38 protein-coding genes, 1 pseudogene, 1 riboswitch and 1 other annotated feature are annotated in these 42,373 nt (G+C 43.5%); of the genes and pseudogenes, 36 read left to right on the plus strand and 3 right to left on the minus strand.

From position 1 onward, the window contains the following. Positions 1-33: 33 nt before the first annotated feature. Together MOB98_RS11930 and MOB98_RS11935 are read right to left on the minus strand one after the other, a co-directional pair. Positions 34-1,281: a nucleotidyltransferase gene (locus MOB98_RS11930; RefSeq protein WP_268367369.1), complete on the minus strand. Its 1,248-nt coding sequence runs from the start codon at positions 1,279-1,281 to the stop codon at positions 34-36. After that, positions 1,278-1,462 (minus strand): annotated as a pseudogene (locus MOB98_RS11935) (hypothetical protein). Before MOB98_RS11935 ends, MOB98_RS11930 begins: the two are co-directional and overlap by 4 nt. 27 nt (positions 1,463-1,489) lie before the next feature. On the opposite strand from MOB98_RS11935, the gene MOB98_RS11940 reads away from it, so the two are divergent. From MOB98_RS11940 to gerR, 3 genes are all read left to right on the plus strand, one after another. Continuing rightward, positions 1,490-2,008: a YceD family protein gene (locus tag MOB98_RS11940; RefSeq protein ID WP_268367371.1), complete on the plus strand. Its 519-nt coding sequence runs from the start codon at positions 1,490-1,492 to the stop codon at positions 2,006-2,008. A gap of 21 nt (positions 2,009-2,029) precedes the next feature. Then, positions 2,030-2,209: a 50S ribosomal protein L32 gene (rpmF, locus tag MOB98_RS11945; protein ID WP_003154457.1), complete on the plus strand. Its 180-nt coding sequence runs from the start codon at positions 2,030-2,032 to the stop codon at positions 2,207-2,209. Positions 2,210-2,354: 145 nt separating this feature from the next. After that, positions 2,355-2,936, plus strand: a complete 582-nt coding sequence (gerR, locus tag MOB98_RS11950; protein WP_268367373.1) for a sporulation specific transcriptional regulator GerR — start codon at positions 2,355-2,357, stop codon at positions 2,934-2,936. Positions 2,937-2,991: 55 nt separating this feature from the next. Here gerR and MOB98_RS11955 read toward each other — a convergent pair whose 3' ends face one another. After that, a complete protein-coding gene (locus MOB98_RS11955) occupies positions 2,992-3,474 on the minus strand; it encodes an N-acetyltransferase (protein ID WP_268367375.1) in 483 nt (160 codons plus the stop codon). Positions 3,475-3,633: 159 nt separating this feature from the next. Here MOB98_RS11955 and MOB98_RS11960 point away from each other — a divergent pair, with 159 nt between their 5' ends. The 33 genes from MOB98_RS11960 (at position 3,634) to ileS (ending at position 42,333) form a co-directional block, all read left to right on the plus strand. Further along, positions 3,634-4,530 (plus strand): 2-dehydropantoate 2-reductase, encoded by an 897-nt coding sequence (locus MOB98_RS11960; RefSeq protein WP_268367377.1) that lies wholly within the window; start codon positions 3,634-3,636, stop codon positions 4,528-4,530. 70 nt (positions 4,531-4,600) lie between these two features. After that, on the plus strand, positions 4,601-6,220 hold the full coding sequence (gene bshC / locus MOB98_RS11965; RefSeq protein WP_268367379.1) for a bacillithiol biosynthesis cysteine-adding enzyme BshC: 1,620 nt from the start codon (positions 4,601-4,603) through the stop codon (positions 6,218-6,220). A gap of 125 nt (positions 6,221-6,345) precedes the next feature. Next, positions 6,346-6,777 (plus strand): division/cell wall cluster transcriptional repressor MraZ, encoded by a 432-nt coding sequence (gene mraZ / locus MOB98_RS11970; protein ID WP_003221402.1) that lies wholly within the window; start codon positions 6,346-6,348, stop codon positions 6,775-6,777. A gap of 69 nt (positions 6,778-6,846) precedes the next feature. After that, positions 6,847-7,782: a 16S rRNA (cytosine(1402)-N(4))-methyltransferase RsmH gene (rsmH, locus tag MOB98_RS11975; protein ID WP_268360082.1), complete on the plus strand. Its 936-nt coding sequence runs from the start codon at positions 6,847-6,849 to the stop codon at positions 7,780-7,782. A gap of 39 nt (positions 7,783-7,821) precedes the next feature. Further along, positions 7,822-8,175 carry a cell division protein FtsL gene (gene ftsL, locus MOB98_RS11980; RefSeq protein ID WP_268360081.1) on the plus strand — a complete coding sequence of 118 codons (354 nt, stop codon included), beginning with the start codon at positions 7,822-7,824 and terminating at the stop codon, positions 8,173-8,175. Then, positions 8,172-10,322, plus strand: a complete 2,151-nt coding sequence (pbpB, locus tag MOB98_RS11985; protein WP_268367382.1) for a penicillin-binding protein 2B — start codon at positions 8,172-8,174, stop codon at positions 10,320-10,322. Before ftsL ends, pbpB begins: the two co-directional genes overlap by 4 nt. Positions 10,323-10,439: 117 nt before the next feature. Beyond that, on the plus strand, positions 10,440-12,380 hold the full coding sequence (locus MOB98_RS11990) for a stage V sporulation protein D (protein WP_268360078.1): 1,941 nt from the start codon (positions 10,440-10,442) through the stop codon (positions 12,378-12,380). A gap of 175 nt (positions 12,381-12,555) precedes the next feature. Further along, the gene (locus MOB98_RS11995) at positions 12,556-14,040 is read left to right on the plus strand and encodes a UDP-N-acetylmuramoyl-L-alanyl-D-glutamate--2,6-diaminopimelate ligase (RefSeq protein ID WP_268360077.1); all 1,485 of its coding nucleotides are present in this window, start codon (positions 12,556-12,558) and stop codon (positions 14,038-14,040) included. A gap of 111 nt (positions 14,041-14,151) precedes the next feature. Continuing rightward, the gene (mraY, locus tag MOB98_RS12000; protein WP_075745984.1) at positions 14,152-15,126 is read left to right on the plus strand and encodes a phospho-N-acetylmuramoyl-pentapeptide-transferase; all 975 of its coding nucleotides are present in this window, start codon (positions 14,152-14,154) and stop codon (positions 15,124-15,126) included. Next, positions 15,127-16,482: a UDP-N-acetylmuramoyl-L-alanine--D-glutamate ligase gene (gene murD / locus MOB98_RS12005; RefSeq protein ID WP_268360076.1), complete on the plus strand. Its 1,356-nt coding sequence runs from the start codon at positions 15,127-15,129 to the stop codon at positions 16,480-16,482. A 60-nt stretch (positions 16,483-16,542) separates the two neighbouring features. Continuing rightward, positions 16,543-17,643, plus strand: a complete 1,101-nt coding sequence (spoVE, locus tag MOB98_RS12010) for a stage V sporulation protein E (RefSeq protein WP_014663887.1) — start codon at positions 16,543-16,545, stop codon at positions 17,641-17,643. A gap of 118 nt (positions 17,644-17,761) precedes the next feature. Continuing rightward, the gene (murG, locus tag MOB98_RS12015) at positions 17,762-18,853 is read left to right on the plus strand and encodes an undecaprenyldiphospho-muramoylpentapeptide beta-N-acetylglucosaminyltransferase (protein ID WP_268360075.1); all 1,092 of its coding nucleotides are present in this window, start codon (positions 17,762-17,764) and stop codon (positions 18,851-18,853) included. 31 nt (positions 18,854-18,884) lie between these two features. Next, positions 18,885-19,796, plus strand: a complete 912-nt coding sequence (murB, locus tag MOB98_RS12020; protein WP_268360074.1) for a UDP-N-acetylmuramate dehydrogenase — start codon at positions 18,885-18,887, stop codon at positions 19,794-19,796. Between the two features lie 128 nt (positions 19,797-19,924). After that, the gene (gene divIB / locus MOB98_RS12025) at positions 19,925-20,716 is read left to right on the plus strand and encodes a cell division protein DivIB (protein ID WP_268360073.1); all 792 of its coding nucleotides are present in this window, start codon (positions 19,925-19,927) and stop codon (positions 20,714-20,716) included. Beyond that, positions 20,713-21,408 carry a DUF881 domain-containing protein gene (locus MOB98_RS12030; RefSeq protein ID WP_268360072.1) on the plus strand — a complete coding sequence of 232 codons (696 nt, stop codon included), beginning with the start codon at positions 20,713-20,715 and terminating at the stop codon, positions 21,406-21,408. Before divIB ends, MOB98_RS12030 begins: the two co-directional genes overlap by 4 nt. Before the next feature lie 22 nt (positions 21,409-21,430). Beyond that, positions 21,431-22,138, plus strand: coding sequence for a DUF881 domain-containing protein (locus tag MOB98_RS12035; RefSeq protein ID WP_268360071.1), 708 nt, complete (start codon positions 21,431-21,433; stop codon positions 22,136-22,138). A gap of 17 nt (positions 22,139-22,155) precedes the next feature. Continuing rightward, positions 22,156-22,521: a small basic family protein gene (locus MOB98_RS12040; RefSeq protein WP_003238683.1), complete on the plus strand. Its 366-nt coding sequence runs from the start codon at positions 22,156-22,158 to the stop codon at positions 22,519-22,521. Between the two features lie 174 nt (positions 22,522-22,695). Beyond that, positions 22,696-24,018 carry a cell division protein FtsA gene (ftsA, locus tag MOB98_RS12045; RefSeq protein ID WP_268360070.1) on the plus strand — a complete coding sequence of 441 codons (1,323 nt, stop codon included), beginning with the start codon at positions 22,696-22,698 and terminating at the stop codon, positions 24,016-24,018. Between the two features lie 35 nt (positions 24,019-24,053). Then, complete coding sequence (gene ftsZ, locus MOB98_RS12050) at positions 24,054-25,202, plus strand: cell division protein FtsZ (RefSeq protein WP_268360069.1); 1,149 nt, start codon at positions 24,054-24,056, stop codon at positions 25,200-25,202. A gap of 297 nt (positions 25,203-25,499) precedes the next feature. After that, positions 25,500-29,801: a S8 family peptidase gene (locus tag MOB98_RS12055; protein ID WP_268360068.1), complete on the plus strand. Its 4,302-nt coding sequence runs from the start codon at positions 25,500-25,502 to the stop codon at positions 29,799-29,801. A 191-nt stretch (positions 29,802-29,992) separates the two neighbouring features. Further along, positions 29,993-30,922, plus strand: coding sequence for a sigma-E processing peptidase SpoIIGA (spoIIGA, locus tag MOB98_RS12060; RefSeq protein WP_268360079.1), 930 nt, complete (start codon positions 29,993-29,995; stop codon positions 30,920-30,922). Between the two features lie 62 nt (positions 30,923-30,984). Continuing rightward, positions 30,985-31,704: an RNA polymerase sporulation sigma factor SigE gene (gene sigE, locus MOB98_RS12065; protein ID WP_003221446.1), complete on the plus strand. Its 720-nt coding sequence runs from the start codon at positions 30,985-30,987 to the stop codon at positions 31,702-31,704. A gap of 139 nt (positions 31,705-31,843) precedes the next feature. Next, positions 31,844-32,626, plus strand: coding sequence for an RNA polymerase sporulation sigma factor SigG (gene sigG / locus MOB98_RS12070; RefSeq protein WP_009967190.1), 783 nt, complete (start codon positions 31,844-31,846; stop codon positions 32,624-32,626). Positions 32,627-32,775: 149 nt separating this feature from the next. Beyond that, complete coding sequence (locus MOB98_RS12075; protein WP_268360067.1) at positions 32,776-33,570, plus strand: ABC transporter ATP-binding protein; 795 nt, start codon at positions 32,776-32,778, stop codon at positions 33,568-33,570. Positions 33,571-33,582: 12 nt separating this feature from the next. Continuing rightward, positions 33,583-33,684, plus strand: a riboswitch (TPP riboswitch). Positions 33,685-33,770: 86 nt separating this feature from the next. Further along, positions 33,771-35,051 (plus strand): acetylornithine deacetylase, encoded by a 1,281-nt coding sequence (locus MOB98_RS12080; RefSeq protein WP_268360066.1) that lies wholly within the window; start codon positions 33,771-33,773, stop codon positions 35,049-35,051. An 81-nt stretch (positions 35,052-35,132) separates the two neighbouring features. Then, positions 35,133-35,378 carry a YlmC/YmxH family sporulation protein gene (locus tag MOB98_RS12085; protein WP_003221455.1) on the plus strand — a complete coding sequence of 82 codons (246 nt, stop codon included), beginning with the start codon at positions 35,133-35,135 and terminating at the stop codon, positions 35,376-35,378. A 161-nt stretch (positions 35,379-35,539) separates the two neighbouring features. Next, complete coding sequence (gene pgeF, locus MOB98_RS12090; protein WP_268360065.1) at positions 35,540-36,376, plus strand: peptidoglycan editing factor PgeF; 837 nt, start codon at positions 35,540-35,542, stop codon at positions 36,374-36,376. Between the two features lie 6 nt (positions 36,377-36,382). Further along, positions 36,383-37,075, plus strand: coding sequence for a YggS family pyridoxal phosphate-dependent enzyme (locus MOB98_RS12095; RefSeq protein WP_268360064.1), 693 nt, complete (start codon positions 36,383-36,385; stop codon positions 37,073-37,075). Further along, the gene (gene sepF / locus MOB98_RS12100) at positions 37,072-37,527 is read left to right on the plus strand and encodes a cell division protein SepF (protein WP_268360063.1); all 456 of its coding nucleotides are present in this window, start codon (positions 37,072-37,074) and stop codon (positions 37,525-37,527) included. Before MOB98_RS12095 ends, sepF begins: the two co-directional genes overlap by 4 nt. A gap of 6 nt (positions 37,528-37,533) precedes the next feature. After that, positions 37,534-37,806, plus strand: coding sequence for a YggT family protein (locus MOB98_RS12105; protein ID WP_003221463.1), 273 nt, complete (start codon positions 37,534-37,536; stop codon positions 37,804-37,806). A 59-nt stretch (positions 37,807-37,865) separates the two neighbouring features. Then, a complete protein-coding gene (locus tag MOB98_RS12110; protein ID WP_268360062.1) occupies positions 37,866-38,639 on the plus strand; it encodes an RNA-binding protein in 774 nt (257 codons plus the stop codon). Between the two features lie 93 nt (positions 38,640-38,732). Next, positions 38,733-39,227: a septum site-determining protein DivIVA gene (gene divIVA / locus MOB98_RS12115; protein ID WP_003221468.1), complete on the plus strand. Its 495-nt coding sequence runs from the start codon at positions 38,733-38,735 to the stop codon at positions 39,225-39,227. A gap of 62 nt (positions 39,228-39,289) precedes the next feature. Next, positions 39,290-39,515, plus strand: a binding site (T-box leader). Between the two features lie 52 nt (positions 39,516-39,567). Then, positions 39,568-42,333: an isoleucine--tRNA ligase gene (gene ileS / locus MOB98_RS12120; RefSeq protein WP_268363035.1), complete on the plus strand. Its 2,766-nt coding sequence runs from the start codon at positions 39,568-39,570 to the stop codon at positions 42,331-42,333. The last annotated feature ends 40 nt before the right edge of the window (positions 42,334-42,373 follow it).

Genomic DNA, 42,373 nt, shown 5'->3' on the forward strand with positions numbered 1-42,373 from the left:
TCTTATGGGGTCAGTCCCGTATCAGGTGCTTTTTTATATGTTTAAAAAACGTCGTTCATTTTCGTCATATCGAATCGGCGCATGTCCGTACTCTTGCAGGTCAAACTCAGTTCTCAGCGGTTCTTCTATCGGCAGGCTGTAGATTCTGCTTGCTTTTATGTCCAGATCAAGAGCTGGATGGGAGAAAGAGGACAGCTTACTGACAAGCTGAACGGACAGATTTTTTTTCTTTTCCGATAAATAAGCCTGTCCTTTTTTTGTCATGCCGAGTAGCCTGATATAAGGCACCTCTGCCTCATTCAGCAGCTTATGCATATCCTGTTTGTTCGTTCTGGTTAAAATGTGCGTGTTCATCCGCTGAAGCCTTGTCCACGTATACCGTTTTGTTTTCAGGAGCTCCATGAATTCCTGATAGGAGCTGGCTTTTCTGATCGAACGAAGAATTCTATGCTCTAAGCCTTCCTCCACCTCGTATAGTTGCTGTAATTCCTGTGCAGTTACAGTTGAAAGGCTGTATTTCAAGTAAGAAAAATAGCGTTCAGATGTATGCCACAGTCCGAAAGATTTGCGGTAATCTGCCAATTCACGTGCAGATGCAGCAGGAAGGAAACGAAGGCAGGCATCGAGATTCTGTTCAATCATCGCTTTTCTGATGCTTGTGGCGCTTGCGATATGGTTTTTGCCTTCAGGAAGTTCTGCATCGTGATAGTCGGAGGAAATGCGCTGAGTGGTATAAGGTTTTATTGGATATCCCCCGGAAAGAATGGACGTTACATAGTGATACCCCAGAATGTTGTTTGGTTTTGACAAATCAAGTGCATTTTCTGTATGTAAAATGGAGCGAAAGGCGATAGCCGCCGCGGCTGGGTAGCTGGCACCCTTTTTAAGTTCTTCTTTTATAGACTGGTCAAATGTATGTTTATGCTCATCAATAAGATTTGCTGTTTCTAAAAACGGCTTAATATTACCATTTTCACTCCCGAAAAACAGTGCCTCGCATTCGAGTTTATCGAGGATGGAAACACTGCCGCGTGCAAAAATCTCGGCTTTTTGCACCGCATAAAGATAAGGCAGCTCAATCACAAGATCGACTCCGTTTTGCAGCGCCATTTTTGTTCGGGCCCATTTTGAGACAACAGCTGGTTCCCCGCGCTGTAAAAAATGCCCGCTCATTACGGCTACAGCCGTGTCGCATCCGGTTTGCCGCTTTGCTGTTTGGGCATGATAAAGGTGACCGTTATGAAAGGGATTATATTCAACCACCAATCCGACAGCTTTCATATTTTTTCCGCCTTTCTTGCTATGTTTAAAAACGTATGGTACATTTGCAAATGGAAACTCTTACGTCTTTTTTTGTTTTAAGTGTATGCATAGCATATTCAACTGTCAATGATACTTGAATGGCAGCATTATGCTGTAAAGAAAAAATATTGACAAAAACAATCTTAAAAGCTATAATCATGTTTGTTGCTTTCATGAGGTGATACAAATGAAATGGACGATTTATCAGCTGCACCAAATGCCAAAACAAAGTTTTGAATTTGATGAAACAGTTGAGTTACATGAGCTGACAAAGCTGAATTCTGACATTCGCCGCATTTCTCCCGTTCGGGTGAAGGGCAGAGCGGATATCAAATCCAAACAGGTTTCGTTTGATTTTACAATATCAGGCGAAATGATTTTGCCATGCTCAAGAACACTCGTTGATGTCCCGTATCCATTTGAAATTTCAACAAAAGAACTGTTTATATTTCATCAGACGGATGATATAGAAGATGACGACGTTCACATTGTTGAGGACGATACTATCGACTTGACTCCGATCGTAAAAGAAGAAATTCTTTTGGAAATCCCTATGCAAATCTTTTGTGAATCTGAACAAGAAAAAGGAGCTGCTCCTCAAGAAGGAAAGGACTGGCAGGTCATTTCGGAGGAAGACAAGAAGAAACAAGTTGATCCGAGACTTGCAGCCCTCGAAAAGCTCTTAAAACAAGATGATGAATCTTAACTCTTTAAGGAGGTGGGAATAATGGCTGTACCTTTTAGAAGAACTTCTAAAATGAAAAAAAGATTGCGCCGTACACATTTCAAACTTAATGTACCTGGTATGACAGAATGTCCGTCATGCGGAGAGATGAAGTTGTCTCACCGTGTATGCAAAGCATGCGGATCATACAACGGCAAAGACATAAATGTAAAAAGTAACTAATAAGAAAAGCGCAGGGTGAAAGCCCTGCGCTTTTTCTTTTTCTCTCCCTGTCAGCTTGAGGAAAATTTGTGAGTGCAAATAGTCTATCTAATCTATTACCGGCATATGTATGAGATAAATAAGCTGACATGGAGGGAGATTGAATTTGACCATTACAAGACAAGATGCTTGGACTCAGGATGAGGATTTGCTGCTGGCAGAAGTGGTGCTTCGTCATATTCGAGAGGGAGGAACACAGCTTTCCGCTTTTGAGGAGGTTGGAAGGGCGCTGTCCAGAACCGCGGCTGCCTGTGGTTTCAGGTGGAACTCGTATGTGAGAAAACAATACCAGTCAGGCATAGAGCTTGCGAAAAAGCAGAGGAAAGAGTTGAGAAAACAAATCGGGGTCCATTCGGTCAATATGCCAAATTCCGTGAAGCAGGCTGCTGCGGCAGCGCCAGAAGGAAAACGAGATTTGTCCATTCAGGATGTGATTCAATTTCTCGAGCAATTTAAAGAAGCGCCGTCTGCGCAAGAATTTCAGCTTGAAAGGGAAAAATTGAAGGAACAAATCCAATCGCTGCAAAAGGAGCTTGAGGATTTACGAAGTGAAAATCAAACATTGAGGAATCAGCTAGAGATGACGGAAGAGGATTACAAGGCGCTGATTGATATTATGGATCGTGCCAGAAAAATGGTTGTTTCAAAGGAAGACGGAAGAATGAAAAAGGCGGCTCAAGAAACGTAATGAACGCCTGAAATGAACCGGCCCTAAAGTGAGAATAGGCCGGTTGTTTTTATTTCTATGCAGACTCTCCCGGTGTCATTTCACGATCCATATCCGGATGCCAGATGAGCGGGTTTTCCCCTTTGTCCCGCGCCATATCATATTTAACAGTTTCAAAGTTCATTTTATTCCAAAAATCCGCTGATTTCATTCGCGGATTTGTCCGGATCGGCATTTTGAATGATTTTGCGAATTCTACCAAGGCTGTCCCGTATCCCCTGTTCTGGTAGCCTGGAAGAACTTCAAGCTTCCACAGCTCCAAATAATCCTGGCCTTTGTCGAAATAAGGATTTGATTTGCCGTTAACTTGATATAAACTCATTCGCGCGACAAGTTTATCTCCAAAATAAATCCCGTAAAAAGGCGAAGTGCTGTCATTTTCAATAATATTATCCTGAAGATCTTCAAGCATTGAAAGCTCCTGAATCCCGTATTCTTTGAATTTCTTGAATTCTTCAAGCGTTTTATAGTTGACAAGCAGACGTTCTACCTTAACCAAACCAATCTCCCCCTTTGTTGTGTCTACATATATTGTAAACGCTTTATTTAAAAAATCCAAATATTTAAACTATAATTTTAAGCACTCGGGATCTTTGAGAAGTAATTTCTTCGCACTTCTGCTATGATAATACGTAAATGCTAAATTGGGTGTGACATCATGAAAATTGGAATTATCGGCGGCGGCTCTGTCGGTCTTTTATGCGCTTATTATTTGTCACTTCATCATGAGGTGACTGTTATAACGAGACGGGAAGATCAGGCTGCTGCCATTCAGGCTGAAGGGATCCGGCTTTATAAAGGCGGAGAAGAATTCAGCGCTGATTGCAATGCGGACACGAGTATCCATTCAGATTTTGATCTTCTTGTCGTGACAGTGAAGCAGCATCAGCTTCAGTCTGTTTTTCCGCTGCTTGAACGGATCGGGAAAACGAATATATTATTTTTGCAAAACGGCATGGGCCATATCCACGAGCTGAAAGACTGGCGTGTTGGGCATTCTATTTATGTTGGGATCGTTGAGCACGGAGCTGTAAGAAAATCAGATACAGCTGTTGATCATACAGGCTTTGGTGCGATAAAATGGAGCGCGTTCGACGATGCTGAACCAGATCGGCTGAATGTCTTGTTTCAGCGTAGCCATTCGGATTTTCCGATCCATTTTGAGACGGATTGGTACCGCCTGCTGACGGGCAAGCTGATTGTAAATGCCTGTATCAATCCGTTAACCGCGTTATTGCGGGTGAAAAATGGAGATCTTTTGACAACGCCAGCTTATCTAGCTTTTATGAAGCTGGTTTTCCAGGAGGCTTGCCGCATTTTAAGGCTTGAAAACGAAGAAGAGGCTTGGGAGCACGTTCAAACCGTTTGCAGGCAAACGAAAGAAAATCGCTCTTCTATGCTGGTTGACGTCATTGAAGGCCGGCAGACAGAAGCTGATGCCATTATCGGATATTTAGTGAAGGAAGCGAGACTTAACGGCCTTGATGCCGTCCATCTGGAGTTTTTATACGGCAGCATTAAAGCTTTGGAGCGAAATACAAACAAAGTCTTTTGAGCTTTTTCGGTAACATGCTATACTCATTTCGGATAACTAACTATTTATTGGAGAAAGGAAGTTCTAGAAGATGCAGCTAACTGAACTTTCCATCAAAAATCAAAATGTGTTTGTACAGCACTATATAGATGGCAAAGAAGAAATGTCTTCTTTTTTTGATTACAGCATTCATCGTAAGGACATGTGGCGCGAAAGACTGAAAGACTTATCTTCCCGGTTTTTCGCAAGAGAGGAATTGGCAGCGTACTTATCCTCTTACCATAATAAATTCGGTTCAAGTGCCATGCAGTCTGCTATTGAGAAGCTGAAGGACCCGTCAAGTGCCGCTGTAGTCGGCGGACAGCAGGCCGGACTTTTAACAGGACCGCTTTACACCATACATAAAATCATTTCGATCATTGTGTTAGCAAAGCAACAAGAAAAGGAACTGCAAGTGCCTGTCATACCGATCTTCTGGGTGGCGGGAGAAGACCACGATTTGGATGAGATTAATTTTGTCCATACATCTGAAGAGAATGGTCCGGTGAAAAAAAAGCTGCCTCAGTCTTATTGGAAGAAATCTTCGGCAGCGAGCACATCACTTGATCAGGAAAAATGTGCCGCCTGGATAGATGATGTGTTTGCCGCTTTTGAAGAAACAGACCATACGAATACACTTCTCGACAATGTAAAACGATGTTTAAGGGAATCTGTTACATTTACTGACTTCTTTGAACTGCTTATCGCGGATCTGTTCCAGGAGGAGGGCTTAGTCTTATTAAATTCTGGAGATCCGGGGATTAAAAAGCTGGAGACGGCTATGTTCCAAAAGATTCTTCGGGAAAATGATAAACTCGCCCGCGCTTTGTCAGATCAGCAATCTCTCATGCGTGATGCAGGCTATCAACCGATTATCGAGTCTGGAAAAGAGCAGGCGAATCTGTTTTATGAATATGAAGAAGAGCGTTTTTTAATTGAAAAAGATAACGGCCGATTTGTCATCAAAGAGCTTGATTTGGGATGGACGATGGATGAACTTTATACACATATGGAAGAACATCCTGAGCGTTTCAGCAACAATGTTGTGACGAGACCGTTAATGCAGGAATATCTCATTCCGACTTTAGCATTTATTGCAGGGCCTGGAGAAATCAACTATTGGGGTGAGCTCAAACAGGCCTTTGCGGTGATGGGCTTTAAAATGCCACCTGTAATGCCGAGGCTGAACATTACGATACTTGAGCGGCATATTGAGAAAAAACTGCTTGAACGGAATATCTCATTACAAGACGCGATTGAACGCGGAACAGAGAATCAAAGAGAAACATACTTTGAGCGCCAGATTCCGGAAGAGTTTACCGCGGTGATGGATCAGGCGAAAAGCCAAATTGAAGCGATTCACAAAACGGTCCGGCAGGAGGCGTTAAAGGTTGATCAAAGCATGGAACCTTTACTCCTTAAGAATGCCGCTTTTATTCAGGATCAGCTCCAGTTTTTAGAGCGTACGGTGATGAAACGTATTGAAGAAAAAGAAGGCTACGTCTTGAAGGATTATGAGAGAATCCAAAACAGCATTAAGCCGTTGCTTGCGCCGCAAGAGCGTATCTGGAATATTATGTATTATTTGAACAGATACGGTCCAAAATTCTTCACATCATTCAAGAATCTGCCATTTTCTTTTCAAAATCAACATCAAGTTGTCAAACTTTGAAATAAAGTTTTAAAGAACCCTGAATAGTTCAGGGTTTTTTTTTATGGGTAAACAGTGTAAAATGAAGTTGTGGAGAGAAGTGGTGGATAGTGGTGAGTTAAGGAGAGAAAGTGGGGCAAGAGATCATGTTTATGGGTGAATATCAACATACCATCGATGCGAAAGGCCGCATGATCGTACCCGCCAAATTCAGAGAAGGACTCGGTGAGCAGTTTGTGCTGACCAGAGGGCTTGACCAATGTCTCTTCGGCTACCCTATGCACGAATGGAAACAAATTGAAGAAAAGCTGAAAGCACTTCCTCTCACTAAAAAAGATGCCCGCGCGTTTACCCGTTTCTTCTTTTCAGGGGCAACCGAATGCGAACTGGACAAGCAAGGCAGGGTAAATATTGCATCATCTCTATTGAATTACGCCAAACTGGAAAAAGAATGTGTTGTTATCGGGGTTTCTAATCGAATTGAATTGTGGAGTAAAGTAATTTGGGAACAATACACAGAAGAGCAAGAAGATTCATTTGCTGAAATTGCTGAAAACATGATTGGGTTTGATATATAATGATTCTTCGTGTATAACACTCTAAAAACAATTTCAATTCATCCTGATAAAAGGTGGGACCAACACAATATGTTTCAACACAAGACAGTACTTCTTCGTGAAACCGTAGACGGGCTCAATATTAAACCGGACGGTACATATGTAGACTGCACACTCGGCGGAGCTGGGCACAGTACATACTTATTGCAGCAGTTATCCGAGAAGGGGCGTTTAGTCGCTTTTGACCAAGATGATACGGCATTACAGCATGCTAAAGAAACGTTGTCCGATTTTAAAGGGCAGCTCATTCTGATTAAAAGCAATTTCAGGTATTTAAAAGAATGTTTGAATGAACAAGGCATTACAGAAGTAGACGGTATTTTATTTGATTTAGGGGTGTCCTCTCCGCAGCTGGATACACCGGAACGCGGATTCAGTTACCATCATGACGCTCCGTTGGACATGAGGATGGACCAGTCGGCCACGCTTACGGCGAAAGAAGTCGTTAATGAATGGCGGTATGAGGATCTCGTCCGTATTTTCTTTAAATACGGCGAAGAGAAGTTCAGCAAACAGATCGCCAGAAAAATTGAGGAAGCAAGAATCAAATCTCCTATTGAAACTACGGGCCAACTGGTCGATCTAATAAAAGACGCGATTCCCGCTCCAGCGAGAAGGAGTGGGGGACATCCCGCAAAACGCGTGTTTCAGGCGATCAGAATTGCCGTGAACGATGAACTTAAAGTGTTTGAAGAGGCTTTGGAGCAGGCAATTGAGGTACTGAAGCCAGGGGGAAGGGTATCGGTCATTACCTTCCACTCGCTTGAAGACAGAATTTGCAAAACCACTTTTAAAGAAAAGTCGTCGCTTCCGGAACTTCCTCCGGGTCTTCCTGTCATACCGGAAGAATTTGAACCGGAGCTGAAGCTCATCACACGAAAACCGATTACGGCATCTCAAGAAGAGCTTGAAGAAAACAATAGGGCTCGCTCTGCGAAGCTTCGGATTGCCGAAAAAAGAAAATAACGAAACGCGAACGCAAATTGAAAAGGAGGTCATCAGCCTATGAGCAATTTAGCTTACCAACCAGAGAAACAGCAGCGGCATGCGATCAGACCTGAGAAAAAAGTGATTGTCAAGAAAAGGGCTTCCATTACTCTCGGAGAAAAAGTGCTTCTTGTCCTCTTTGCTGCGGCGGTGCTCAGTGTATCGCTTTTGATTGTATCGAAGGCGTATGCGGCATATCAAACTAATATTGAGGTGCAAAAGCTTGAGGAGCAAATTTCATCCGAAAACAAGCAAATTGGTGACCTCGAAAAAAACGTTGCTGATTTAAGCAAACCGCAGCGCATTATGGATATTGCGAAAAAGAACGGCTTGAATTTAAAAGACAAAAAAGTGAAAAACATACAGGAATGATTCAAATGCCAAAAAAGAATAAATTTATGAACAGAGGAGCAGCGATTCTAAGTATTTGTTTCGCTCTCTTTTTCTTTGTCATCCTGGGGAGAATGGCATATATTCAAATAACCGGAAAAGCGAATGGCGAAGTGCTTGCGACAAAAGCGACAGAACAGCATGAAAAGAAACGGACCATCGAAGCAAGCCGCGGCTCGATTTTGGACCGAAACGGAAAAGTGATTGCAGAGGACACAGCAACGTATAAGCTGATTGCGATTCTCGATAAAAAAATGACAACTGATGTCAAGCATCCGCAGCATGTCCAAGACAAAGAAAAAACGGCGGAAGCATTGTCTAAAGTGATAAACATGGATAAAGCTGATATCCTTGATATCTTAAATAAAGATGCAAAACAAGTCGAGTTTGGCTCAGCTGGCCGGGATATTACGTATTCAGAAAAGCAAAAAATTGAAAAAATGAAACTTCCGGGCATTTCATTTTTACGGGATACAAAACGCTACTATCCAAACGGTGTTTTTGCATCCAATTTAATCGGCTATGCCGAGGTTGATCAGGACACAAATGAAATCTCCGGCGCGATGGGATTAGAAAAAGTGCTGGATAAGTATTTGAAGGAGCGGGACGGATATGTGACATATGAAAGTGACAAATCCGGCTGGGAGCTCCCGAACAGCAAAAATAAAATTACAGCGCCAAAAAATGGTGACAATGTATATTTAACCATTGACCAGAAAATTCAAACCTTTTTGGAAGACAGCATGACAAAAGTGGCGCAAAAGTATAACCCGAAAAAAATCATGGCCGCAGTCGTCGATCCGAAAACCGGCAAAGTCCTTGCGATGGGACAGCGCCCAAGCTTTGATCCGAACAAGCGTGATGTGACAAACTACTATAATGATTTGATTTCATATGCGTATGAACCCGGATCAACGATGAAGATTTTCACACTTGCTGCTGCCATACAGGAGAATGTGTATAACGGCAATGAAAAGTACAAGTCTGGAACATACAAAGTAGGCGGAGGAATAGTAAAAGACCATAATGACGGAGTAGGATGGGGGCCAACTTCATACCATGATGGTGTAGTACGGTCTTCTAATGTGGCTTTTGCCAAACTGGCTAATGAAAAGCTGGGCTATACCCGTCTAAATGAATATCTTCATAAATTCAATTTCTATCAAAAAACAGGTATAGACTTGCCGAATGAAGTATCAAGTAAAATGAACTTTAAATATGAATTTGATAAAGCATCAACTGCATATGGTCAAGCCTCTGCTGTTACACCAATTCAACAGCTGCAGGCTGCGACTGCAATAGCTAATGATGGTAAAATGATGAAACCTTATGTCATAGACCATATTGTTGATCCTGATACGAAGAAAACCATTTATACAAATAAACCTCAGTCAGCCGGTACGCCAATCTCAGCTGACACCGCTAAAGAGGTTCGAAATATTTTAGGTGATGTCGTTACGTCTGATATCGGTACTGGACAACCTTATAAAATTGAAGGTTTTGATGTAGCTGTGAAAACCGGGACAGCACAAATTGCCGGGCAAAACGGTTATCTATCTGGACGCGATAATTACGTTTTTTCTGTCATGGGAATGGCGCCTAAAGATGATCCTGAGCTGTTGATCTATGTGGCAGTGCAGCAGCCGCAATTAGAAAATGATGAAACGGGTTCAAACCCAGTATCAGAAATCTTCAACCCGACAATGAAAAACAGCCTGCACTACCTGAATATCGAGCCAACTGAAAAATCTGACTCAGATAAGGAAGAAACAAAAGCGCAGACAATGCCTGATTTAACAGATCAAACGGTAGCTGCTGCTCAAAAGAAAGCAAAAAAGGAGAATCTCACACCGATTGTCATCGGCAGTGATGTCGCTGTAAAAGAACAGTATCCGAAAGCGGATGAGGAAGTTCTGACCAATCAAAAGGTCTTCCTGAAAACGGGCGGCAAAATCAAAATGCCTGATATGACAGGATGGTCGAGAAGAGAGGTTCTGCAGTACGCTGAGCTGGCGGGAATTCATATTGAAGTAAGCGGACAAGGCTACGCTGTCAGCCAAAGCGTCAAGAAGGACAAAGCAATAAAAGACAAAACCGTCATCAAGGTGACGTTTAAAAATCCGGATTAAAAAGAAAGCTTGCGTTATGCAGGCTTTCTTTTTTTTATACCTTCAGAGGGGCATCGTTCTACCTGTCCAATTTCAGGCATAAAATGAAACAAGCCTAAATAAGGAGTGAACGGTCTCTTGCGCGTCTCGAATGTAACGGTTAGAAAACGTTTATTATTTGTTTTGCTTTTTGGCGTGATCGTGTTTCTGATCATTGATACTAGGCTGGGGTATGTTCAGTTTGTGATGGGCGAAAAACTGACTTCGCTGGCGAAAGATTCCTGGAGCCGAAACTTGCCGTTTGAGCCGGAGAGAGGCGAGATTCTGGATCGGAATGGTGTGAAGCTCGCAACAAACAAAAGTGCGCCGACCGTATTCGTCGTGCCGCGCCAAGTTCAGAATCCGATGAAAACGAGCAAGCAGCTTGCGGCGGTTTTAAACATGTCAGAAGAAAAAGTATATAAGCATGTGACAAAAAAAGCGTCAATTGAAAAGATTACTCCTGAAGGGAGAAAGATTTCAAATGAAAAGGCCAAAGAAATCAAAGCGCTCGATTTAAAAGGTGTGTATGTTGCGGAGGACAGCATACGCCATTACCCGTTTGGCAGCTTTTTATCTCATGTGCTTGGATTTGCAGGAATTGACAACCAAGGGCTTCTTGGACTTGAAGCCTATTACGACGAGGATCTCAAAGGGGAAAAGGGCTCTGTTAAGTTTTATACAGATGCCAAGGGGAAAAAAATGCCGGATGAAGCGGACGACTATACGCCGCCTAAGGACGGGCTTGATATGAAACTGACAGTTGATTCAAAGGTTCAGACGATAATGGAAAGGGAGCTTGATAACGCTGAGGCCAAGTACCATCCGGATGGTATGATTGCCGTGGCCATGAATCCGAAAAACGGAGAAATATTGGGAATGGCTAGCAGGCCTGACTTTGACCCTGCTGATTATCAATCAGTCGATCCGTCCGTCTACAATCGGAATCTGCCGGTATGGAGCACGTATGAGCCAGGGTCTACCTTTAAAATTATTACACTTGCAGCAGCTCTTGAAGAGCAAAAAGTAAATTTGAAACGTGATCAATTTTTTGATAAAGGGCATGCGGAAGTGGATGGTGCGAGACTGCGGTGCTGGAAAAGAGGCGGGCACGGGCTGCAGACGTATTTAGAAGTTGTACAAAACTCCTGCAACCCTGGGTTTGTTGAATTAGGCGAGCGCTTAGGCAAAGAGAAGCTTTTTAAATATATCAAAGACTTTGGTTTCGGCCAAAAAACCGGAATTGATCTGCAAGGAGAGGGAACAGGAATCCTATTCCCGCTTGATAGGGTAGGGCCGGTAGAGCAAGCGACGACTGCTTTCGGACAGGGGGTATCTGTTACGCCGATTCAGCAGGTTGCAGCCGTATCTGCAGCTGTAAACGGAGGAACACTCTACACACCTTATATTGCTAAGGAATGGATTGATCCTGTAACGAAAAAAACAGTCAAAAAACAATCACCTATCGCAAAGAAACAAGTCATTTCTGAAGAAACATCCAAACAAATCCGCTACGCTTTAGAAAGCGTCGTCGCAGAAGGAACCGGGCGCAACGCATTTGTAGAGGGATATCGTGTCGGCGGAAAAACGGGAACTGCACAAAAGGTTAAAAACGGAAAATACCTTGAAAACAACCATATTGTATCCTTTATCGGTTTTGCGCCGGCAGACGATCCGAGTCTTGTCGTCTATGTCGCGGTGGATAACCCGAAAGGCACGATTCAGTTTGGCGGAACCGTTGCAGCACCTATTGTCGGGAGTATTATGAGAGACAGTCTGCCGGAACTTGGTGTGAAGCCTCGGAAAAATCAAATCGAGAAAAAATACCAATGGAACGACACAAAAACAATAGAAGTTCCGAATGTTGTAGGGATGTCTGTCTCAGATCTTGAGTCACTATTGGTGAATCTCAATGTGGATGCTTCCGGGAAAGGGAGCAAAATCGTTAAACAATCACCAGCTGCTGGAACAAAAGTAAAAGAGGGCTCAAAGATACGTGTTTATTTGACTGAAGAAGATGAAAAGGAGGCAGCCGATTGATTCGGGCTGCCTATTCTTTTATTGGAGAAAAAATGCTGATATCTTTCAAGATTAGCTGGATGTATCCTTTTATTTACGCTAAAATATGAACTGTATGCTTAAAATCATTATCACATCAATAGATGTGACTTTAATGATAAAAAGAACGAATTAGAATGTTGAGAGGTTTGATACGATGAAACTGACAAAGCTGCTTACATACTTAACAACCGAACCTTCTGTAAATGACTCACAAGACCCTGACATAACTTCAATTGAGATGGACTCCAGGGAAGTAAAGAAAGGGAGTCTTTTTGTATGTGTAAAAGGGTACACGGTGGATGGCCATGATTTTGCGCAAAAAGCAGTAGAGAACGGTGCAGCGGCTATTGTGGCTGAAAGAGAGCTTGATGTAGATGTGCCCGTCATTCTTGTCCGGCAGTCACTGCGTGCGCTCAGCGTGCTGTCTGATGCGTTTTACGGACAGCCGACAAAGAAGCTTCAGCTGATTGGTATTACAGGCACAAATGGCAAAACATCAACGACCCACATGGTTGATGAGATCTTGAAAAAAGCGGGAAAACGCACAGGCTTAATCGGGACCATGTACATGAAAATCGGCGACGAAACACTGCCTGTTAAAAACACGACACCGGAAAGCGTTACGCTGCAGAAAACGTTTAAGAAAATGAATGACAAGCAAGTAGACACTGCTATCATGGAGGTTTCTTCACACGCCTTGTCCTTAGGACGTGTTCATGGCTGTGACTATGATATTGCTGTGTTTACGAATTTGACGCAGGACCATCTGGACTATCATAAAACGATGGATGAGTACCGACACGCAAAAAGCCTGCTCTTTTCTCAGCTTGGCGGGGCTTTCAACCATGAACATCCAAAGCGTGCCGTGCTGAACGCTGACGACGAGGCGAGCGCTTATTTTGAAAAGGTGACCGCAGCGCATATTTCTACATACGGAATTAAAAACAACGCTGATGTGATGGCGAAAAACATCAAGATTACTGCACAGGGCACTAGCTTTGATCTTGTCACAAACAAGGGCACTAAACATATCACGATGTCGCTTGTCGGACAGTTTAATGTGTATAACGTTCTGGCAGCTGTTGCAACATGTATTGCAGCAGGCATTCCGTTTGAAACGATTACGGAAGCTGTTGAGGAATTGCATGGCGTAAGAGGCCGTTTTGAATTGGTCAATCAGCAGCAGGAGTTTCCAGTCATTGTAGATTACGCGCACACACCGGACAGCCTTGAAAATGTACTGAAGACATGCAGAGACATGACGGAAGGAAAGCTTTTTGTCGTTGTCGGCTGCGGCGGAGACAGAGATAAGACGAAACGCCCAAAAATGGCTAGAATCGCTGTGGAGCTGGCTGATGAACCGATTTTCACTTCAGATAACCCAAGAAGCGAAGATCCTCGCGCGATTTTAAGAGATATGGAAGCTGGAGTAGAGAACGAATACTACCACAGCATTGCAAACCGTGAGCAGGCAATCTTTTTCGCGATTGCGAATGCCAAAAAAGGTGACGTTGTCCTCATTGCCGGAAAAGGGCATGAAACCTATCAGCAGATCGGGAATGAAACCTTCGATTTTGATGATGCTGAAGTGGCGGCAAGAGCCATTGTCGAACTCAATAAAAATAAGACGAATTCATAGGAAAGAGATGTTATTGAATAATGGAGCTTGAAAAGATGTTTCATATGGAAAAAAATCATGAATATGATAACTACGTATGTCGTTTGAAAGAAACAGGAGGAGAAAAGGACAATGCTTGAGCAAGTCATTCTGTTTACAATTTTAATGGGGTTTTTAATTAGTGTTCTGCTCTCTCCGATTCTAATTCCGTTTTTAAGAAGATTAAAATTCGGCCAGAGTATTAGAGAAGAAGGACCGAAATCACATCAGAAAAAATCAGGGACGCCGACAATGGGCGGGGTCATGATCATACTTTCTATCATTGTGACAACAATTGTGATGACACAGAAATTTTCAGAAATAAGTCCTGAAATGGTGCTGCTGCTGTTTGTTACGATCGGTTACGGTTTGCTTGGTTTTCTAGATGATTACATCAAGGTCGTCATGAAGCGCAACCTCGGATTGACGTCAAAGCAGAAGCTGATCGGACAAATTATCATTGCGGTTGTATTTTATGCCGTGTACCATTACTACAATTTTGCGACGGATATTCGCGTTCCTGGAACTGACTTGTCATTTGATCTTGGCTGGGCTTACTTTATCCTTGTGCTCTTTATGCTTGTCGGCGGATCAAATGCGGTTAACCTGACTGACGGTCTTGACGGATTATTATCCGGCACGGCTGCAATTGCTTTTGGCGCCTTTGCCATCCTGGCATGGAATCAGTCTCAATATGACGTAGCGATTTTCTCAGTTGCTGTTGTCGGTGCGGTACTGGGCTTCCTCGTATTTAATGCCCATCCGGCCAAAGTCTTTATGGGAGATACGGGATCGCTTGCATTGGGAGGAGCCATCGTTACCATTGCCATTTTAACGAAATTAGAGATCCTGCTGGTCATCATCGGCGGTGTCTTCGTTATCGAAACATTATCCGTCATACTGCAGGTCATCAGCTTTAAAACGACAGGTAAACGAATCTTTAAAATGAGCCCGCTTCATCACCATTATGAGCTTGTCGGATGGTCTGAATGGAGAGTGGTCGTGACATTTTGGGCTGCGGGACTTTTGCTTGCCGTTTTAGGAATTTACATCGAGGTGTGGTTATAAGTGGAAAACGATCAATTTTTACAGAATCAGCATTTTTTAATCCTGGGGCTCGCGAAAAGCGGGTATGCTGCGGCATCCATTCTTCATAAAAAAGGCATTTATGTTGCGGTCAATGACCAAAAGCCTTTTGAAGAAAACGAACCAGCGCAAAAGCTTTCTGAAAAAGGTATCGAGGTTGTTTGCGGAGAGCATCCGGTTTCTCTGTTTGATCAGCATGAAATTACGGTTCTGATCAAAAATCCAGGAATTCCTTACGAAAATATTATGGTTCAGGAAGCGGAAAAAAGAGGGATACCGGTTTGGACGGAAATTGAGCTTGCTTACTACCTGACAAATGCCAAGTTTATCGGGATTACCGGGTCGAACGGAAAAACGACCACGACAACGCTGATTTATGAAATGCTTAAAGCAGACTCACAAAAAGCACTGATTGCCGGAAACATCGGCACAGTCGCAAGCGAGGTTGCCTATCATGCTGATGGCGATGAATGGATCGTTACTGAACTGTCTTCATTTCAGCTGATGGGGACACACGCTTTCAGACCGGAAATTAGCCTGATTTTAAACGTGTTTGACGCCCATTTGGATTATCACCATACGCGTGAAAATTATGAAAAAGCGAAACAGAAAGTGTATCTTCATCAGACTGCTACAGATAAAGCCATTGTCAACCAGGATGATGAAACCGTCGTGCGTCTTGCTGAAGCCGGAAAAGCCGAAGCCGTCCCATTTTCAGTCAGCAAAACGCTTGAACAGGGTGCTTATGTAAAAGACGGCATGATTATGTTTAACGGCGAAGCCATTCTTCCCCTGGAAGAGGTTGTGCTGCCCGGCGCTCATAACCTGGAGAACATTTTAGCAGCTATTGCAGTTGTGAAAACGGCAGGAGCGTCTAACGAAGCAGTCAAAAAGGTGCTGACAAGCTTTACTGGCGTGAAACATCGGCTGCAATATGTTACAGCAGTGAAAGGCCGTAAGTTTTATAATGACAGTAAAGCAACAAACATTTTGGCGACAAGCAAGGCGCTTTCAGCTTTTGACAAACCGGTCATTCTGCTTGCGGGCGGACTAGATCGCGGAAATGGTTTTGATGACTTAAAACCGTATATGAAGCATGTCAAAGCAGTCCTTACCTTTGGCCAGACTGCTCCGAAACTTGAAAAGCTCGGCAATGAACTGGGAATACAACATGTCAAACGTGTCGATAATGTTGAACAAGCAGTATCTGCGGCGTTTGCGCTCTCAAATGAAGGGGATGTCATCCTGCTTTCACCTGCGTGTGCGAGCTGGGATCAATTCAAAACATTTGAAGAACGCGGTGACATGTTTATAGATGCCGTGCATATGCTTAAGTAAGGGCTTGTCTTGAAGTAAATCGGCAGCCCTAATGACTTTAAGCTTGGGGTGTCGATTGCTTTGACTACTAAAAAAACATCGCCTGATTTGTTATTGGTCATCATTACGTTATTATTATTAACAATCGGATTAATTATGGTGTACAGTGCGAGTGCGGTATGGGCGGATTATAAATTTGACGACTCATTCTTTTTCGCGAAACGGCAGCTGCTGTTTGCGGGAATCGGCGTCATTGCCATGTTTTTTATTATGAATGTTGATTATTGGACTTGGCGGACATGGTCCAAATTGCTGATGGTTATCTGCTTTTTTCTTCTTGTTCTCGTTTTGATACCGGGCGTCGGCATGGTGCGGAACGGCTCAAGAAGCTGGATCGGGGTCGGAGCATTCAGCATACAGCCTTCAGAGTTTATGAAGCTTGCGATGATTGCATTCCTTGCTAAATTTCTCTCTGAAAAACAAAAAAACATTACATCGTTCAGGCGGGGATTTATCCCGGCACTTGGCATCGTGTTTTCAGCGTTTTTGATTATCATGTGCCAGCCTGACCTCGGTACGGGGACGGTAATGGTCGGAACTTGTATTGTCATGATTTTTGTAGCCGGCGCGCGAATTGCCCATTTCGTCTTTCTCGGGCTGATCGGCCTCAGCGGATTTGTTGGGCTGGTACTATCGGCTCCATATCGGATTAAGCGGATTACTTCATACTTAAATCCTTGGGAAGATCCGCTCGGCAGCGGTTTTCAAATCATTCAATCGCTTTATGCAGTGGGGCCCGGCGGATTGTTTGGGATGGGACTTGGACAAAGCAGACAGAAGTTCTTTTATCTGCCTGAGCCGCAAACAGATTTTATTTTCGCCATATTGTCAGAAGAACTTGGTTTTATTGGGGGAACACTTATTTTGCTCCTCTTCAGCGTCCTGCTGTGGAGAGGGATCAGAATTGCGCTCGGTGCGCCTGATTTGTACGGAAGCTTTGTCGCAGTCGGCATTATTTCAATGATTGCCATTCAAGTTATGATTAATATCGGTGTAGTAACGGGCCTTATTCCGGTAACAGGGATCACGCTGCCGTTTCTGAGCTACGGAGGCTCCTCATTGACTCTGATGCTGATGGCCGTCGGCGTGCTGCTGAACGTGAGCCGATACTCGAGATATTAATGAATGTATGTCAGCAGCCTATGAAACAGGAAGCTTGGAAACAATTGATGCGATAACCCTGTCCAACAAAACAGGGTTATCGCTATGTTATAGAGAAAATTAGACTGGGGGAAGAGATATGCGAATTGCAATAAGCGGAGGCGGTACAGGGGGACACATTTATCCTGCTCTTGCCTTTATTAAAGAAGTCCAGCGCCGTCATCCTAATGTGGAATTTTTATATATCGGTACAGAAAACGGCCTTGAGAAAAAAATTGTTGAGCGGGAGAATATACCATTTCGTTCAATTGAGATTACAGGATTTAAAAGAAAGCTGTCGTTTGAAAACGTCAAAACTGTGATGCGTTTTCTGAAGGGCGTCAAAAAGAGCAAATCGTATTTAGCGGAATTTAAACCTGATGCCGTGATTGGAACGGGCGGCTACGTATGCGGGCCGGTTGTCTATGCCGCTGCAAAGATGGGAATTCCGACTATCGTGCATGAACAAAACAGCCTTCCGGGCATCACGAATAAGTTTCTTTCAAAATATGTTAATAAAGTAGCGATCTGTTTTGAAGAAGCAAAATCACATTTTCCTAGCGAGAAAGTTGTATTTACGGGAAACCCGAGAGCCTCTGAAGTCGTCTCAATAAAGACGGGCCGATCAATGGCGGAATTTGGGCTTTCTGAAGAGAAAAAAACGGTCTTAATCTTCGGCGGAAGCCGAGGCGCTGCACCGATAAACCGAGCTGTCATTGATATGCAGGAAGCGCTGAAGTCAAGAGACTACCAAGTGCTGTATATCACCGGTGAAGTTCACTATGAAAAAGTGATGAATGAGCTGAAAAGCAAGGGTGCCGCTGAGAATATGGTCACAAAGCCGTTTCTTCATCAAATGCCAGAGTATTTAAAGGCTATTGATGTCATTGTGGCCAGAGCTGGTGCAACGACGATTGCCGAAATTACTGCTCTCGGAATCCCAAGTGTGCTGATTCCAAGCCCATATGTAACAGCGAATCACCAGGAGGTCAATGCGAGATCTCTCGGCCAGCATGATGCAGCCATTGTTCTGAAAGAAACAGAGCTCAGCGGAGAAAAGCTGATTGAAGCGCTTGACCGGATTGTACTGAATGAGCAAACGTTAAAGGAAATGAGCGAACGGACAAAGTCACTCGGTGTTCCTGACGCGGCTGCCCGTTTATACAGCGTACTCGAAGAATTGAAAAAATAATAGAAAAGCAAATGGAATGCGGAGGTTTACGATGGAGAAAGTGATACAGGAATTAAAAGAACGCGAAGTCGGCAAGGTTCTTGCAAATGAGCCGCTCGCGAATCATACAACGATGAAAATCGGCGGACCTGCGGATGTATTGGTCATTCCAAGCAGTGTAGATGCTGTCAAAGATATTATGGACATAATTAAAAAGTATGATGTGAAGTGGACAGTCATTGGCCGCGGATCAAACCTTCTTGTTTTAGATGAGGGAATCAGAGGCGTTGTGATTAAGCTGGGCGCGGGCCTTGACCATTTGGAGCTTGACGGGGAACAAGTGACGGTCGGAGGCGGCTATTCAGTGGTCCGTCTTGCTACATCATTGAGCAAAAAAGGCCTGTCCGGGCTGGAATTTGCTGCAGGCATTCCGGGATCGGTCGGCGGAGCGGTTTATATGAATGCCGGCGCTCATGGTTCTGACATGAGCGAGATCCTTGTCAAAGCACATATTTTATTTGAAGATGGCACGATTGAGTGGCTGACAAATGAGCAGATGGATTTCAGCTACAGAACATCTATATTGCAAAACAAACGACCGGGCGTTTGCCTTGAAGCTGTTCTGCAGCTGGAGCAAAAGGATAAGGAATCAATCGTTCAGCAAATGCAAAGCAATAAAGACTACAGAAAAAATACACAGCCGTATTCAAGCCCTTGTGCGGGAAGCATTTTCAGAAATCCGCTTCCAAATCATGCCGGAAACCTTGTAGAAAAAGCAGGCTTAAAAGGATATCAAATCGGCGGTGCAAAGATATCGGAGATGCACGGAAACTTCATTGTCAATGCGGGGGGAGCATCAGCAAAAGATGTCCTTGATCTCATTGACCATGTGAAAAAGACAATCCGTGAAAAATACGAGATTGATATGCACACAGAGGTTGAAATCATCGGCGGAAATCGCTGATTCAAGTTCTGGCTGAAGCTGTTCATATGATATACTGTAAGCAAACGACAAACGGCATCATAGTATGCCGTTTGTTTTGGAATAGACAGACTTTAACAGCTGTTTCATTTGAATGAGGTGAACAGGCAATGAACCCGGGTCATGACCAAGAAAAAATCGTAAACATTGAAGAACGGATACCTAAAATTAAAGAGCAGAGAAAACAGAAGGCAAACCGCCGTCTTATTTCATTTATTATGCTCTTTTTTATTATGGTGCTGATCATTGTGTATCTGCAGACGCCAATCAGTAAAGTATCAACCATCTCTGTTACAGGGAATGAGAATGTATCGAAAAAGGAAATTATTGAACTTTCCGATATCAACAGCGGAGATACAGAGTTTTGGAGTTTGGACAAGACTAAAACAGAAAAGAAGATTCAGCAAAATAAATTAGTCAAAAAAGCGGAGATCAGCAAATCGCTTCCTAATAAAATCAACATTGCAATCGAAGAATATAAAGCGATTGCTTATTTAGAAAAAGACGATGTGTACTATGAAGTGCTTGAAAACGGTTCAGTTCTGCCAAACGAAGTAACGCCGGATGATGCAGGGCCCATTTTGGTCAATTGGACAAACGCAAAAAAACGCTCACAAATGGCCAAGCAGCTCGATGCATTGTCAAGTTCGTTAAAACAGTCAATTTCAGAGATTTACTATACGCCTGTAAAAATGGATCAAAACCGTATTAAATTGTATATGAACGACGGTTATGTTGTCACTGCGTCAATAAAAACCTTTGCCGACCGAATGAAAACATACCCTTCTATCATTTCACAGCTGAGTAGCAATAAAAAAGGAATTATTCATTTGGAAGTGGCCACTTATTTTGAAGAGTTTGGAAAAAACGATAAAGCTGCTAAAAAGGAAGATGAAAATTGAGGGGCAAATCAGCAGTCCTTCTTTCTTTGATTATGCTTATCGCAGGCTTTTTGATTTCATTTTCATTTCAAATGACAAAAGAAAACAACAAAAGCGCGGCTGAGACGGAAGAGTGGAAAAAAGAATATGCGCTGAGAGATGAACTTCTGAAACAGGAGAAAGAAAATAAGAATCTTGAAAAAGAGTTGTATCAAAAGCAGAACAAAGTCCGTCAGGCGGAAAATAAGCTGAAGAAAGAAAAGACGGAATACTACAATGTCCTCGAAGATACAGAAAAATACAGAATGTATATTGGGGAAGTCGGTGTGCAGGGAAAGGGTGTTGAGGTCACCTTGGAAGATGCGTCGTATATACCGGAAGGGGAGAATGTGAACAGTTACATCGTTCACGAAAGCCATCTCTTCCAAGTGGTAAACGAACTGTATATCTCGGGTGCGGCGGCCGTCGCCGTTAATGGCCAGCGTTTGACACATGATTCCTATATCAAGTGCAACGGTCCTGTGGTAACGGTAGACGGAGTGCAGCATCCAGCTCCGTTTACAATATCCGCTATAGGAGATCCTGATGTCCTGCTGCCTTCGTTAAATATAGCAGGGGGCCTGATCGACCAGCTGTCAATGGATCATATTTCAGTTTCCGCAGAAAAAGAGAAAAACGTACAAATGAAACCGATTCTGAAAACGAAGGAATGACTCATAAAGCGGGTGAAACAGATTGAAAATAAAACGTTCCTTTTTAAGCATCAGTGTGCTTATGGTCATCTTCGGCCTCATGATATCTGTTCAGTTTAATTCGTTAAAGCACCCTCAAGTCCGAGATACAAGAGACATGTGGGATATAAGGGAAGAGCTGACATCAGAGCAGAAGAAGCAGGAAAAGCTGCTGGCTGAAATAAACAAATATGATAAACTGCTGAATAGCTATTCGCAAAGCAAAGAAATGACAAAAGAAACCGCGCTCAATAATACTTTGCAAACCTTAAAAAAAACAGCCGGCATGACCGATATAACTGGTAGCGGAATTGTCATCACCATTTCCCCGCTTTTTTCTGAAAGCTTAACAGGAGAGCCGATCGAAAATCCGCCTCCGGATTTGCTGAAAAAGCTGATCAATGAACTCAACTCCTTCGGTGCAGAGCATATCTCGATTAATGAGCGAAGAGTTGTGAATCATACAGTTATAAGAGATATAAACGGCACAACAAAAATAGACGGATACGCACTTGACGATTATCCTTTAACAGTAAAAGTGCTCGCCGAAGATCCGGACATGCTGTACAGCAGAGTGAAGGGCTCCGGCCTTGAGGATCTCTTTGCATCTGAAAATTTAGCATTAAAAGCCGGTAAATCTGAAAGCAAGCTGACATTAAAAGCATATGACAGACCATTGGATGTACAGCAGCTGAAACCGCTTAAAGACTGAAAAGGAGGAGAATTGTCATGTGGCTGCCCGTGCTGGGGCTTGTACTCGGAATAGCAATTGGACTGATGACAAACTTAACGATACCGAGTGAATACTCAAACTATTTATCGCTTGCGGTGCTTGCCGCACTTGATACATTAATCGGCGGAATCAGGGCTCATTTACAAGGTACATATGATGAAATGGTATTTGTTTCCGGTTTCTTTTTTAATATTATACTGGCAATAAGTTTAGCTTTTCTGGGAGTTCATCTTGGTGTAGACTTGTATTTAGCAGGTATATTTGCATTTGGAGTCAGATTATTTCAGAATATAGCCGTGATCAGAAGAAATCTACTAACAAAGTGGACTCTTTCTAAAAAAAATAAAAAAAATGTGATATAAAAGAGGATATACATAGGATATAACGAATATTTTCAATAAACATAAATTGTGAAAACCGCATAAGGAATATTCCGTTGTTATTTTTTGTTACACACTTGTAAAGCCACATTCATTGTATTGTTGTTCCGCAAATAATAGAATAGAAATGATCGAAATGTGAGGAGGTGCCATAGAATGAACAACAATGAACTTTACGTCAGTCTTGACATCGGTACGTCCAATACAAAAGTGATCGTCGGAGAAATGACAGATGATTCCCTTAATATTATCGGTGTGGGAAATGTACCGTCTGAGGGGTTGAAAAAAGGCTCAATCGTTGATATAGATGAGACCGTTCATTCTATAAGAAAAGCGTTTGACCAAGCTGAAAGAATGGTAGGTTTTCCGCTTAGAAAAGCTATTGTCGGCGTTAATGGAAATTATATCAATATTCAAGATACAAACGGTGTTGTAGCAGTTTCCAGCGAAAATAAAGAAATTCAGGTTGAAGATGTACGCCGTGTCATGGAGGCGGCACAGGTTGTTTCAGTACCGCACGAACAGCTGATTGTCGACGTCATTCCTAAACAGTTTATCGTAGATGGAAGAGATGAAATCACCGACCCGAAAAAAATGCTGGGTGTGCGTTTAGAAGTAGAGGGCACCCTGATCACCGGTTCAAAAACAATCTTACATAACTTGCTTCGCTGTGTTGAAAGAGCCGGTATTGAAATAACTGATATTTGTCTTCAACCGCTGGCAGCCGGTTCTGCTGCATTGTCAAAAGACGAGAAAAACCTTGGTGTGGCTCTCATTGATATTGGGGGAGGGTCAACAACCATCGCCGTATTCCAAAACGGACATCTCACTTCTACCCGTGTCATTCCTCTCGGAGGCGAAAATATCACCAAAGATATCTCCATCGGATTGAGAACGTCAACAGAAGAAGCAGAACGCGTGAAAAAGCAATTTGGACATGCCTACTATGACGAAGCCTCGGAAGATGAGGTCTTCGAGGTAACCGTGATAGGCACCAATCAAAAACAAACATTTACACAACAGGAAACAGCGAATATCATTGAAGCAAGAGTAGAAGAGATTCTTGAAATTGTTTCAGAAGAGCTTCGCATTATGGGAATTACCGATCTGCCGGGAGGCTTCGTGCTGACAGGGGGACAAGCAGCAATGCCTGGTGTCATGTCTTTGGCACAGGATGTGCTGCAAAACAATGTCAGAGTGGCAAGCCCGAATTATATCGGTGTAAGAGATCCTCAATATATGACGGGAGTGGGCCTGATCCAATTCGCCTGCCGAAATGCAAGAATTCAAGGCAGAAAAATAGGCTTCAAGATGCCTGAAGAAGCGATACAGGAAATTGCAGTCACATCATCAGAGGAACAAGAGCAGCATCATCACCAAAATGAGGTGCAGCAGCGGCCAAAAGGAAAACAAAAAACACAAGCCGAACATAATAAACAGAGCAAAATGAAAAAATTATTAAGCATGTTTTGGGAATAGATAGATAGTCATTCGGCAGATTAGGAGGATTTAGCATGTTGGAGTTCGAAACAAACATAGACGGCTTAGCATCAATTAAAGTAATCGGAGTAGGAGGCGGCGGTAACAACGCTGTCAACCGAATGATTGAAAATGAAGTGCAAGGAGTAGAGTACATCGCGGTAAACACGGACGCTCAAGCTCTTAACCTGTCAAAAGCAGAAGTGAAAATGCAAATCGGCGCAAAGCTGACTAGAGGATTGGGAGCAGGTGCGAATCCGGAAGTCGGAAAAAAAGCCGCTGAAGAAAGCAAAGAACAGATTGAAGAAGCGTTAAAAGGCGCTGACATGGTATTCGTGACAGCTGGCATGGGCGGCGGAACAGGAACAGGTGCCGCACCGGTTATCGCACAAATCGCGAAAGACTTAGGTGCATTAACAGTCGGAGTCGTCACAAGACCGTTTACATTTGAAGGACGCAAAAGACAGCTTCAGGCTGCAGGCGGAATCACAGCAATGAAGGAAGCGGTGGATACACTGATTGTGATCCCGAACGACCGTATCCTGGAAATTGTGGATAAAAACACGCCGATGCTTGAAGCATTCCGTGAAGCCGATAACGTGCTCCGCCAAGGGGTTCAAGGCATTTCAGACTTGATTGCCACACCTGGTCTTATCAATCTGGACTTTGCTGATGTGAAAACAATCATGTCAAACAAAGGATCTGCTTTGATGGGTATCGGTATTGCAACTGGAGAAAACCGCGCAGCAGAAGCGGCGAAAAAAGCCATCTCCAGCCCGCTTCTTGAAGCGGCCATTGACGGTGCACAAGGCGTCCTTATGAACATCACTGGGGGAACAAACCTCAGCCTATATGAAGTTCAGGAAGCAGCGGACATTGTCGCTTCGGCGTCTGACCAAGACGTAAACATGATTTTCGGTTCTGTTATTAATGAAAATCTAAAAGACGAGATTGTGGTGACAGTGATTGCGACTGGTTTTATCGAACAAGAGAAGGACGTGACGAAACCTCAGCGTCCAAGCTTAAACCAAAGCATCAAAAACCATAATCAAAGTGTTCCAAAGCGTGAGCCAAAACGTGAGGAGCCTCAGCAACAAAGCACAGTAAGCCGTCATAACTCACAGCCGGCTGATGATACGCTTGACATCCCGACATTCTTAAGAAACCGTAACAAACGCGGCTAATGTAAAGGACAAAATCGTTTTCGATTTTGTCCTTTTTGTTTTCTCCAAAACCTTTCTTCTCGTAAAGTCTATTCTCTTTCTTCCTTCACAGAGCAACAAATTGTGCCATTAGATCTATTTTCACCCTGTGACGATTTTATCATTTTCATATATATGGAAAATAAATGACATAAAACGACAATATCTGTATTACAGATTGTCTACAGTTAACGTACAACGATGTTCTGACAAACCATTCATTTTTAAAAGGAGGGACGACATTTTTTTACAAAGCATTTTGAAAAAGGGGGATAAAAAATGAGGAAAAAAACGAAAAACAGACTCATCAGCTCTGTTTTAAGTACGGTTGTTATCAGTTCACTGCTGTTTCCGGGTGCAGCCGGGGCAAGCAGCAAAGGCGCCTCATCTTCTGTTAAACAGGAGCTTCAAACTGCTGAATCTATTCAGAACAAGATTTCGAGTTCATTAAAGAAAAGTTTTAAAAAGAAAGAAAAAACGACCTTTCTGATTAAATTTAAGGATCAAGCTGACACAGAAAAAGCGGCAAAAGCAGCAGTCAAAAAAGCGAAATCGAAGAAGCTGACTGCTGCTAAGACGGAATATCAAAAGCGTTCTGCCGTTGTGTCTTCCTTAAAAGTCACAGCCAATGAATCCCAGCAAGACGTTTTGAAATACTTGAACAGCCAGAAAAATAAAGGAAATGCATCCGATATACACCCTTATTATGTGGTGAACGGAATCGCTGTTCATGCCTCAAAAGAGGTTATGGAAAAAGTGGCGCAGTTCCCTGAAGTGGAAAAGGTGCTTCCAAATGAGAAACGGCAGCTTTTTAAGTCAACATCTCCATTTAATATGAAAAAAGCGCAAAAAGCTGTCAAAGCAACTGATGGTGTGGAATGGAATGTTGACCAAATAGATGCACCGAAAGCTTGGGAACTTGGATACGATGGAACTGGCACGGTTGTCGCGTCCATTGATACCGGTGTGGAATGGAACCATCCGGCGTTAAAAGAAAAATATCGCGGATATAATCCGGAAAATCCTGATGAGCCTGATCATGAACTGAACTGGTTTGATGCCGTTGCAGGAGAAGCAAGCCCTTATGATGATCTGGCTCACGGAACCCACGTGACAGGTACAATGGTGGGATCTGAACCTGATGGAACGAATCAAATCGGTGTAGCGCCTGGCGCAAAATGGATTGCGGTTAAAGCATTCTCTGAAGATGGCGGTACTGATGCTGACATTTTGGAAGCTGGAGAATGGGTTTTAGCTCCAAAGGACGCAGAGGGAAATCCTCATCCTGAAATGGCTCCTGATGTTGTCAATAATTCATGGGGCGGCGGCTCAGGACTTGATGAATGGTACAGAGACATGGTCAATGCCTGGCGTGCGGCTGACATTTTCCCTGAGTTTTCAGCGGGAAACACGGATCTCTTTATTCCGGGCGGACCTGGTTCTATCGCAAACCCGGCAAACTATCCCGAATCGTTTGCAACTGGAGCGACTGATATTAACAAAAAGCTCGCTGATTTTTCTCTCCAAGGGCCATCTCCATACGATGAAATTAAGCCGGAGATTTCAGCACCGGGCGTAAATATCCGGTCTTCCGTTCCCGGCCAGACATATGAGGACGGATGGAACGGCACATCAATGGCGGGACCGCATGTGTCTGCTGTTGCCGCCCTGCTGAAACAGGCAGATGCCTCACTTTCTGTCGATGAGATGGAGGATATATTAACGAGCACGGCTGAACCGCTGACGGATTCAACATTTCCTGATTCACCGAATAACGGATATGGCCATGGGTTGGTGAACGCTTTTGATGCTGTATCAGCTGTTACAGATGGATTAGGAAAAGCAGAAGGACAAGTTTCTGTAGAAGGAGATGATCAAGAACCTCCTGTCTATCAGCATGAGAAAGTAACAGAAGCCTATGAAGGCGCCAGCCTGCCTCTGACTTTGACAGCTGAAGACAATGTGAGTGTGACGTCAGTTAAACTGTCCTATAAGCTGGATCAAGGTGAATGGACAGAAGTAACGGCTAAACGAATCAGCGGTGATCACCTGAAAGGAACGTATCAGGCAGAGATTCCAAACATAAAAGGACCTGCATTAAGCTATAAGTGGATAATCCAGGATTTTGGCGGCCATATCGTTAAGTCTGACACATACGATGTAACTGTGAAACCAAGCATCACGGTGGGATACAAGCAGGACTTCGAAACTGCACCTGGCGGCTGGATTGCGAGCGGTACAAATAATAACTGGGAATGGGGAGTTCCGACAGCAGGCCCAACTACAGCAGCATCAGGAGAAAAGGTATACGGAACAAACCTGTCAGGAAACTATGCCAACTCAGCAAACATGAATCTTATGATGCCTCCTGTTGCAGTGCCTGATGCAGGAAACCTGTTTCTTCAATTTAAGAGCTGGCACAATTTAGAAGGTGATTTTGATTACGGCTACGTTTTTGTTTTGCCAGAAGGTGAAAAGAATTGGGAGCAGGCTGGTGTCTATAACGGAAAGACATCGAGCTGGACGGATGAAGAAATTGATTTATCCGCTTATAAAGGGCAAAACATTCAAGTGATGTTTAACCTTCAATCTGATGAAAGTATTGCAAAAGAGGGCTGGTACATTGATGATGTAATGCTTTCTGAGAAGTCGTCCGGAAAAAAAGCCAAAAAGAATAAGCTAGGTGTCGAAAAGCCATCAGGAAAACAAAAGAAAAAGCCGGTAAATCCGAAAAAAGCTAAACCATCGGCAAATACAGCGGTCAAACATCAGAATAAAGATTTACAGCCTCATGTTTTGCCGGTTAGAGCGCAAGTCAGCGTGGTCGAAACAGGTAAATCAACATATTCAGATCAATCAACAGGGCAGTACAAGCTGACGCATAAAGCGGGAGATTATACGCTTATGGCAGAAGCGTACGGCTATCAATCGAAAACACAAAAAGTGTCTCTCCAGGCAGATCAAACGACACAAGCTAATTTTACGTTAGAGGAAATGAAGAAGGGGACATTAAAAGGTACGGTCATCAATAAAACGACAGGAGAGCCGGTTAAAGGCGCTTCCGTTTATGTTGTAGAGGATGCTGCGGTTGAACCTGCTGCAACAAATGACAAAGGTGAATATACGCTTGAGGCCTATGAAGGCGCCTATACAATTAAGATCGCTGCACCGGGTTATTACAGCGATGAATTTTCCGTTGATTTAAAAGGGAATGTTACGAAGGAAACTGTATTGAAGCCTTTCGTTGGTTATCCGGGTGAGATTGCATATGATGACGGAACGGCGGAGAATGCCAATTCCTATTTTGCAGCCGGTAATGGATGGGCTGTCAAAATGACGTTGGCTGACGGCAAGGACAAAGGCATGCTTACAGGAGGACTGTTCAGATTCTGGGATACAGAGTTCCCTGATCCTGGCGGCACGGAGTTTAAGGTTGAGGTATACGATGCTAAAGGAGAAGACGGAGCACCAGGCAAAAAAATTGCCGGGCCATTTAACGCTGAAGCCCTTCGCAATGGCGAATGGACCAAGGTAGATCTTAGTTCAAAAGGGATTATGGTAGATAAAGACTTTTATCTCGTCTATATCCAGTCAAAACCTGATCCATATTCACCTGGACTGGCAATGGATGAAACCGGTCAGAATTCTGGCCGCAACTGGCAGTATATAGATGGGCAATGGCAGCCAGGTGACAAAGCAGACGGAAACTATATGATTCGCGCATTGGTTGATTATGAAGCTGCCGTACCTGAAATTACGTCACCAGCAGACAAATCGTACACAAACAAGGAGAACGTTACTGTAAAAGGAAAAGCCTCTCCTGGTACAACAGTACACATTTACAATGGAGGGAAAGAAGCAGGAGAAACGAAAGCAGCGGCGGATGGCACGTTCCAGGCAGGCATCTCTCTCAGCACAGGTGAAAATGAACTGACGGCCGCTGCATCAACAGACAACGGAACTACGGATGCCTCCAGCCCAGTCACAGTCACGCTTGATCAAGCCAAGCCAGAATTGACGCTGGACAATCCAAAGGACGGCGAAAAAATAAATAAAGAAGCGCTGACTGTCAAAGGGTCTGTATCCGATGACAATTTGAAAGAAGTCAAGGTGAATGGCAAAAAAGCAACGGTTACAGATGGTTCATTCTCAGCCCGCATTCTCTTGGAAAACGGAAGCAATGAAATCAAGGTGACTGCAACAGACTTAGCAGGCAACAAAACGACGAAAAAGGCTGTAATTGATGTCCACTTTGACAAGCCTGTCATTTCTGGATTGATCCCAGGAGAGGACAAAATCTTAAAAGCCGGTGAATCGGTGAAAATCGCTTTCTCAAGCGCAGAAGATTTGGATACAACGTTTGTCATCCGTCTGCCGCTGACAAATGCTAGAGCGAGTGTGCAAAACGCCACCGAGCTTCCATTGAGAGAAATTTCTCCGGGGAGATATGAAGGCTATTGGACAGCCACTTCTTCTATTAAAGCAAACGGAGCAAAAGTAGAAGTGATTGCACGTGATGATTATGGAAATGAAACAAGAAAAACAGCGAATGGAAAACTTTATATCAATACTGAAAATTAAGTGTAAAAAAAGCTGCCGTCACAGGCAGCTTTTTTTATCCTCTTGTTCATACCCTCGACAAATTAAGCAGATATCCCTGAAAAATTGTATTTTCCTCTCAACATTAATTGACAGACTTTCCCACAGAGCTTGCTTTATACTTATGAAACAAGAAGGGGAACAGCGTGAGGCAAGAAAGAAAGGAGTCAGATGTGAAAATCTATTTAGATGTCATTTGGCTGTTAAACTTTTGTTTTGATGCACTTTTGCTTTTGCTCACGGCATTTATTTTAAAACGGCATGTGAAAAAAAGAAGACTGATAGGCGGAGCGTTCATCGGTTCAAGTATTGTCCTGTTGATGTTTACTCCTTTTTCTCCAATCGTTGAACATCCGGCCGGGAAGCTGGCTTTTTCAGTTGTGATTGTGATGGTGACATTTGGCTTTAAAAGATTTCGCTATTTCTTTCAAAATTTGTTTTCCTTTTATTTTGCCACTTTTTTAATGGGGGGAGGAATTATCGGAGCCCATTCTTTGCTGCAGTCAAATTCTGTTGTTCGAAACGGTGTCATGATTACCAATCAAACAGGGTTTGGGGACCCGATCAGCTGGTTGTTTATTGTTGCTGGCTTTCCAGCATTATGGTTTTTTTCTAAAAGAAGAATTGAAGAGATAGAAACAAAAAACATTCAATATGAAGAACGAGTCAGCGTGCAGGCGGATTTGGGCAGCCAAACACTTCATGTCAGAGGGCTGATTGATTCCGGTAATCAGCTGTACGATCCTCTTACAAAAACACCGGTTATGATCATTTACATTGATAAACTGGAGCCGATTTTCGGAGCTGCCGAAACGATGATCATTCGAAACGCAGACCCATTGGAAGCTATTGAACAGCTCGATGATTCATTTCGCTTTTTAGATAAAATGAGACTGATTCCATACAGGGGAGTTGGTCAGCAAAACCAATTTTTATTATGCGTAAAACCGGATCACGTAACGATTATGACAAAAGAAGAAATGATTTCTGCAAATAAATGCTTAATCGGCATCAGCACAACAAAGCTATCGGCAGATGGAGAGTTTGACGCGATCATTCACCCGAAAATGCTTTCGGGCAAGGCCATCAAACACGTTTCATAATGTTCGCAAATGTCCGTTATTTATCATACTCAAACGGCGTGACATTTAGAAGGGAGAGGAAGATGAAAAAACTGAAATTGCGACTGACGCACCTCTGGTATAAGCTGCTGATGAAACTTGGATTGAAAAGCGATGAAGTCTATTACATAGGCGGGAGTGAAGCCCTGCCGCCGCCATTATCCAAAGATGAGGAGCAGGTTCTGTTAATGAAGCTCCCAAACGGCGATCAGGCGGCTCGTGCCATTTTAATTGAACGCAATTTGCGCCTGGTTGTCTATATCGCCCGTAAATTTGAAAATACGGGAATTAACATAGAGGATTTAATCAGCATCGGCACCATTGGTTTAATCAAAGCTGTAAATACGTTCAATCCAGAAAAGAAAATCAAGCTGGCGACCTATGCCTCACGGTGTATAGAAAATGAAATCCTGATGTATTTAAGAAGAAACAACAAAATCCGTTCAGAGGTTTCCTTTGATGAGCCGCTTAATATTGATTGGGACGGCAATGAGCTGTTGCTTTCTGATGTGCTTGGCACTGACGATGATATTATCACAAAAGACATAGAAGCCAACGTGGATAAAAAGCTCTTAAAAAAAGCGCTTGAACAGCTTAATGAGAGAGAAAAGCAAATCATGGAGCTGCGGTTTGGGCTTGTCGGCGAAGAAGAAAAGACCCAAAAGGATGTAGCGGATATGATGGGGATTTCTCAATCCTATATTTCGCGTCTAGAGAAAAGAATAATAAAAAGACTAAGAAAAGAGTTCAACAAAATGGTGTAAAATTTTTTATGGTTATAACCCCTTGATTTTACAGGGATTTCCTGATTTCGACTGTTTTTCGGTCTGAGTGCAGTGCATATTTTTCCCACCCGAGGAGATACTTAACGTTGTACAGCAGCTCCTGTAGGGAGGGAAAAAAGTGTCTAGGAATAAAGTCGAAATCTGCGGGGTAGATACCTCCAAATTACCAGTACTCAAGAATGAAGAGATGAGAAAGCTGTTTAGGCAGCTGCAGGATGAAGGCGATGATTCAGCAAGAGAAAAGCTTGTAAACGGGAACTTGCGTCTTGTCTTAAGTGTCATTCAACGATTTAATAATAGAGGGGAGTATGTTGATGACTTATTTCAGGTCGGCTGCATCGGACTAATGAAATCCATTGATAATTTTGACCTAAGCCACAATGTTAAGTTTTCAACATACGCTGTACCTATGATTATCGGAGAGATCCGCAGGTATTTACGCGATAATAACCCGATCCGTGTTTCAAGATCGCTCCGGGATATCGCTTACAAGGCGCTTCAGGTAAGAGAGCGGTTAATCAGTGAGACAAGCAAGGAGCCGACTGCAGAAGACATCGCAAAAGTTCTTGAAGTACCGCATGAGGAAATCGTATTTGCGCTTGATGCCATTCAGGATCCGGTATCTCTATTTGAACCGATCTATAATGATGGCGGAGACCCGATCTATGTGATGGACCAAATCAGTGATGAGCGCAATACAGATTCACAATGGATTGAAGAGCTGGCTTTAAAAGAGGGCATGAGAAGGCTGAATGATAGGGAAAAAATGATTTTAAGAAAGCGCTTCTTCCAAGGAAAAACACAAATGGAAGTAGCCGAGGAAATCGGAATTTCCCAAGCTCAGGTGTCCAGGCTTGAAAAAGCGGCTATCAAACAAATGAATAAGAATATTCATCAATAGTGAAATGAAAAGCCTTTAAAACGATTTTTGTTTTAAAGGCTTTTCTATTGATTGCGGGTGGTTTACGTTTTGGAAAAAATAAGGTATCCTAGTCCGTACAAAGTTTTATGAAAATTAAAACAATTATAAGAGTTTAGAGGAGGACCACGATGATTTTGCAGCTTGACAATGTCTCACTAAAACGAAATGGAAAATGGATACTGAGGAATATTCATTGGAAGGTGGAGGAAAAGGAGAATTGGGTGCTTTACGGACTGAATGGCGCCGGAAAGACAGCGCTGTTAAATATGCTTTGCTCATATTACTTCCCAACATCCGGTGAGATGCAGGTGCTTGGCCATGAGTTTGGTAAAACGGAGCTTGGGGAGAAGCTCAGACGGAAAATTGGCCTCGTCTCAGCGGCTCTGCAGCAAAAATTATATCCGGCAGATTCAGCCTTTGAGATTGCTCTAAGCGGAGCTTACGCTTCAATTGGATTATATGAAACGCCAAGTGCGGAAATCAGGGAAAAAGCGATCGGTTTATTAGAGGACTTGGGCGCAATTGAATATGCCGACCGCCGCTATGAAACCCTTTCTCAAGGGGAAAAACAAAGAGCCTTAATTGCAAGAGCGCTAATGGCCGATCCGGAGCTGCTGATCCTGGACGAACCGGTCACAGGGCTGGATTTTATTGCCCGGGAAAAGCTGTTAGATACGATTACATATATTGCAAACAAAGAAAATGCGCCATCAATTCTTTATGTGACGCATCATGCGGAAGAAATATTGCCGGTCTTTGACAAAGCCCTTTTATTAAAACAGGGAGAGGTCTTTGGATCAGGAGAAATAAAGGAAATGCTGACTGATCAAATACTTTCCGCTTTTTTTGATACACCAATCCATGTATTATGGAATCAGGATCGGCCGTTTTTAACAAGAGCCGAGCCGATAACGAATGCCTGACAAACACATATCGATTCATCCTAGGGGTGCTTTGCGAAGCTGAGAGAGACATTGTCTCAACCCTTTTGACCTGATCTGGATCATGCCAGCGGAGGGAAGCGGTGAAATAGCGGAGTGCATAGGACTCTGTTTGTTTTTATTAAGCCGTTTCATAACATATGAAATGGCTTTTATGATTTTAAAGAGAGGAGCGGATCACATTGAATCAACAAATAGACTCTCTGTTAAAAAAGGTGGAGGAGCAAAAGGAGGAGCTCATTCAGCTGGCAAAAACACTGATTTATTATCAAACACCTGCTCCGCCTGCAAGAAATACCGACGGCATTCAATCATGGATTGCTGGTTTTTTAAATGAAATAGGATTCTCAATCGATAAATGGGATGTGTACCCGGGAGATCCCAATGTTGTAGGTCTGCTAAAGGGAACAAATTCAGCAGATTATCGTAGCCTGATCATCAATGGCCATGTAGATGTGGCAGAGGTAAAAGAGGATGAAGAATGGGAGCATGACCCGTTCCATCCAATTGAAAAAAACGGTCTCTTAATTGGGCGAGGCGCTTCTGATATGAAAGGCGGAATGGCGTGTGTACTCTTTGCTGTCAAATTGATTCGTGAGGCAGGCATTGAACTTCCAGGTGATTTGATTCTGCAATCGGTTATCGGGGAGGAAGTCGGAGAAGCAGGCACGCTTGAATGCTGCAAGAGGGGCTATCACGCTGATTTTGCAGTTGTCGCAGATACGAGCGATATGCATATTCAAGGCCAGGGCGGTGTCATTACAGGCTGGATCGAAATCAAAAGCAGCCAAACGTTTCATGATGGGACGAGACGGAATATGATTCACGCAGGCGGAGGAACATTCGGGGCAAGCGCAATTGAAAAAATGGCAAAAATCATTGCGGGGCTCGGGGAACTTGAGCGCCACTGGTCCATTATGAAAAGATATCCCGGCTTTCAACCAGGCACAAATACCATTAATCCGGCTGTCATAGAAGGAGGCAGGCATGCGGCTTTTATAGCGGACGAGTGCCGGCTGTGGATCACAGTCCATTTTTACCCAAATGAAACCCATGACCAAGTGGCTGCGGAAATAGAAGATTATATCAACCGGCTGAGCGACAGTGACATTTGGCTTAGGGACAACCGCCCTGTATTCAAGTGGGGAGGCTCATCTATGATTGAAGACAGAGGAGAAATTTTTCCGGCATTGGAAGTTGACCCTGGCCACCCAGGCGTCTTAGCGCTTACTGCCTCTCATGAGAAAGTGAAACGGGAGCGCCCGGTTATGGACGTTTCTCAGTCCGTTACAGATGGCGGATGGCTGTTTAATGCCGGCATTCCATGTGTGATATACGGCCCTGGCGATCTGCACAATGCACACTCTGTCAACGAAGAGGTATCGATTGAGCAGCTGGTAGAGTATACAAAAATCATGCTCGATTTTATTATCAGCTGGTGCAGCTGTAAAAAAGAACAGTGACATGAAATTTTCTTCTTGCTGACAAGGTTCAGCCTGCCCGTTCATATACTTGAAAAAAGGACGGAAAAAGGACGTGATGGAATGATCAGCATTTCAGAATTTCAGGTAAAGGATGTCGTCAATGTCTCAAACGGAAAAAAGCTGGGGAGCATTGGTGATATTGATATCAATGTGACAACTGGAAAAATTCAGGCGATCATACTCGGAGGAAATGGGAAAGTTCTCGGATTTTTTGGAAAAGAAGAGGAATTGGTCATTCCATGGCGAAATATAGTAAAAATCGGGGAAGATGTCATCTTGGTCCGATTAAATGAACCGCATGCATAATGCGCTTGTCTGCCGTGGATTGGCAATTGCCGGAAGTCTCGATTCTTCCGGCACATTTCATTTAGAAATATGCAAATCGGCGCTCAACGAATGCAGAAAGATGTGGTAAAATAAGTGGGAAATTCCGCTTTTTTAAATGTTTGTCGAAAGGTTGGATCATCATGAATACATATCACCCATTCAGTCTTACCACACCCTCGACACTCATGATACAAGACTGGACACAAACGAATCAAAACAACAGAGAAGTCATTGCCGGATTTACAACGAAAAACGGCGGTGTCAGCCAAAAGCCTTTTGAATCGTTAAATACAGGATTGCACGTTCATGACAAAGATGCAGATGTAGTTAAAAATCGTGAATATATTGCCGATATGTTTAATACTGATTTGCAGTCTTGGGTATTCGCCGATCAGACACATGATAATCGCGTTCAAAAAGTAACGCAGAGGGATAGGGGCAAAGGCGCCCGTGAGTATCATTCGGCTTTTAAAGCAACGGACGGGCTCTATACAAATGAAAAGAATGTGTTTTTGGCATTATGCTTTGCTGATTGTGTGCCTCTTTTCTTTTATGATCCGGTTAAATCACTTGTCGGGGTCGCCCATGCCGGGTGGAAAGGCACTGTCAAACAAATTGGCAGAGAAATGGTGAAGCGATGGAATGAGCAGGAAGGTTCAAATCTCTCAGATATTTATGCTGTTATCGGACCGTCTATCAGCGGAGCATGCTATACGGTAGATGACCGTGTCATGGATGCTGTCCGTGCATTGCCGGTTTCAGCAGAACGTGCCGTAAATCAGACGGGACAGGGACAATATCAGCTTGATCTGAAGGAACTGAACCGCCTCATATTGATCGATAGCGGTTTAGCAGGTGAACAGATATCTGTCAGCGGTTTATGCACGGAAAGTGAACCCTCGCTTTTCTTTTCTCACCGCCGCGATCAGGGGAAAACTGGACGGATGATGTCTTTTATCGGAATGAAGGAGGCATAAAAGATCTTGCGTGTTGTTGATAATTTACGACATATAAACGAACGAATAAACGAAGCATGTAACAGATCGGGCCGCAGCTCCGATGAGGTTACGGTTATTGCAGTCACAAAATATGTATCGCCTGAAAGAGCACAGGAGGCAGTAGATGCTGGCATCACCTGCCTCGGTGAGAATCGGGATGCGGAACTGCTCCGCAAACAGGAATTGATGAAAGGGAATCCGGAATGGCATTTTATCGGCAGTCTGCAATCAAGAAAAGCAAAAGCTGTCGTCAATAAAGTTTCCTATATCCATTCTCTGGACCGGCTCTCATTAGCGAAGGAAATTGAAAAAAGGGCTGAAGGTACTGTCCAATGCTTTGTGCAGGTCAATACCTCTCTTGAGCCTTCTAAACACGGCATGAAAAAAGAAGAAGTCATTCCATTCATACAGGAGCTTTCCGGTTTCGAACATATCGTTGTGGCCGGACTGATGACAATGGCTCCGCTGACTGATGATCAAGACCAGATCAGAAGCTGTTTCCGGGCGCTGAGAGAACTCCGTGATCAGGTTCAGGAGCTCAAACAGCCGAACGCTCCGTGTACTGAACTGTCGATGGGCATGTCAAATGATTATGAAATTGCAATTGAAGAAGGGGCTACTTATATTAGAATCGGCTCATCGTTAGTCGGAAATGAAACAGGGGGTGTACAGCAATGAGTATGAAAAATAAACTGAAAAACTTTTTCTCGATGGAAGATGAAGAATACGAATATGAATATATTGAGACGGAGCGGGATTCTCATGAGGAGCAGGAGCAAAAAGAAAAGCCGGCCTATGCTGCTCATAAACCTGCGGGCAAACAGAATGTAGTGAGCTTGCAAAGTGTTCAGAAATCCTCTAAAGTGGTGTTAAGTGAGCCGCGCGTTTATGCGGAGGCACAGGAAATTGCCGATCACTTGAAGAACCGGCGGGCAGTTGTCGTCAATCTTCAGCGGATACAGCATGACCAGGCAAAGCGGATTGTAGACTTTTTAAGCGGAACCGTTTATGCCATCGGCGGCGATATCCAAAGAATCGGCTCTGATATTTTTCTCTGCACGCCTGACAACGTAGATGTATCAGGCACAATTTCTGAGCTCATATCTGAAGACGAACATCAGAGGTGGTAAAGCGAGATGATCCTTTATCAAGTTTTTTCGGTTTTAAGCTTATTAATCACAATATACTCATTTGCCCTGATCATATATATTTTTATGTCATGGGTGCCGAGTACGAGGGAAACAGCAGTCGGGCGTTTTTTAGCTTCGATTTGTGAACCATATCTCGAACCATTTAGAAAGATCATCCCTCCGATCGCAATGCTGGATATTTCACCGATCGTAGCCATTCTTGTGCTTCGATTTGCGACAACCGGCTTGTGGGGGCTTTATCGGATGATTGCGTTTTAAAGCGACAGTTTGATAGGGCTTGGCAGCAGCCAAGCCTCTTTACATAGAAGGGAAAGACGATGAGCGATATATATCAGCACTTCAGAAAAGACGAGCGGGCCTTTATTGATCAGGCGCTCGAATGGAAAAGAATTGTCCAGGAGCAGTACCGAATGAAGCTGACCGACTTTTTAGACCCCCGAGAGCAGGTCATCCTCACTGCTGTTGTGGGACAGGCAGACGTTGGGCTTGCTTTTTCCGGCGGCTATGACAGAGCGGAACGAAAACGGGCGATTTTGTATCCAGAGTACATCACTCCGGAAGAATCGGATTTTGAACTGCAGGCGTTTCATGTCCGTTATGCTGAAAAGTTTGTCACAGTAGATCACCGTTCTCTCCTTGGCGCATTAATGGGCATAGGCTTAAAGCGGCAAAAGTTTGGTGACATCGTGTTTTCTGAGACATCAGTGCAATTGATCGTCTCAGCCGATACCGCTGATTTTGTGGCCGCACAGCTGACCCAAGCAGGCAAAGCTGCAGTCAGCTTAGAGAAAATTGACTTGTCAGACCTTAACATTCCGGCAATTGATGTCGAAATAAGGGATGACACGGTTTCTTCTTTAAGGCTTGACGCCGTCTGCGCCTCTATGAGCAGGCAATCCCGCCAGAAATCACAGACGCTTGTGAAAAATGGGCTCGTGAAAGTGAACTGGAAGGTTGTTGAAGATCCTTCCTATATGGTAGCAGAAGGGGACATGCTGTCTATCAGGGGCTTTGGCCGGTGCAGCTTAACAAAAATTGATGGAAAAACCAAAAAAGACAAATGGAGAGTTACGTTTGAACGACAAAAATAGTCGGTTTTTCAGTTTTTTTCTCCATCTGTGCGAAATTTGTTTTATAATGTGAACTAGATAACTGTACTGAAATGTAAAAATGGAGGTGGCATGATGCCATTAACGCCAAATGATATTCACAACAAGACGTTTACAAAAAGTTTTCGCGGATATGATGAAGATGAAGTAAATGAATTTCTGGCGCAAGTCAGAAAAGATTACGAAATTGTTCTTCGTAAGAAAACTGAGCTTGAAGCGAAAGTCAATGAACTTGATGAAAGAATCGGACACTTTGCCAATATTGAAGAAACGCTGAATAAATCAATTTTAGTCGCTCAAGAAGCGGCTGAAGACGTAAAACGCAATTCTCAAAAAGAAGCAAAGCTGATCGTTCGGGAAGCGGAGAAAAACGCTGATCGCATTATCAACGAATCGTTATCAAAATCAAGAAAAATCGCAATGGAAATTGAAGAGTTGAAAAAACAGTCTAAAGTGTTCAGAACGCGTTTTCAAATGCTGATTGAAGCTCAGCTTGATCTTCTGAAAAATGACGATTGGGATCATCTGCTTGAGTATGAAGTCGACGCTGTATTTGAGGAAAAGGAATAAATTCTCTGATGATCTTGACATTTTCTTAGCTTGTCGAATATAATACGTTCATAAATTCAGATGAAAAGACGGTTGAAAGGGACAGTCATGTTTCCTTCAGGCCTTCGTAGCGACCCGGAGATGGTGGAAGTCCGGGAGGCCGGAATCATGTAGATCAGCCCTTAAGTTTCCTTTCTGAACTCACAGTAGGTTAGGACGTTCATCACGTTACGATGTTCGAGAGGAAAAAGCGTATGCTGGCTTTTTCTAAAAGGGTGGTACCGCGAGATAAGCTTTCTCGTCCCTTATGGGATGAGAGGGCTTTTTTTATTTTCTGAAAAAATGCAGTGGAGGAATGAAAATGGATTTTAAAGACACGCTCTTAATGCCGAAAACAGATTTCCCGATGCGGGGAAATTTGCCAAACCGTGAGCCTGACATTCAAAAGAAATGGGAGGAGCAGGATATCTACCGTCTTGTGCAGGAACGGACGAAAGACCGCCCGAAATTTGTTTTACATGACGGACCTCCGTATGCAAACGGCGACATCCATATGGGCCATGCGCTTAACAAGATTTTGAAGGACTTCATTGTCCGCTACAAATCAATGAGCGGCTACAATGCGCCGTATGTACCGGGCTGGGATACACACGGATTGCCGATTGAAACAGCTCTTACCAAAAATAAAAAAGTCAACCGTAAAGAAATGTCTGTAGCGGAATTCCGCAAACTGTGCGAAGAGTACGCTTGGAAGCAAATCGAGGGGCAGCGTGAGCAGTTCAAGCGCCTTGGTGTTCGCGCTGATTGGGAAAACCCATATGTGACATTAAAACCTGAATACGAAGCGCAGCAAATCCGCGTATTTGGTGAGATGGCAAAACGAGGCTACATTTATAAAGGCCTTAAACCGGTTAACTGGTCACCTTCAAGTGAGTCTGCTTTGGCTGAAGCCGAAATTGAATACCAAGATAAACGTTCAGCATCTATTTACGTTGCTTTCGGTGTGAAAGACGGAAAAGGCGTATTGGAAAATGGCGAGCGCATCATCATTTGGACAACAACGCCTTGGACAATTCCGGCAAACCTCGGAATTTCAGTGCACCCTGAGCTTGAATACAGCGTGATTGCAGTTGGTGAAGACCGCTTTGTTGTAGCAAGTGCATTAGTTGAAAATGTTGCGTCTGCATGCGGATTTGATCAATATGAAGTGACAAGAACGATCAAGGGGAAAGACCTTGAGAACATTATCGCTGAACACCCGCTATATGGCAGAGACTCTCTCGTTATGCTTGGTGAGCACGTAACAACTGATGCCGGAACAGGCTGTGTTCATACAGCGCCAGGACACGGGGAAGATGACTTTATCATCGGCCAGAAATACGGCTTAGATGTGCTTTGCCCTGTTGATGAAAAAGGTGTAATGACAAGCGAAGCCCCTGGCTTTGAAGGCATGTTCTATGATGATGCGAACAAAGCAATCACACAGCAGCTTGATGAAAAAGGCGCGCTTGTAAAGCTTGAATTTATTACTCACTCTTATCCGCACGATTGGAGAACAAAGAAACCAACCATTTTCAGAGCCACAGCGCAATGGTTTGCGTCTATTAAAGATTTCAGATCAGACCTGCTGGATGCCATTAAAGAAACCAAATGGGTTCCTGAATGGGGCGAGCAGCGTTTGCACAACATGGTGCGTGACCGCGGAGACTGGTGTATTTCCAGACAGCGTGCGTGGGGTGTTCCGATTCCGGTATTTTATGCTGAAAACGGAGAACCGATTATTACAGATGAAACCATTGAACATGTTTCTGAATTGTTCAGACAGCACGGATCAAACATTTGGTTTGAAAAAGAAGCGAAGGATCTTCTTCCTGAAGGCTTTACGCATCCTGGAAGCCCGAACGGCACATTTACAAAAGAACAGGATATCATGGATGTTTGGTTCGATTCAGGATCTTCCCATCAAGCGGTGCTTGAAGAACGTGACGATCTCGTTCGCCCGGCTGATTTATATCTAGAAGGTTCAGACCAATACCGCGGCTGGTTTAACTCATCTCTTTCTACAGCAGTAGCCGTAACTGGAAAAGCGCCATATAAAGGTGTGCTCAGCCATGGATTCGCACTGGATGGAGAAGGACGCAAGATGAGCAAATCAATCGGTAATGTTGTTGTTCCAGCTAAAGTTATGAAACAGCTTGGTGCCGACATCTTGAGATTATGGGTGTCTTCAGTTGATTATCAGGCGGACGTTCGTGTGTCTGACGCCATTCTGAAGCAGGTTGCTGAAGTATACCGTAAAATCCGCAACACGTTCCGTTTCCTTCATGGCAACCTATTCGATTTTGATCCTAAAACGAATGCGGTGGCTGTCGAAGATCTTCGTGAAGTGGATCAGTATATGCTGATTAAGCTGAACAAACTGATTGATAAAGTGAAAAAAGCGTATGATGAGTACGAATTTGCGGTTGTGTATCACAGCATCCATAATTTCTGCACAATCGAATTGAGCTCATTCTATCTTGATTTCGCAAAAGATATTGTGTACATCGAGCATGCGGACCATCCGGATAGACGCAGCATGCAGACAGTATTCTACGAAACGCTTCTTGCATTAGTGAAGCTTTCAGCGCCTATTCTTCCACATACGGCTGATGAATTATGGTCTCATTTAACATTTGTTGAAGAGCAAAGCGTACAGCTGACAGATATGCCGGAAACAATCGCGGTTCCAAACAGTGAAGCGACCGAAGATAAATTTGACCGCTTTATGGCTCTTCGTAATGACGTGCTAAAAGCATTAGAAACTGCGCGGAATGAAAAAATTATCGGTAAATCATTGGAAGCAAACCTGAAATTGTATCCAAACAAAGAAAACAAAGAACTCTTGGCGTCCATTAAAGAAAATCTTTCTCAGCTGTTTATCGTGTCTGAACTCACAATCAGCGAAGAAAATGAAGCGCCGGACGATGCGCAAAGCTTTGCCACAGGTAAAATCGCTGTCGAGAAAGCCGAAGGCGAAATGTGTGAGAGATCCCGTGTAATCTCAAAAGATGTAGGCGCAAATCCGAAATACCCTACACTTTCACTGCGAAACGCTGAAATCGTTGAAAAATACTATCAAAAGTAATGAATAAAAGCCCGGTGTAAATGGTCTTATCCCTGTCAAG

This window comes from Bacillus sp. N13C7 (genome assembly GCF_026790065.1).
In the GTDB taxonomy this organism is placed as follows: domain Bacteria; phylum Bacillota; class Bacilli; order Bacillales; family Bacillaceae; genus Bacillus.

Coding starts and splice junctions, on each gene's coding strand:
- mraY (WP_075745984.1), top strand. CDS start 14,152: ATGCTTGAGCAAGTCATTCTGTTTACAATTTTAATGGGGTTTTTAATT.
- pgeF (WP_268360065.1), top strand. CDS start 35,540: ATGAATACATATCACCCATTCAGTCTTACCACACCCTCGACACTCATG.
- MOB98_RS11930 (WP_268367369.1), bottom strand. CDS start 1,281: ATGAAAGCTGTCGGATTGGTGGTTGAATATAATCCCTTTCATAACGGT.
- ftsA (WP_268360070.1), top strand. CDS start 22,696: ATGAACAACAATGAACTTTACGTCAGTCTTGACATCGGTACGTCCAAT.
- sepF (WP_268360063.1), top strand. CDS start 37,072: ATGAGTATGAAAAATAAACTGAAAAACTTTTTCTCGATGGAAGATGAA.
- divIB (WP_268360073.1), top strand. CDS start 19,925: ATGAACCCGGGTCATGACCAAGAAAAAATCGTAAACATTGAAGAACGG.
- ftsL (WP_268360081.1), top strand. CDS start 7,822: ATGAGCAATTTAGCTTACCAACCAGAGAAACAGCAGCGGCATGCGATC.
- ftsZ (WP_268360069.1), top strand. CDS start 24,054: ATGTTGGAGTTCGAAACAAACATAGACGGCTTAGCATCAATTAAAGTA.
- divIVA (WP_003221468.1), top strand. CDS start 38,733: ATGCCATTAACGCCAAATGATATTCACAACAAGACGTTTACAAAAAGT.
- MOB98_RS11960 (WP_268367377.1), top strand. CDS start 3,634: ATGAAAATTGGAATTATCGGCGGCGGCTCTGTCGGTCTTTTATGCGCT.
- mraZ (WP_003221402.1), top strand. CDS start 6,346: ATGTTTATGGGTGAATATCAACATACCATCGATGCGAAAGGCCGCATG.
- bshC (WP_268367379.1), top strand. CDS start 4,601: ATGCAGCTAACTGAACTTTCCATCAAAAATCAAAATGTGTTTGTACAG.
- pbpB (WP_268367382.1), top strand. CDS start 8,172: ATGATTCAAATGCCAAAAAAGAATAAATTTATGAACAGAGGAGCAGCG.
- MOB98_RS11995 (WP_268360077.1), top strand. CDS start 12,556: ATGAAACTGACAAAGCTGCTTACATACTTAACAACCGAACCTTCTGTA.
- sigE (WP_003221446.1), top strand. CDS start 30,985: ATGAAAAAACTGAAATTGCGACTGACGCACCTCTGGTATAAGCTGCTG.
- MOB98_RS12040 (WP_003238683.1), top strand. CDS start 22,156: ATGTGGCTGCCCGTGCTGGGGCTTGTACTCGGAATAGCAATTGGACTG.
- murB (WP_268360074.1), top strand. CDS start 18,885: ATGGAGAAAGTGATACAGGAATTAAAAGAACGCGAAGTCGGCAAGGTT.
- MOB98_RS12085 (WP_003221455.1), top strand. CDS start 35,133: ATGATCAGCATTTCAGAATTTCAGGTAAAGGATGTCGTCAATGTCTCA.
- MOB98_RS12110 (WP_268360062.1), top strand. CDS start 37,866: ATGAGCGATATATATCAGCACTTCAGAAAAGACGAGCGGGCCTTTATT.
- MOB98_RS12055 (WP_268360068.1), top strand. CDS start 25,500: ATGAGGAAAAAAACGAAAAACAGACTCATCAGCTCTGTTTTAAGTACG.
- MOB98_RS12105 (WP_003221463.1), top strand. CDS start 37,534: ATGATCCTTTATCAAGTTTTTTCGGTTTTAAGCTTATTAATCACAATA.
- rpmF (WP_003154457.1), top strand. CDS start 2,030: ATGGCTGTACCTTTTAGAAGAACTTCTAAAATGAAAAAAAGATTGCGC.
- murG (WP_268360075.1), top strand. CDS start 17,762: ATGCGAATTGCAATAAGCGGAGGCGGTACAGGGGGACACATTTATCCT.
- MOB98_RS12075 (WP_268360067.1), top strand. CDS start 32,776: ATGATTTTGCAGCTTGACAATGTCTCACTAAAACGAAATGGAAAATGG.
- MOB98_RS11940 (WP_268367371.1), top strand. CDS start 1,490: ATGAAATGGACGATTTATCAGCTGCACCAAATGCCAAAACAAAGTTTT.
- ileS (WP_268363035.1), top strand. CDS start 39,568: ATGGATTTTAAAGACACGCTCTTAATGCCGAAAACAGATTTCCCGATG.
- rsmH (WP_268360082.1), top strand. CDS start 6,847: ATGTTTCAACACAAGACAGTACTTCTTCGTGAAACCGTAGACGGGCTC.